This window comes from Gluconobacter potus (assembly GCF_015244705.1).
Lineage (GTDB): Bacteria > Pseudomonadota > Alphaproteobacteria > Acetobacterales > Acetobacteraceae > Gluconobacter > Gluconobacter potus.
This window is the reverse complement of record NZ_JABCQF010000006.1, coordinates 114,032-157,997: the sequence shown is the minus strand read 5'-3', so window position 1 is coordinate 157,997 and position 43,966 is coordinate 114,032. Positions and strand designations below refer to the sequence as shown.

The window sequence follows — 43,966 nt, the reverse complement described above, 5'->3', positions numbered from 1 at the left end:
CCATACTCAATCGCTTCACGGCGCTCGGGGTCCCCCTCACACAGCCTGTCACGTAAGACAAAGTCCTGAATGGCTTCGGCACGCACAATGGACGAATTGTGCAACAGAGCCGCCGTGGCTTCGAACAGGGCGCTGCGGGAGATCGACGGGGTCAGGGTTTCGGCGTCGAAGAACGCAATTGCGCAGGTGCTGGTCTGGACGGCACAGGCAATCCAGTCCGCGATAAGCGGAGACGGAATGCAGTCAGCGCCGATGAGCAGGACGTTTCCGGAGATCTGTCCTTCCGTATGGGGCAGAGTTGCTGGAAGTGCGTCTGCATCAGGCAGATGGGTGATGGAAAGACCCGGCCGCATCCTCGTGTTCCATGCATCACGAAGGGTGGAGGAAGCGCCGGTTGTATAAAGCTTCGTGAGGGAGGGCATGCTGCCCAGGGCCGTCATCTGGGCGGCGGCAACGGCTTCTGAGACATCATCCTGCGCAATGATGACTGTAAGCGGTAGCGGCGGGGCGGAAGGCGGAGGCGGAATACGGAAGAGTTTTCGGAAGATCGTGTAATCTTCGCTCGGGAAAGCGTTGAATGCGGAAATGTCCGGGAGCACGGCGGTCATGTCGTCCAGCCGGTGGCGCATGTCGGCCAGGGTTGCCGCAAGGTGAAGGCTTTGTTCGGTGCCGTGGGACAGATGCCGATGTGACATGCTGGCCCGCTGCGCGGCTGTGTCGCCGGCGAGGAAAAGTTCCCGATGTGCGGCTTCGCAGGTGGGATCGCGTTCAAGAGCCTCACGGTAATGGTTCAGCGCCAGAATGCGACGGCCCTGGATCTTGTAGACGTGACCGAGCTGAAGATAGGTTTCGGCCTCTTCTGGGGCCTGGGTGATAATGGTGCGGTAGATATGTTCGGCGGTTTCAAGCTGTCCGCTATCCTTGAGCATGTTGCCCAGCTGCATGCCGAGATCGAGACGCCAGGGTGCGAGCGCGAAGGCGCCCCTGTAGAAGTTTGCGGCGTCTGCGGGGTTGCCACTGTCCCTCATCTGATCCGCTTCCCGGGTCAGCGTCGTCATCCACTGCTGGCACGCTGCAGGGCGAAGATCCCAAAGGGTACGCACATCTGAAATATCCTCCTGGCCGGCAAGCCGGGACCAGTCTTCCTGACGGCACAGCGTCAGCAGTTCTTCCACGGACACGGATGGTGAATGTCCACGCGTGTCCGTGCGTTGCGCCGTGTCTGTCCGTCGGGTGGAGAAAGGCCAGAGCCGCTTGAAAAACATCAAAGGGTATGTCCTGCCGAAGGAAGAAGAAGACGGGGGAGAGTTTTTCCGGATGCCAAACGCTGCAGCTTGCTACGACAGGGTCTGGATATGCGCGAGCGCACGGGCAATGCTCTGAGGCCAGGTGAGAATCTGCTCTTCGGCCAGGGGCACCGGTGGAGCGGGTTCTGCTCTGTCCGGTGTCAGTCCAGACAGGGTCTCTATGGCCCGGATCCATGCCGGCCCATCCAGCGGGTCAAGATATGTGGCGCAATCGCGGCCAATCTCGTGAAAGACCGGAATGTCCGAGCACAGAACGCGTGTGCCCAGGGCCAGAGCTTCGGCCAGAGGCAGGCCGAACCCTTCGGAGAATGACGGGAACAGGAGAGCCCTGGCCCCGCGGAGCAGGTCGACGACCGTGGTGTCGGGCAGAGAGTTGTGTTCTTCCACCATCCCCTTGAGGGCTGGAGATCGCTCCAGCATGTCGATGACCTGCTCGTTCTCCCAGCCCCGCTTGCCTACGATGACGAGATGGGGCGCGGCCTTTCCGTGGATATCGACAAGGCGTCGCCACAGGTTGAGAAGCAGAAGATGGTTTTTGCGGGCCTCGATGGTTCCCAGGCAGACGAAATAGGGATGGCTACGTCGGGTGATCGTGTCGGCTTCGTTGCCAGGAAGTATCTCTGTTTCCGAGGTGGCGCGCAAATGGACCCCGAGTGGGACTGGCCATATGGGTACGTTTCGGTGTGCGTTTTTAAAATAGGGGAGAAGAGACTGTTGGGTAGCCTGTGACGGGACCAGGACGGCGTCGGCATACTGGACGACTGTCTCGATACGGCGCAGGTGCCGTGCTGGTTCCCGCTCCCGCGCGTATTCAGGGAATTCGAGCGGGATCAGATCCTGGATCATTGGAACGAACAGGCCATTGCGCCGCCGGATTGCAGCCGCGATCAGTCCGGGTCGTGTCAGATGGTGATGGGAAACCAGAAGATAGATATTGCGGCCGTCGGTTCGCGCGTGTGGCACGGTAGAACGGACGGGGCGTGGGAGGAGAAGGCCATGCAGAAGGGCCCGGCCTAGCCTGGCGGCCCGTCCTCCGTCATCAACTCCACTGTCCCATACAGTGCCGATGGCCCTGATGAAGGCGAGAGCCCTGTCATACGGGAGAGCGGCGAACCGGCCGATCGGGTGGACTGCGGCGAATTCGAGGTGGTCGGGCGCATTCTGATGCAGGTAGCGGGCATATTCGAGTTCGACGCGGTCAATTCCTGTGGGGACGCGGGCGCCCGCGCGGGTGAGGATCCGCGAGATGTCGAGTGTATAGAATGGCACGTTGTCAGATAGTGACTGGCTCATGATGAGACCTTTTCCAGAGCCTCAGTCTCCGTTTCAGCCGGAACCGGAGAGATGATTTCCGCTGGCGTATCGGGGTGGCAGGCCAGTTCCTGGCGCAGGGTTTCGCGGCGTGCCATTTCGGCACGTGACGCGGTGGCAAAGTCCCGCGGGCTGTGGCGTGTCAGCCGGTCGATTGCGTGGCGCACCAGCTTGGCCATGCCTTCGTTCGAGAAGAAGCCCCCGGGAATCAGGCAGCGTTCGATCAGGACGCGGCGATAGGCTGCGAAGATTTCCGGGTCCGGTTGTCCCGGATTCGACCAGAATTTCTCCAGAGGGCCCTGAAACGTGATGCCTGGAATGTCGTAGACGGCATTTCCTAAGGTGATGACGGGTTTGTTTTCGGCGAGGGCCAGCGTTCCAGTCGTACTGTTGATGGTAATGACACCGGTGGCAGTACGAACCAGATCCGCGATGTCGCCCGTTTCGAAATAGTCCACACGGTCTGAGACGCCGTACGCTGCGGCCTGCATGGCAACTTCGTGGCACCAGTTCCGGATATTGTTGTCGAGCGGATGTTCCTTGATGACGAGGCGCATGCCGTGGGGGGCGTGGGACGTGAAAGAGGCGATCACGACCCGGATGGCTTCTGCCATGCCGCTGAAAGAGGAATGGAGGCGGACTTGGGCATCGGCGTCGAGCTGAAGGGGGAACAGCATGTAGGGGCTGCCGGAAGTCCGTAGCGCCTCGAGTGTTTTCTGGCTTCTGGCGCGGCGTTCATCACGGGCGAGCAGTTTGCGTAACCAGCCGATGCCTTCTGTCAGGGGATGCCAGGGGCGGTAGTTGTTCCAGTGGCGGTAATGCCAGCGGGAAAGAAGATCGGCGGTATTGTAGGCCAGTCCCTGAAGGGCCCGCGTCCGGAAAGAAGACGGAACCGGGTGGTGCGGTGGCAGGGTGGGAAGGGTTCTGGCGCGCTCGACGTAGTAGGCTGGATCGCGAGAAAGAGTGGAGTTGCCATTGACGCCTCCGAGCTCGAACGTCACCCAGTCGGGGCGGAGATAGCCTTCTTCAAAGACGTGCACCGGAATGTGCAGCCGGGCGCAGACTGCGATAGCCGCGCTGTGCAGAGGACGGCAGTCTCCGAACAGCACAACATCGGTAATGTCGTGCTCAATGATGATCCGGGTCAGGGCGTCCGGCCATTCATCGGCGCGGCCCGTGAAGTCGATGCCGCCGGGCAGGCGCCAGAAAAGCCGGTCACCGCCATTGAAATTGACTTTCCAGACTCCGTATCCCCGGCGGCGCAGTTCCCTGCCGATCAGTCGGAAAAACGGTCCCATCAGCCCCTGAAGGAGCAGGATGTTGCGCTGTACGCCTTCGGTGCCGTGCGTTGTATTGGACGCAGTATCTCCCGCGGAAGGAGATGTCCTGACGGAAGTCATGACCAGTCCTTCTTTTTCGCGCGTGTTTGCAACACCGTGTGAACTCCCTGAACAAAGGCTCTTCTGATTCCCCCCTGGGCTCCGCGCAGGCGCATGAGAAGATCAGGTCGCCAGACTTCGGGGGTTTTGAAGCGGTCGATAAGAACTTCCGGTCCGCAGAACAGGCCAGTCAGGGGATCAATATATCGTGGATAAAGCAGCAATGTGGCAGCCGTGAGCTGAGCGATGTTCAGCCGCCGGCTCCGTCGTGCGACAGGCGCCAGATCGTGGGTCAGCCCCCAGCCAGCGTAGAAAGGCTGTCCGTATGTCGTGACAGGCAGGCCGCGCATGATGGCTTCGAAGCCTGTCAGCGACGTCAGTGTATGGACTTCATCGACGGCATCCAGCAAGGGCGCCATGCCTCCCCCACGGGAAATCCGGTCCGCCACGTGCAGGACATCGGCATCAGGGATGGCGCCGGCGCGGTGTCCTGCATCCACATCGGGATGCGGACGATAGACGATGAAGGCATCCGGACAGGTCGCTCGGACACGGCGCAGGAGGTCCATGTTGCCCTTTATGCTTCCACCACCCAGTCGGACCGACATGTCGTCCGCCACCTGGCCGGGAACGAGGATGATCCGTCGCTCTGCTGGTGCGTCGAATGCGGGAATGCTGCCGCCTGCCGAATACTTGGAAATATTCTGTGTGCGGATCAGCCCGATCAGCGCGCGCGCGCGCTTCTGAAGGCTCTCTCCGAGCGGGTGGGTGGCAAGCAGGACTTCCAGATCGCTGGGGCGTGCGGGATCGTAATAGGGGCCCCTGCTGTCCGCGATGATTGAGGCAGGAGGCAGGAAACCGCTGCCAAGACCGACAGAGCGGATGAAACCATCTTCGATACGGAAAAGGGGAAGGTGGTTTTTCTGGGCTGTCTGTTCCAGTTTGCGCGGTATGCGTGTTGCCCAGACAGCAATGCCATTCTGGCCTTTGCGCGCGCGTGCTACGGTCAGGGCACTTGTTGTCGTGCGGCGGAAGAAGGGGAATGGACGGCGTTTTTCCGCGGTGGCGAAAAATTCCCTCATCCGGGCGCGTTTCCAGAACGACATGCCGACACACACGCTGATGGTGCGATTGGACGTGAGGATGTGCTTCCATTCCGTCAGGAGAGAGAGCGCGTTCAGAATGTCGATCGGCAGCCCCGAAAAAGGTGAACGGTATTCCGTCGCAGCGTAAAGGATATGCAATGCTGCCGAGGAGGCATGCAGGTCCGGTTGCCAGCCTTCGTCTCTGTCTGGGCGCAGAATCGAGTGTCCGGTCAGTGCCCCGAGTGCTGACAGTGTCGTCAGGCCTTTGGGGGGCAAGAAAAATGTGCGCGTTCCATCCAGCAGGGAGTGCGGATCAACATTTTCAGAGAGGGCTTGGGCTCCTTCGGCCCGAGCCTCGTTGCGCATTCTGCGCCATTGCACGCCGTCATGCGGAGTTACAAGAAGGAGCCGGGTAGGGCTGGTCCACTCTTTTGCTTTTCGCCACATCTGTAGGGCATATTCTGCATGAGGGGGGACGCAGACTACGATTGGGGCTGTCGTTGCCGCGGGACGCTCCCAGAACATACCGCCCACCCGTGCTTCCGAAATCATCCGTACAGCGGGGTTGTTCCGGATATGCTCGGGTGAAACCAGCCCTTCAGCCGTCTGGTGGGGAATGGTGGATCGGATTTGCGTAAGCGGATGGACCGGATTTCCTAAAGGGGGCGCGGAAAGAATGAGGGGGAGTGAATTGACGGGCGAAATAGCTCCTGGACGCAAGACCGGTACTCTTCCTTTCTCGTGCCCTCGTCCGGTGTCGTTTCTGCGGGGCTGGGTAAAATTCATCGGATGGTCTAACATTCAAAGAGTATGCATGAAAGATAAAAAATTAATTACAAAATGGAATGAAATAACATCATGCTTAACTTAAGGTGAGTGAAATTATTTAAATATAATAAACAAGTAAATTATTCGGGATAAATATGTGATATTGTTATATTTTTTATTTACGGTTTGGGTTGTTTTTGAGTTTATGGACTGTATTACATCCCGTTCTGTGAGATTTTCAAGAAAAAGTTCTCAGAGTGGCAGGGTTCTGGTTGTTTTCTGTCAGGGAATTATTTTCCGTTTCTTTGTAACATTTATGATCTTCGGGGCGCTGGTGTCGCTTGCGGGACATCCTCTGGCGGCAGCGGTGTTGGCAGTGCTGACTGGAGTTCTGCTGGTTTTCGGCTCGGGTCTGAAAAGGAATGTCCTTGGAGAACCGCTGATGTTCAGCGATGTCGCCGTCATTGGCGCCTTTGTGCGGCATCCCAGATTTTATATCGGGGCTATTCCGCCGTTCGCCCGGATTCTGGTGGTGGCAGGACTGGCGTTTCTGGGAGCGTCCTTTTTCGGATTGCTTCTGGAGGATGCACTCTGGCTTAGGAGCGGCTCTGGTCTTTCCGTTCGGGTGCAAGGGTTATGCCTGTTCGTGACCGGATGGTTCTGTCTTGATGTTCTAGGACGTGTCGGACTGGCGCGCAGGCTGCTGCCTGCTGCGGATTTGGATATGGGAGAACAGCGCTACGGTCTGTTGGCAACCATTGTGCTGAGCTGGCTGAGATGGAAGGACGACCGTCGTCGGAAATTACCTAGCTGGCCACCGGTGTCCGCAGGGCAGCTTGATCAGGCTCCCCTGATTGTGGTGATCCAGTGCGAATCGTTTGCCGATCCCCGTGAGTTCGGTCTCGAAGATGCGTCAGCCTGTGTGTTGCCTCATCTATTGTGTGCAGAACGGGAAGGGGAGGTTGGAAAACTCCAGGTTTCGGGGTTTGGTGCCTATACCATGCGCACGGAATACGGTGTGCTGTTCGGTCACGAAGAGAGTGAGCTCGGTTTCTGTCGTTTTGATCCGTATCTCACGGCAGGAAAGCAGGCTGGCGACGCGCTTGCGGCCCGGCTGGCCCCGGTCTGTGGGGACAGGGTCTTTCTGCACCCCCATGATCTCAGGTTTTATGGGCGGGACGTCCTGATGCCGGTCGCAGGCTTTAGCCGGCTGATCGGTACCGAAGGGTTCGCTGCTGCGGCGCAAGAGGAAGGTCATATTGCAGATCATGCCGTGGGAGACCGGATACTGACACTGATTGATGAAGCTGTCTCCAAGCCTTCGGGAACATTCATTTTCACGGTTACGATCGAAAATCATGGACCCTGGTCAGGAGGGATGGCCGATTATCTTCAGCATCTTCAACAAGGGGATGAGCTTCTGGGACGTGTAACGCAGGCTCTTGGGCAGACCGGTCGAGACGCTCTTTTGGTGTTTTATGGCGATCATCGCCCCTCGCTTCCCCGTGCTGTCATGCCGGGTGGTGCGCGTCATACGCCGGTTGTTGTTAAAGGCTTCGGTGCGTTGTCGGCTATGTCACGGCTCGATGGTGTATCCCTGACCCCCGCGGCTCTGCACCATCGGATCATCAGTCTGGTTGCCGGGTGTGTATCCTGAAACTGCCGTGGGGAGGTCGCTTGAAGAGAATAGACCTCAGCGGATCAATGAAGCCAATCCATCGATCTTGTCTGCCAGTGCGGCAATCATGTGTTTTAAATCTTCTGGAACGTCTGATTTGTCAGCAGTGATATTCAGTCGTTCCGCATCGGCCTGAAGTTCACCGAGAAGTTCGAGAATTTCCGAATCCGTGTCGGTGTCATCATAGGACATGAGTTGGTTTCCTTTGTCTGTATCCACAGTGAAAGGTCAATTGCTGTTTGTCCAGTCGGTCTGAAGGGAGGTTGAGCCTAATTTTTGGGCGATTGGCTATGCCATAATCCGCGCCTGAGAACGCTGGCTCGATAGCGTCTTCGTGAGTGTTTGTGGGGAGCCATGACGGGGCACGTTTGTTTCAATGCTCAAAAGCCTCTTGCAACTTGAGAGTATTCCCTGACCCAGGGGTAACCTTGGGCCAGGAAGAGTAACAGCTAAACCAGTATAAGATCATCTGGGTATATCGCATTTAAATTTTGGAATTATCCAAACAGGCGGCGTATCTCGCGTCAGAGGGACTTAAAAATTCCAGATAATTTTTCCTCGAATACCGCTGTCGATATAGTTGGCACCGTACTGACCAACATACGATACGTTAGCATTCAGACGATCGGATAGACGTACAGCCGTCCCGGCATTAATGACGGCCGCATCCTGCGCCAAAAGAGCGCCGGCCGCCTCAAAATCTGAGCTTCCCGTTGCAAAGCTCTGGTGTGCTGTTGGCGCTATGACGCCGTAACTATGCCGATAACCCAGGCTACCATTAGGCATCAGTACGATATTTCCTACATGGAAAACGGTGGAGCCGCGAACACCAAAAGTGGAATAAGTGGTGCCTGTATCCACGCCGCGCCCATTCAGAGCAGCAGTCTTTCCACCATCTTCATGGTAGCCGTTCGTATGCACATTGACATAGGCCACATTGGCAAAGGGTTCGATCCGTGTGGCCCGTCCAAAGCGGAACTGATACGCGATGTCGCCAAATGTCTGCGCTGTACCGCCCAGATAGCTGCTCGACAGGTGGTCGCTGAGACCTGGAGCTTTCACGGTCCGATTCAGACCCAGAATGTCCCAGCTGTAAAAAGCTCCAAGCCGGAGATGGAGATGTCCCCAGTGAGTGCCAGCGTAACCACCGACACTGACATCATTACTGTGTCCGGAAGACTGCACTGCATTGCTGCTGAATGCTGAGTGACCATAGCTCACGAGGCCACCAATACGCCATGTCTGGAATGCCTGAGTATCAACTCCCATTACAAAGCCGCCCAGTTCGTGATGGAGGCTGCTGGCATTGCTGCCGCCCCCATTGTGACCCCATGACCCGTAAGCTGTGCCCCACATCGTCAGGCCGGGCTCGCGACAAGCGGAGGCATTGCCGGCAGTGCCGACGGATACAGTCTTGATCGTGCTTTGGCTGACGCCATTGATGCAATCTGATGAGACCAGCCGATCAAGGGCAGCATTCCGGATGTAGAAGCTGTTTTCAATCATTGTTGTACGCGCCGAGGCGTGGATTTCACCCGACAGAGAATTATAGGCATGACGTGCCTGTTTCTCATTCAGGAGTTCGACAGCTCCAGTTACGGCACCACCAGCAGCTCCCATGCTGTCTAGGGCAGTTCCCACGGCGGACTGGTTACGTGTTATCGCAGCAGAAGCAAAGCTACGGCTGTTACGATCCATATCCAGATAAATGCTGTCCGCTGTGTAGTCGAGGGTCGGGGAAAGGAAGTAATAACTATTGATTAATCCGCTATCATTGATTGTACCAAAGGTGCCGGAAATTCCATTGGAAGCAGTTAAAATCTGATAATGGCTATTGGCGGATAAAATGGGGCTGCCAACGGTGTTTACAGTCAGGGTATTACCGTTGAGGATGACCTCTCCATTCACTTCTGTCTGGCTTGAGTGACCATTTTCTCCTACCACAGCCAGATAATTCGCCCCTTGTTCCAGCGTCAGGTTACCATTTACGTGCAGGATGCTATCCAGACCGTTCGCTGAGGTATCAAGTGTACCGGAGCTACGAATATCTGTAGTACCAACAGTTCCAGTACCGGATAGCGTTGCACCATCATCCACAGTAACCGCCGAGTTTCCTATAGAACCGGAGACTGTCAGCGTTCCATTCTCAATCGTGGTATCACCCGTATAGGTATCATAAGCAGCAAGCGTGACATTGCCGCTACCGGCTTTGGTCAAGGTTCCAGTGCCGCTGATGGAGTTGGACAAAGTGCTATCCGTGTCCTGTGCAATAGCCAGTGCCGCATTATCCGTGATGGCACCACTGCCGAAGCTTGACGTTCCTCCCGTCAGGGTTCCGGCTGAAATCAGTGTGCCGCCTGCAAAGGTATTACTTCCCGTCAGTGTGACATTGCCGCTACCGGCTTTGGTCAAGGTTCCAGTGCCGCTGATGGAGTTTGACAGAGTGCCGTCCGTATCCTGTGCAATAGCCAGTGTCGCATTATCCGTTATGGCGCCGCTGCCGAAGCTTGACGTTCCTCCCGTCAGGGTTCCGGCTGAAATCAGTGTGCCGCCTGCAAAGGTATTAATTCCCGTCAGTGTGACATTGCCGCTACCGGCTTTGGTCAAGGTTCCAGTGCCACTGATGGAGTTGGACAGAGTGCCGTCCGTATCCTGTGCAATAGCCAGTGCCGCATTATCCGTGATGGCACCACTACCAAAACTGAATTCAGGTACCGGTCAGGGTACCTGAATTCAGGACTGTACCTCCAGTGTAAGTATTGGAATTGGAAAGAGTCAGGTTGTTGGAACCGTCTTTAACAAGGACGCCTGATCCTTCAATGGCATTGGAGAATGTCAAATCATTGGAATGGTTAAAATCAACCACCCCATTATCAAGTATGTTTCCAGATATAATTCCAGTGCTGCCGCCGACACCGAAATTTATGGAAGATCCACTGTTCACAACAACATTATCTATAACGCTATCACCGGTAACGGTAGTCGTCCCAGATGCTGTCAACAGATGGAAGCCTACAGCGGAAGAAAATACTGATCCGTCTTCCAGGAAAATATTATTACTATTATTGCTGGGGTCTGCGGAAACCAGTCCCGTAATTGAAGATCCTTTTTCAATATAAAGGTTATTTTCCTGTTGAGTCCCGTTGTATCCTAGTTGGATAGCATATGAGTTTGATGATATTGTCCCGAAATTATATATATTTACTGAGCCATTGCCGGTTGTATCAATGGCATGACCATCACCGCCAGAAAATCCATTACTCTCTATGGACCCATAATTCGTGATATTTAAATTTCCGTTTGACCAGACGCCTACGACTTCACCTTGAATATCTCCCTTATTCAAGATGTTATCATTTCCATCCATGTACAATCCGTAGCCGGTACCTTTTATTTCTCCAAGGTTGGTAATATTATTGGTATTATTTAATGCTGTAACTCCCACCCACTGTCCATCGATAACACCCGATGCATAATTTGTGAGGTCGAGGCCGCCTGTTACAGCAACAGCTTCTGAAGCGTTTCCTTCTCCGTTTTTGTCATACCCAGCTGCTCCGGTACTTTGAATAAGGCCATAATTTTCAATAACGGCCTTATTGTCGATATCTACGCCGTCGCCATCGCCGGTTCCTGAGCCATCATATTCTCCGATGATTGTCCCATAATTCACAACAGAACCATCGCCATCCGAGCCAATGCCAGAACCGTTTCTGCCTACAATTGTTCCGTAATTGACAACGTTTACGTCAACGGAAGACGTAATGCCATGACGTTTTCCGGAGATAGTGCCAGACTGGTTATTTATTACGGTTCCGGCGTAATCCTGAAAATCTATGCCATCATGACTGTCACCTGTTGCGCCGTCAGCGTATATTTTTCCGTCATTGATGACAGTAGCGTTATTCCCGGGACGAATTCCGTCAGCGTCATCTGAAATTAAAGAACCTGTAGATGTATTAATTATTGTAGTAGAAGAGGACGTAGAGGAGATATTATCGAAATCAATACTCTGACCTCCAGATGTGCTTTCAATGGTTCCGCTGTTTGTTAGTGAAATTACAGCTGACCCTTCCGTGTAGGATTTCGCTTGCACACCATCATCTTCGCTGATGATGCTAGAACCTGTACCGATATTTATGGATATGTCGGTCGGTTTTTTTATAACGATCGCTTTTTCACTGCCGGTGGAGAGCGTAGTGCCGGAAGTTAAGGAAAGCGTATCATCTCCGGAGATCGAGATAGGAGTTGTACTGGAGCCTTGAAGAGAAACTGTCTTGGCGAATGATTTGTGATATGAGAAAGCCAGCATTATGTATATTGTGTAGTACATATATAGTTTTCGTGATGAATATTTCCCATTGAGATGAATTTTGTTAATCTTAATCATTTGGTTGTCTTTCCTAATAATTCGTAAATAGACAGAAATTCATTTCCTGACGATTTGTGTGTCTTTTTGTTTCAATTTCTACCCAAGGTGTCACGGAGTGTTTTTTTTGCTACTATAGAATTTTATTGCCAACAATATATTATCGGTAAATTAATTTCGTATTTTAGAGATTGAACCATCGTTGTGGGGATGGGGCTGAACGGTTGTTGATTGACAACTCTCTCGAAAACTTTCGTTTTGTTATTGTGGTGAAGCGTATTTCGTGGCGTTTTGGACCCCTTAATAGGACTGTGTCTGTCCCTTTCGTTGTAGATTAATATCGATTTTTGAGTGACTCGCTAAGTCATGATTTGAGCAAGAGTACGCTGCTGGGAAACAGTATTCGGGCAGCTTTAAGTTGCCTACGAAGCCTTAGGTACGGCCTGTCAAGCTACGGGTGGATGCTGTTCCCATACACATTGCGCAAGGAAGATTGGGCAGTTAGAAATTGTCTGAAGAGGACTTGCGGCGGCCGCCTAGGCTGTAACGGTTGCCTGGGTAGGTGAAGATACCTTTCATGACGACGCGGCCTTTGACCCATGTGCGGCGTACGAGTTGAAGGCAGGGTTCGTGAGGGCCGATGTCCAGTAGCGATTGTAGCTCCGGAGTTGGAGAGACGGCGAACACGACGTGCTCGATCTCGTCGGGGCCGGAGATATGGTAAAGGTGCCGGTGCGGATGGGTGAGGGTGAAGTCCTGCTGGAGGTATTCGGGCGCGAATGCCGGAGAGACGAAACGCTCTTCCACCTGAAGCGGGATATCGTCTTCGAAATGGACGATCACGGAATGGAACAGCTTGCTGCCGGGACGCATGTCGAAGGAAAATGCGAGATCGATGTCGGCACGGATGGCTTCCAGCGTGATGACGCGGGCGGTATGGACGTGTCCTGAGCTCAGGATGTCATCGGCGATATCGTGAAGTTCCAGCAGGTCAGCCTTTGGCGAAGGGCGCGAGACGAATGTTCCTACACCCTGCGCACGGACCACGACGCCTTCGGTCATCAGTTCACGAAGGGCCCGGTGGACCGTCATGCGGGAGACGCCGAGGAGTTCGACCAGTTCGCTCTCGGAAGGAAGTTTCTGGCCTTCTTTCCATTCGCCGTCCTGAATGCGCTCGGTAATGTAGAGTTTGACCTGTTCGTACCGAGCGGGAGAGCGTTCCCGGGAGACGTCCATTTTCATGTCGCGGGCTGTCCTTCAGCTGGGAAGCGGCAATCCAAAAAACATCCTGGCGAAACGGTTATTTAGACAAGAGGTTGTATGGATAAGAATATGCAACTTTATATCACAGGGTCCAGTTTACCGTCAAAAATTCGCTGAACTGGCCTTCTGCCGCCAATCCAGTACGAGAGTTCGTGTGGGCCGGCGATGTCCCATAGAAGCATGTCCGCGGCCTGTCCGGTTGCCAGGCTGCCGGTTACGTTCTGAAGCCCCAAGGCCTGGGCCCCGATCCGGGTTACGGCCGAGAAGGTTTCTTCGGGAGTCATGCGGAACAGGGTGCAGGCCATGTTCATGATGCCTGTAAGGCTCACGCTTGGGGAGGTTCCGGGATTGCAGTCTGTGGCAAGTCCCATGGGAACATTGTGCTTTCGGAACAGGTCTAAGGGCGGCATGCGCGTTTCGCGGATGAAATAGAAGGCTCCCGGAAGCAGCATCGCGACTGTGCCGGCATGAGCTAGGTCGATGACGTCGTCTTCCACGACATATTCCAGATGGTCGGTCGAGAGGGCCCCGTAACGTGCGGCCAGCTTCGTGCCGCCGCTGTTTGAGAGCTGCTCGGAATGGAGGCGGACGGGGATTTTCAGGTCGTTTGCCGCGATGAAGAGACGTTCGATCTGATCGGGGGTGAAGGCGATGTTCTCACAGAAGCCATCAATACTGTCGATCAGCTTTTCTTCCACGGCCTGAGGGAGAATGTCGGTGATGAGGTGGGAGACATAATCGTCCTTCCGGTCTTTGAATTCCGGCGGCAGGGCGTGGGCACCGAGGAAAGTTGCGTGAACACGTACGGGCAGGGCGGTGCCGATGGCGCGGGCAACGCGGAGCTGTTTGAGTTCGTCTTGCAGGGTCAGGCCATAGCCTGACTTCATCTCAAGGGTCGTTGTGCCCTCGGTGATCATGCGTCGTACGCGGCGCGCTGTGACGTCAAAGAGTTCGTCTGCGGAGACATTGCGGGTGGCATTGACCGTGGAGATGATCCCGCCGCCTTTGCGCGCGATTTCCGCATAGGAGGCGCCATTGAGGCGTTCGGCGAATTCCAGGCTGCGGTCGCCGGCGTAAATGACATGGGTGTGGGCGTCCACGAGGCCTGGCGTCATCCATAGGCCGTTTCCTGAGCGGATCTTATGCGCCAAGTTTGGCGGAGCGTCTGGCAGGTCACGGGCCGACCCAATCCAGCTGAGCCGTCCGTTTTCAATGCCGATTGCGGCATTGTGGATGCAGCCATAGCCGTCCTGATCCGAAATGAGCGCCGGGTCGGCCGTCGCGACATGAATGTCTGTCCAGAGCGTATCCCACATTCGCGTTCTTCCTTGCGCCATCAAATCTGTCGTGGTGGTATATACAAGTCTTACAATTCCATTATCATCATGCAACCAACGGGAAAAGCAAAGACTTTCCGCGTGATGAGGGAAGGAATGTCGAGGTTATGGAACTGTTTGCAGAGCAGGCCCTGTTGCCGGACGGCTGGCGCAGGAATGTGCGGATTTCTGTTTCTCCTGACGGGTGTTTCGAATCGATCGTCCCGGACGCCCGGATATCTGCGGATGCAGAGCGGAAAGCGATTGTTGTTCCGTCGCAGCTGAGTCTGCATTCCCATGCTTTTCAGCGGGGTATGGCGGGACTGGCGGAGAGCCGTCAGAATCCGGCGGATACGTTCTGGACCTGGCGGCGGCTGATGTATCAGCTTGCGCATCGCATTTCGCCCGAACAGATGCAGGATATTGCAAGCTACCTGTATATGGAAATGCTGACGGCCGGATATACGCAGGTCGCGGAATTTCACTATCTGCATCATGCGCCGGGTGGAGCGACTTATGGGCAGGTGGCGGAGATGTCCCTGCGCGTTGGTGAGGCGGCGCGGGCGGTCGGCATTGGTCTGACGCTTCTGCCGACGCTGTACGAGCGCGGGGGCTTTGACGGGCGTCCGCTTCAGGAGGCGCAGGAGCGGTTCGCGACGACGCCGGAACTTATCGGCAGGATCATCAGCGAGACCCGGTCGGCCTGGGCGGGAAAGCCGTTGCTTTCCGTTGGGCTGGGTCTGCATTCGCTTCGGGCGGTTGATCTGGAGACGGCTTCGGATCTTCTGTCTGTGCAGACGGGCCCTGTTCATATCCATGTCGCCGAGCAGCAGAAGGAAGTGGAGGAGTGCGTTGCCTTCGTGGGCGCGCGGCCTGTGGAATATCTGCTGTCTCAGACGGATGTGGATGAGCGGTGGTGTCTGGTGCATGCGACCCATCTGTCCGCTTCCGAGGTTGCGGGGATGGCGCGTTCCGGAGCGGTGGCGGGGCTTTGTCCGATCACGGAAGCCAATCTGGGGGACGGGCTTTTCCCGCTTGCGCCTTATGTAAATGACGGGGGACGCTTCGGGATTGGAAGCGATAGCAATGTGCTGATCAGTCCCTGGGAAGAGCTGCGTACCCTGGAATACGGGCAGAGGCTTTTTACGCAGACGCGATGTGCGGCTCTGCCGGCGGAGGCGCTGGGGTCCACGGGGGGATGGCTGTATCGGCAGGCGCTGGATGGCGGGCGACGGGCCTGCGGGCTTGAGTCCTGGGGGCTGGTTGCCAGGGCGCGGGCGGATCTGTGCGTGTTGGACGAAGACCAGCTGCCGCTTCCGTATCTGCAGGATGATGCCGTTCTTGATGCGGCCATTTTCGGATCGCGCCAGCCCCCCGTGAAGGATGTGCTGTGTGGTGGTCAGTGGCGCGTGCGCGATGGACGGCACCTCAATCATGACGCTGTGACCGCGGCGTTCCGGCGCACCGTGCGCACTCTTCTTGATCTCTGATCTTACAAGGAAATCCTGACCATGACGGATGTTTTTTCCTTTGTTCGCGGGACGATGCCCGTGCTTGTGACCCTTCCGCATTCCGGCTGCCATCTGGCGCCCGGGATGGAACGGCGGATGACGGAACGCGGGCGTCAGTTGCCTGATACCGACTGGTATATGGAACATCTTTATGCCGGTGCGCTGTCGAAGGGCATGGGGGTGCTGAAGGCCCATCATTCCCGTTATGTGGTGGATCTGAACCGTGGCGCTGACGATGCGGCGCTTTATCCGGGGCGGCCCAGCACTGGGCTTGTGCCGGCGCTGACGTTTGACGGGCAGCCCATTTACCATGAGGGGCAGGCACCGGACGAAAGCGAGGTTGCCGAGCGGCGGGAGGTTTACTGGCGTCCCTATCATGAGGCTGTTGCGGAAGAGCTGGAGCGGCTTCGTCAGAAATGGGGATGGGCGGTTCTGTGGGACGGGCATTCCATCAAGTCGAGCATTCCCCGACTGTTTGAGGGGACGCTTCCGGATCTGAACCTGGGGACCAACAGCGGACAGTCCTGTGACGGGGAATTGCAGACTCTTCTGGCGCAGAGGCTGGCTGGAAACGTGGCCTACAGCCATGTCGTCAATGGTCGCTTCAAGGGTGGATACACGACGCGGCATTACGGCCAGCCAGAGCGTGGCATCCATGCCATCCAGCTTGAAATTACGCAGTCTACCTATCTGCGGAGCGAAGAAGCGTCCTGGCCGATCGATCTGGAGAAGGCGGTGCGTCTGTCGCGGATGATCGATGGCCTGCTTGAGACTGCGCTGTGCTGGCGGCCCGAGGCGGCGTGTTCGGGAAAATAAATCCCGATGTCATTTCATAAATGGATTGACAATTCCGCAGAGCGATTTGAGTATTGGTATATACAAGTTCATACAGGATGAAGCCCATGAGTGATCCCGGCAACCGCCTTTCGAATGATCGTGTCATCCGTGCCCCGACCGGGCCTGAACTCTCGGCCAAGAGCTGGCAGACTGAAGCGCCGCTCCGGATGCTGATGAACAATCTGGATCCCGACGTGGCGGAAAAGCCGTCCGAGCTCGTTGTCTATGGTGGCATCGGTCGCGCGGCGCGGAACTGGGACTGTTATGACAGGATCGTCGAGGCGCTGCGTGATCTGGAGGACGACCAGACGCTTCTGGTGCAGTCCGGCAAGCCGGTTGGCGTATTCCGGACGCATGCCGATGCGCCGCGTGTGCTGATCGCGAACTCCAACCTCGTGCCGCACTGGGCGACCTGGGAGAAGTTCAACGAACTCGATCGGGCCGGACTGATGATGTACGGGCAGATGACGGCGGGATCGTGGATCTATATCGGTTCGCAGGGCATTGTTCAGGGCACGTATGAGACCTTCGTGGAAATGGGGCGCCAGTATTATGGCGGGAACCTCAAGGGACGCTGGATTCTGACGGGCGGTCTGGGCGGCATGAGCGGCGCGCAGCCTCTGGCGGCTGTCATGGCCGGTGCGTCCATGCTGGCAGTCGAATGTGAGCCGTCCCGCATCCGCAAGCGTCTGGAGACGGGATATCTGGATCGGCAGGTCGAGACGCTCGATGAAGCTCTGGAAATCATTCAGGACGCCTGTGCGAAAGGCGAGGCCGTTTCTGTGGGTCTTCTGGGGAATGCCGCTGAAGTCTTCCCGGAACTGGTGCGGCGTGGCATCCGTCCGGATGGTGTGACGGATCAGACCTCTGCCCATGATCCGCTGAACGGTTATCTGCCGGCCGGATGGTCGCTGGAGCAGGCCGAGAAGATGCGGATTACCAATCCTGTGGCGGTTGAGAAGGCGGCGCGGGAATCTATGCGGCTTCAGGTCGAGGCCATGGTGGCATTCCATCGCCAAGGCATTCCGACCTTCGATTACGGAAATAATATCCGCCAGATGGCCTTTGACGAAGGTCTTGAAGACGCTTTTTCCTTCCCGGGCTTCGTGCCGGCCTATATCCGTCCGCTGTTCTGCCGGGGTATCGGGCCGTTCCGCTGGGCAGCACTTTCGGGGGATCCGGAGGACATTTTCAAGACCGATGCGAAGGTCAAGGAACTGCTTCCGGACGACAAGCATCTGCACAACTGGCTCGATATGGCGCGGGAAAAGATCCACTTCCAGGGACTGCCCTCGCGCATCTGCTGGGTTGGTCTGGGGGACCGCCATCGTCTGGGGCTGGCGTTCAACGAGATGGTGGCCAGCGGTGAGCTCAAGGGCCCGATCGTGATCGGCCGTGACCATCTGGACAGCGGTTCGGTCGCCAGTCCGAACCGTGAGACCGAGAGCATGCGTGACGGTTCGGACGCTGTGTCCGACTGGCCGCTGCTGAATGCGTTGCTTAATACGGCGTCGGGTGCGACGTGGGTATCGCTGCATCATGGCGGCGGTGTCGGTATGGGCTTCTCCCAGCATTCCGGCATGGTGATTGTGGCGGATGGCACGCCGGATGCGGCGCGGCGTCTGGAGCGGGTGCTGTGGAATGACCCGGCTACGGGCGTCATGCGCCACGCCGATGCCGGTTACGACATTGCCACGGAGTGTGCCCGCGAGAAGGGCCTCGACCTTCCCATGATCACGCGCGGAGCCTGAGACCATCATGACAACCAGCATTTTTACACTCACGCCCGGCAAGATCACGCTCAGCGACCTGCGGGGCTTCTATTTCGGCCAGCAGGATGTCCGCCTGGACGACGGGACCTTTGAGGCCCTGCAGCGTGCAGCGGAGTCTGTGGAGCGCATCGTCGGACGTGGCGAGCCTGTCTATGGTGTGAATACGGGTTTCGGAAAACTCGCGAAGACCCGTATTCCCGATGACCGTCTGCGCGATCTTCAGCGCAATCTGGTGCTGAGCCATGCTGCGGGGATCGGCCAGCCGATGCCGGAGCGTGTGGTCCGCCTGATCCTGCTGCTCAAGGCCAATGGTCTGGCGCGAGGCTATTCGGGTGTACGTCCGCAGATTGTGCAGCTTCTGCTGGACATGCTGAACCAAGGTGTCGTGCCTGTCATTCCGGAGAAGGGATCGGTTGGCGCTTCGGGCGATCTGGCTCCGCTGGCGCATATGTCGGCTGTGGTGATCGGCGAGGGCGAGGCATTCTATCAGGGTAAGCGCCTCAAAGGCGACGAAGCCCTGAAGGCCGCCGGGCTTGAGCCTCTGGTTCTGGGTGCCAAGGAGGGGCTGGCCCTTCTGAACGGTACGCAGGCCTCCACGGCGCTGGCGATTGCGGCGCTTCTGGATGCCGAGCGATTGTTTCATGCGGCCCTCATCACGGGTGGCCTGACGCTTGATGCGGCGCGGGGTACGGATGCGCCGTTCGATCCGCGTCTGCATGAACTGCGCGGTCAGAAAGGGCAGATCGAGTGTGCTGCGGTCTATCGCGCGTTGATGCAGGGTTCTGCCATCCGGGCGTCGCATCTTGAAGACGACGAGCGGGTTCAGGATCCGTACTGCCTGCGCTGCCAGCCTCAGGTCATGGGGGCCTGTCTGGACAACCTGCGTCAGGCGGCGCGGGTTCTGGTGATCGAGGCGAATGCGGTTTCGGACAATCCGATCCATTTCCCGGACACGGACGAGATGATCTCGGGTGGCAACTTCCATGCGGAACCTGTGGCGATTGCCGCGGATCTCATGGCGATTGCCGTCTCCGAGGTCGGGGCGATTGCGGAGCGGCGTCTGGCGCTGCTGGTCGATGCGCAGATGAGCGGTCTTCCGCCGTTCCTGGTGCAGGACAGCGGGCTGAACTCCGGCTTCATGATCGCACAGGTGACGGCTGCGGCTCTGGCGTCCGAAAACAAGACGCTGGCCCATCCGGCGAGTGTGGACAGTCTGCCGACTTCTGCCAACCAGGAAGATCACGTCTCCATGGCGACGTTTGCCGCGCGTCGCGTCGGCGATATCGTGGACAATGTCCGGACGATCATTGCGGTTGAATATCTGGCGGCCGTGCAGGGGCTGGATTTCCTGGCGCCGCTGGAAACATCCGCGCCGCTGCTTGAAGTCGCGAAGACGTTGCGGAAAACTGTGCCCTTCTTTGCCCAGGACCGGCTGTTCACGCCGGACATGGAAGCTGCCCGCGCGCTCATCATCGATGGCGCTCTGGGAGGCTGTGTCGGGTCGGGCGTTGCCCTGCCTGCTCTTGAGGGCTGATCGGGACAGGAGAAGAACGGGGAATGAACCATCACGGCATTGCGGCTCTGCATCGTCGGGCTGACAGGGTTCTTCCCCGTATTTTCCGGGATTATGTCAACGGTGGCTCCCATTCGGAGCGCACCGTCCGGGCCAATCGCCGGGCCTTTGACCGCTGGGCGGTTGTTCCGAAATGTCTGGTGGATGTTTCGGACTGCGATTTGTCCGGGTCTTTTCTGGGAGCCACGCATCGGCTCCCGTTCATGTTTGCGCCGCTGGGGTTTGGCGGCCTGATGTGTCCGGACGGTGAAATCCGGGCTGCGCGGGTCGCGGCTTCGGCGGGGTTGCCGATGGCGGTGTCCACATTCGCCATCCAGTCGCTGGAAACGCTCTCCCGGGTGCCGGGCGTGACGCTCGCGGCACAGATCTATGTCTTTCGTGACCGGGGCATTACCCGTGACATGCTGCGCCGGGCGGAGAGCTGCGGCATCCGGAACATCATCCTGACGGTTGATACGCCGATCACGCCGCTCCGGCTGCGCGATGTGCGCAACGGCTTTCGCAATCTGACGCGCCCGTCCCTGCGACATGTGCTGTCCATGGCCGCGCATCCGCGCTGGACGGCGGGGATGCTACGGAACGGGATGCCGAAAATCGGCAACCTGGCGCCTTATGGCATGGGTAGTAACCTGATGGAGCAGGCCAGGAATGCTGCCTCCCAGATCGATCCGACGCTGACCTGGAAGGATCTGGACTGGCTGCGCTCCGTCTGGTCGGGGCAGCTTGCCGTGAAGGGGATCATGGACGCCGGGGATGCGCTGTCCTGCCAGAAGGCGGGGGCGCAGACGGTGATCGTTTCCAATCATGGGGGACGGCAGATGGACCCGGCCCCGTCTTCGCTTTGCGTCCTGCCAGACATCGTTGAGGCCCTGAAGGGGGAGACGGACGTCATTCTTGACGGCGGGGTCCGCTGGGGCGGGGACGTCGTGACCGCACTGGCGCTGGGCGCGAAGGCCGTGGGGATCGGGCGTCCCTGGGCCTGGGCGCTTGCTGCTGGCGGCGAGAGAGGGGTTCGCAGTCTGGTGGACGGGTTGGGCGGTGAGATCCGTGATGTCCTGCGTCTGGGCGGGATGGTGGATCTTGCGTCGCTGCGGGCGCAGGGAGCGGCAGCGCTCCGGCCGGTCAGGTGACGGCGTAGGCGATCTGACCCGCTTTCAGGACGGTGAGTTCAAAGGGGACTTCGCTCAGAAGGATGTCTCCCGGTGCGAGCGTATAATGCTGCTCTTCGGTCGTAACGTCCCAGTGTCCTTCTACGGCGATAAAACTCAGCAGACCATCTGAAGGAAGATTTTCCGGCGTGATGGCGGTCAGGTCCGGGCCTGTCCTGTTCGCGGGGCGCATCAGGTTCAGGACTTCGACCGGGCCGTCCAGAGGTACGCCTGTCAGGGGCAGGTCGCCACTGAACTGGATCACGCCGCCGGGCTGATCCAGCAGAAGAGGCGGAGCGCCCGAAACGGGAAGAAGCCGGACGCCGTTCCCCGTCAGAAGTCCCATCTGTCTGAACAGACCGGCAAAGCTGGAAAACGGTGAGGACCGGGTGATGCTGGCGACGCTGAGGCGCCATTCCGGCTGTTCGGTCAGCAGGCGGGTGGTGCCGGCTCCATTTTTCCATGGGCTTGCGGGCATGGTGTGCAGACGGATGTGTCGGATGCTCATGAGGCGTCTGCGGGAACGAGTTTTCCGGGGTTGAGGATGTTCTTCGGGTCCAGTGCGGTCTTGATGGCGCGCATGACGGAGAGGGCGGCAGGCTCGTGCTCTTCGGTCATGAAGATCTGTTTTGCGAGGCCGATTCCGTGTTCGCCACTTGCGGAACCGCCGAGCGAAAGGGCGCGGCGGATGATTTTATGGTCCAGTTCAAGGGCGCGCTTTTCGGCATCGGTGTCATTGGGCGGGATCAGAATGACGGTATGGAAATTGCCATCACCGACATGCCCGACAATGGGGGCCAGCAGGCCGGAAGCGTCGATATCGGCTCTGGCGCCGGTCATGAGTTCCGTCAGGGCGGCGATGGGGACGATGGCGTCCGTGGTGATCCCCCTGTAGCCGGGGCGATAGGCCATGCAGGCCCAGAAGGCGTCATGGCGCGCCTTCCAGAGCGTGTTGCGCTCCTCGGTCGCGGTGGCCCAGCGGAAGGACTGGCCGCCCTGGCCTTCCACGAGGTCGCGCAGCACCGTTTCCTGCTCCGCGACGCTGGCGGGGGAGCCTGTCAGCTCGAAGAACATGGTGGGGAGGGCTTCGTAGCCCGTGAGGTGGGAATACTGGATGCAGGCGTCCATCTGGACGTCGTCGAGCAGTTCCATCCGGCCGACCGTCAGGCCGCACTGGATCACGAGGACAGCCGTCTCCACGGCGCTGGCCAGTGTCGGGAACTGGCAGACCGCAGCCCCCACGGCCTCGGGGATGGGATGGAGCTGGGCCTGGACTTCCGTGATGACGGCCAGCGTGCCTTCCGAACCGATGAGCAGACCCGTCAGATCGTAGCCTGTGGCGGCCTTGCGCACGGCACCGCCCGTATGGAGGATGCGTCCGTCGGCCAGAACGGCCGCGAGGCCCAGCACGTTGGCGCGCATGGTGCCGTAGCGCATGGCGCCGGTGCCTGAGGCTCGGGTTGCGCACATTCCGCCAAACGTCGCTTCGCCGCCGGGATCGACCGGGAAGAACAGGCCCTGTGTCCGCAGATGGAGGTTCAGATCCTGCCGGGTCACGCCGGCCTGCACGCGGCAGGTCAGGTTCCCGGGCGAGACGTCGAGAATGTCCGTCATCATGGACAGATCGAGGCTGATGCAGTCCGGAACGGGCGTCAGCTGTCCTTCAAGGGAGGTGCCGCCGCCGAAGGGAATGACGGGAACGTTTTCCTCGTGGCAGATCCGCAGGGCGTCGGACACGTCCTGCGTTGTGCGGGCGAAGAGGACATAGGCCGGCAGCAGGGTTTGATCCGGGTGGCGCCATCCTTCGCCGTGGGCGTGATGATCGCGGACCGTCTCGTTGGCGGTCAGGCGATCTCCGAAAAGAGGGGCGAGACGCCGGGCGGCGCGTTCAGCAGCAGAGGGGCCGGTCATGGCGCGTTCCTTCTCAGGCTACGGAGGAGTGTGAGGGCTGACGGACGCGATCGAGGGCGGCAAGGAAGGCCTGGCTGTCTTCGGGACGCGCAATGCTGACGCGGATCCAGGTCTCGTAGCCCTTTTCCTTCCAGGGTTTGACGATGACGCCCTGTTTGAGAAGACGCTCGGCCAGGGCTGACGCGGATTCTCGGGCGTCGAAGAACAGAAAGTTGGCGAAGGACTGTGCGACGAAATAGCCTCGTTTTTCCAGAGCCTTTTTCAGCGCACATCCTTCGGCCAGGGTTGCGTCCACCGTTTTGTGCATGTGCTCCTGATCAAGCAGGCTCAGCCGGGCCATTTCCAGCGCAGCGCTGTTGCTGTTGAACGGATCGCGGACGCGCGTCATGACGGCGGTAAGGCCGGGATCTGACGTCAGCGCGTAACCCACCCGCAGCCCGGCCAGACCGTAGGCTTTCGAGAAGGTTCTCAGGACCATCCAGGGGCGCGACTGGTTTTTGAGAATGGTGAGGCTGTCGGCATAGTCCGGGCTGGAGCGCGCATATTCCCAGTAGGCTTCATCGATGACGATCAGCGTGTCTGCGGGACAGGCGTCGATCAGGTTCTGCATGGCGTCGCCTGTCATCAGGCAGCCGACCGGATTGGACGGGTTCGAGAACATCAGCACCTTGAGAGGCCCGGATGTTACGGCCTGATGCAGCCGCGACAGGTCGAAACGGGCATCTGCCGTCATGGGAATGGCGTCTGCCCTGGCGCCCATCATCTGCGGCCAGATCAGATGCAGCCCGAAGGAGGGCAGAACCGTGACGAGGCGGTCTCCGGGGGAAAGGAAGGCTTCACAGATCATGCGGATGATCTGTTCAGAGCCGTTTCCGATAATAATCCGGTCAGTGTCGATTCCGGTCTGACGGGACAGTTCCTCCCGAAGCCCTTCGGCGGACGCGTCCGGATAGCGGAACAGGCTGGCGGCTATTCCGGTCCAGTGGTCCAGCGCCGCAGGAGACGGCCCATAAGGGTTTTCGTTGCTGCCCAGCTTGGTGATCCGCGGAATGCCGTATTTTGCCCGCACGGCGTCTTCTGACAGGCCCGCATTATAGACCGGCAGCTGACGGACTTCAGCCCGGGCCAGGGAGAGGGGAGAGGTCTGGCATTCAGGGGCGGTGTTCATGCGATGGCTCCACGGGAGGAAGGGGCGAGCGTCTGTATGGGGACGAGTGATCGAACTTGTAAATACAACCATAGATTCTTTGGGATATCCAGAGCCTGAAGAGGCTCCGGACGTGTTTTTCAGGCCTTTGCATGTGCTTTTTTTTAGGGAAATTTCCTTCCTGGATTTAGGCCTGACGGAAGGGAATAATATATTGATATAATTATGTATTTTAAGGTTTATGGGGTAAAAAAATATGTCGGGATGGGGTCTGCTGAAGGGGAAGAATTTCCAAAAAACCAGTTCGATATCAGAATAGACATAGACAACCTTTTTCCGGAATGACATGGTCTATCCCGAAAAGGCCGCATGCCTTTCGGTTTCCTCTGTAGCCTGTCAGTGACTGATGGTGTCTCCTTCAAACGACTGCTTTGGGAAAGTACGGGAATATGATGTCCAAGAATAACATTCCATCACCGGATCAGGATGCCTGTTGTTTTCCCGTCTCAGGAACCAGATTTCAGCCGGATCTGAAGCGAAAGGGTGCATCTTCGTTTCTGGTCTGGGTCCTCGCAACGACTGCATTTTCCTGCTGCGCGGCCCAGGCCGCAGACCCCAAGAAGCAGGCCCGTCCCATCGTCCATCACAATGCCGGTAAGGCTGCCCCGGTAGCACCTGTCCGCTCGAAAGCCGCGCGGGCCCATCGTGCGACGGCGCGTGAGGCGCTGGAAAGCGAGAGCATGCAGGTGACGGCCCACCATGTTCCTCACGGTGCCGTTACGACCGTCTCCTCCGAAGCGCTGGCGGACGCGGTGCCGGGCACCAACCCGCTCAAGGTTCTGGCACGGCAGCCAGGCGTCATGTTCCAGTCCGATGATCCGCAGGGCATGGATACCTGGTCCACCCAGTTCTATATGCATGGCTTCCTTCAGGATCAGATCGGCATGACGCTGGATGGCATTCCGCTGGGCGATCAGGAATTCCATACTTTCAATGGTCTGAACTCCGTCAATGCGATTTCGGCCGAGAATGTCGGGCGGATGGATGTTTCCATGGGTGCTGGTGCTGAAGCTGTTGCCAGCACCAGCAATCTGGGTGGTGCTGTCGAGTATGTTTCTTCTGATCCCAAGCACAAGGCCGGCGGTCTCGCATCGCAGACATTCGGTTCAAACAGCGGGTTTCACACATTCCTGCGGATGGATAGTGGCGATCTGAACAAGAGCGGGACGCGGTTTTACGTCTCCTATATGCGCAATTCGCAGAACAAGTGGAAAGGCGGTGGGGACCAGTTCGGTCAACAGGTCAACGCCAAATTCGTCCAGCCGATCGGTGAGCGCAGCAGTATTTCGTCTTTCTTCGATTACAACCTGACGCAGAGCTATTTGTATCAGGATATGTCCTTCGACATGCTCAAGAATGGCGGATATGGGATCGACAACTTTTACGGCACGCCCAACGCCTATAAGAAAGCCTATCTGTCTGCGCTTTCGGCAAACGGTCTGCCGGGTGGTGCGCTGCCGGCGGGTTATTCCAAAATGTCCGATCCGTGGGATGCATCCTATTACGATGGCGCACTGGTTGAACGTGACTATCTGGGCGGCCTGAAAGCCAATCTGGCTCTGACAGATCGGCTGCGTTGGGAAAGCGTGGTGTACGGGCATGGGCAGTATCTGCGCGGCACCTGGGCCAACCCGTATGTTTCTTCTCCCAATGGTGCGCCGCTGATCGATCAGGCGACCGTGACGCATTCCCAGCGCTTTGGCTTTACGTCCGCTCTTCATTACCAGATCGCACATAACGATATCAGCGGTGGCGTCTGGTACGAAAACTTCCATACGGATGTGGGACGTTTCGGGTATCAGGAGCCGCTTCTTTCGGATGTGGAATCCGGCAAGGCCAAGCCTGTTAATTCGGTCGGGGAACTTCCCGATCCTTACGCCACGCTGTGGGGGCAGAACCTTAATTCCAACAGTTTTACGGCTTTCGTTCAGGACACGTATCACGTTCTGCCCAACCTTTCCCTGCATTTCGGCTTCAAGTCGCTTCTGCAGACGGTGCGGGGTGGGCAGTATGCCAATGATGAGAGCTATACGGGTGTTGGCCAGATCGCAGGCGGCAGCATTACGACGGCCAAGGCGTTCCTGCCGCATATCAGCGGAGACTGGCATTTCCTGAAGCATCACGAGCTTTATTTCGATATTGCGGAGAACGTGAAGTCCTATCCTGTCCAGGCCTTCAAGGAAGGGGCGTCGCCCTTTTCCGTTTCACAGTCGGCGTATAACCAGTTGTTGCAGAATGGTGGTCTGAAGCCTGAGACGGACTGGAATTTTGCGGTCGGTTATCGTTTCACGCACAAATACGCTCTGGCGTCCGTGCATGCCTACAGAACGAATTTCCACAACCGTCTGCAGCAGGTGACGTCGGGTTCAATCGTCAACCCGGTGTCCACGGTTGCGAATGTGGGTGGCGTGACCATGAATGGCGTGGATGCCGGTCTGACGCTGATGCCCGTCAAGGGGCTCTCGCTGTACAACAGCATCAGCTACAACCATGCGACCTATGACAACAATGTTACGGAAGCGGGGACGACCTATCACATCAAGGGGCAGCAGATCGTTGCCTATCCGCGCTTCATGTACAAGGCGAGCCTGGCCTATGAGTGGCGGAACTTCTCCGCGCATCTCGATACCCAGTTCCTTGGTACGCGCAATTACAGCTATACAGGGGATATGAAAATTCCCTCTTACTGGATTGAGACGCTGGGTGCGCGGTACCGCTTCGGCAACCTTGGAAAATATTCCAGAAGTCTGGATTTCGTTCAGAACCTGACCTTCGAGTTCAATGTCTATAACCTGACGAACACGAAGTATATTTCCACGATGGGTGAGACGGGTGTGCCGATGTCGGGCGACTACCAGTCGTTCCTTGTGGGCGCGCCGCGTCAGTACTATGGCACGCTCAAGGCGGAATTCTGATGACGGAACAGGTGGGCAGGGCTGAATTCCATCAGTCTGTCGAGGTTCATACGATCTATCGGATCCCGACGGAACACCGGCATGGACGTGTCCGCGACCTGTTTACGGTCTGGTTCAGTACGAACATGACGCTCCTGACGATCGTAACCGGGGCGCTGGGACCGAAGATTTTTGATCTGTCGTTGATCTGGGCGATTGTCGCCGTGATTGCCGGCAATCTGGTGGGCGCGGTTTTCATGGCGCTCCATGCCGCGCAGGGTCCGGTTCTGGGTGTGCCGCAGATGGTGCAGAGCCGCGGTCAGTTCGGGGTCTGGGGTGCGGTTCCGATCATTGTTCTGGTCGTGCTGATGTATATCGGGTTCGCGGCTTCGAACTGTGTCGTGGGCGGTGAGGCTCTGGACGATGCCCTGCCTGTGCTGGGGCGGGTTCCGGCGGTTCTGCTGCTGGCCTTTATCAGTCTCGTTCCCTGTATTCTGGGGTACGGCGCGATCCATGCGTGTTCGAAGGCCGTGACATGGCTGTCCGGGATTGCGGTCATGTACTGTCTGGTGGTCGGGTTCTGGCACATGCCGGTCACGCTTCTGACGGAACTGCATGGCTCGGTCGCCGGTTTCTGCGGCATGTTTTCGATCGCGGCACTCTGGCAGATTGCCTATGCGCCGTATGTTTCCGACTCATCACGCTATCTGCCCGAGGACAGTCTGTCTGTCCGGAATACGTTCTGGGCGAGTTATGGGGGGACTGTACTGGGCACGATCCTGCCGATGGTCCTGGGGGCCTTTCTGGTCCTGCAATGGCCTGGCGAAAGTGTGGTGCAGTCGCTAGGGCATCTGGCGGGAGTGTGGGGCGCGCCGGTTCTGGTGGTTCTATCCCTGTCGATTGCCCTGGCCAATGCCATGAGTGTCTATTGCGGGGCGCTGTCGAGCATCACGATCATCCAGACCTTTCTGCCTGAATGGCGGGCCGCGTTGAAAAGCCGGGTGGTCCTGACTTGTGCACTGCTGGGTCTGTCGCTGTTTTTTGCGCTGGGCATGGCGGACAGCTTCATGAAGTCCTATGCGGCTTTTCTGGATATCCTGATGGCGGTCATGGTGCCGTGGACGGCGATTAATCTGTACGATTACTACGTCCTGCGTCATGGCGATTATGATGTTGAGTCCTTTTTCCGGAAGGACGGGGGCATATACGGCTACGTGAACTGGGCTGCGGTCGGAAGTTATGTTCTCGGCGTCCTCGTTGAAATCCCGTTTCTGAAGAATGAATTCTTCACGGGATTTTTTGTCCCTTACCTTCACAAGGTGGATGTTTCGTGGCTGGTCAGTCTTGTTGTGACCAGTCTGTTCTATGCGGCCGTATCCCGAAGGAGCAGTGTCGGTGATGTCTCCCGTCCTTCTTCCTGCTGATATGCGGCGTCGGTGGTGTCAGGTTGCTCTGCTTGCTGTCGGGGTAGCGGGGAGTGGGCAGGTTGCGTCGGCGCAGGGCGTGCAGCGTTATTCTGATCCGCAGGATGATTTTCCGATTTCGGCGGCTGTTCAGGTCCCGGCGGGAGCGGAGACGGTTTATGTCTCCGGTCTGGGGCCTGCGTCGGACAGGGCTTCCGGCACCACAACCGCGGAGCAGACCCGCAGTGCGCTGGATCAGATCTCGGCGGCGCTCGGGCATTTCGGGATGACATTGCAGGATGTCGTGCAGATGCATGTCTATCTGGTGGCTGATCCGCGGCTGGGCCACATGGATTTCGACGGCATGATGCAGGCTTATCGGGCCAGGTTCAGAAGCGGTTTTCCGGCGCGGACCGTTATCGAGGTTCCGCATCTGACCAATCCTCACTGGCTGGTCGAAATCGATGTCGTGGCATCGAGGAACGATGTGAATAAAAAACGTTTTCCTGCGAAATGATGTTCCCGCCGGGAGTTAGGAAGGCGGCGTCTGATCGTGGTTTCGTCTCTGGATTTTCAGGGCATCAAAAGGGGTAAGGCATGAACGTATTCAAGCGGACGCGGCTTTCTCGGAAGCGGATGGGCAAGGCCCTGCTGAAAAGCGGCTTTCTGCTGCTGGCCGGCGACCTGATGGTGGCTCAGGCGCTGAGTGCGCCGGCGGATCATCAGGCAGCGGCGGACCAGGCTCTGGATCTGGCTGAAAAATCCATTGCGCTGCGCTCGGTCGCGGGGCCGGGAAACCAGACGCCGCAAGTGGCTGCGCTGTTCCGCGATGCGCTGGTCAAGGGAGGTTTCGCCCCGTCCGATATTACGATCACGCCTTACAAGGACACAGCCTATCTGATCGCCCGCTGGCCGGGGCAGGATCCGTCCCTCAAGCCGCTGGTGATTTCAGGGCACATGGACGTTGTGGAAGCCAAGGCGTCGGATTGGACGCATGATCCCTTCAAGCCGCAGATCGAGAACGGCTATCTTCTGGGCCGTGGCTCCACGGATATGAAGCTGGATGACACGCTGGCGATTGCTGCTCTTCTGGAGCTCAAACGCGAGGGGTACAAGCCGCGGCGCGATATCATCATCGAGTTTTCGGGGGATGAGGAGACCACGATGGCGACGGGCGCCATCATCGCGGACAAGCTCTCCAATGCCGAACTGGTGCTGAACATGGACGGCGCGAACGGGACGCTTGATGAGAAGACGGGCAAGCCGGATTATTTCACCTGGGAAGGTGCGGAAAAGAATTATGCCGATTTCCGCCTGACCGTGACCAATCCGGGGGGACATTCCTCCGAGCCGCGTCCGGTGAATGCGATCGACGAGCTTGCGGCTGATCTTCTGCGGATTCAGCAGCACCGTTTCAAACCGGAAGTCAACGAGCTCAGCCGCAGCTATTTCCTGAATGCCGCGCGCTGGCAGAAGCCGGAGATGGCTGCTGCCATGAAGGCTTTTGCGAAAAACCCTGCGGATGAAAAAGCCATTCGCACGCTTTCTTCAGACCCCTCCTATATTGGTCGTATCGGAACGACCTGCGTCGTGACCATGATCGAGGGGGGGCATGCGCTGAATGCCCTGCCGCAGAAGGCGACGGCCGATATCAACTGCCGGATTTTCCCGGGCCATCCGCGGACAGCCATTATGGAAGAACTGCGTCAGGCTGCGCAGGATCCGTCCATGAAGATCGAGGATGCGACGGAAGGATCGGTTCAGACTGCTGCGTCTCCGATGCGTCCGGATGTGATCAAGGCGATCGAGCATGGGATGCAGGTTGCCTATCCGGGAGTTGCCGTTTTCCCGGCGCTGTCTTCAGGGGCGAGTGACAGCATGTGGTTCCGCTCGCATGATGTGCCGAGCTACGGGATCAGCCCGATTTTCATCAAGAACTCGGATTCCTTCATGCATGGCCTGAACGAGCGCACGCCTGTGGCCAGCATCGCGCCCGCCATCGAGGATCTGCTGGTGCTGTTTTCGGACCTGTCTCACTGAAAACGGCCCCGGATGGCGTGAAGGGATGAGGATTTGTTTGATCTCGTGATCCGTAACGGTTTGCTGGTTGATCCGGAAACGGGGCTGGAGCAGGTCGGCGATGTAGCGGTGCAGGGCGGGATCATCCAGCGTGTCGGCTCTTTTTCCGGCAATGCGCAGCGTGAAATCGATGCGACGGGGCTCGTGGTGGCACCCGGTTTCATTGATCTTCATGCCCATGGGCAATGTGTAGCCTCCGATCGCATGCAGGCGTTTGACGGGGTGACGACGTCTCTGGAACTGGAAGTCGGGATTCTGCCGGTTTCTGACTGGTATGCGCGCCAGCAGGAGCAGGGGCGGGTTCTGAATTACGGGGCCTCGGTTGCGTGGGCCTTCGCGCGGATCAGCGCGATGATCGGCCGGCCGGTGGAGCCTTCTCTTTCGTTCATGGGGAAGTGTTACGATGATCCCCGGTGGAGCGAGAATACGGCGAGTTCTTTGGAACTGCGGGATATTCTGTCGCTGGTCGGACAGGGATTGTCGGAAGGGGGGCTGGGGATCGGTATTCCCCACGCCTATGTTCCCGGCGTCGGGGCGAAGGAACTCGTGGATCTCTGTACGTTGGCGAAGCGTCATGAGGTGCCGACCTATACGCATATCGCATACTCCTCGAATATCGATCCGCGCAGTTCGATTGAGGCCTATACCCGTCTGATCGGCTATGCGGGGGCGACCGGTGCGCACATGCATATCTGTCATTTCAACAGCACGAGCCTGCTCGATATCCGGCAGGCGGCGGAGCTTGTGTCCACGGCACAGAAACAGGGGCTGAACATCACGGTCGAGGCCTATCCGTATGGAACGGGCTCCACGGTGATCGGGTCGCCGCTTTTTGGCGAGGCGGCGTTCAGGGAGCGGACGGGCAGTCCCTATACGGCAATCCAGCGGGTCGATGACGGGCATCGGTTCGAAAGCCGTGAAGAGGTTCTGGACGTGCAGCGGGAGCGGCCTGATACGCTCGTGCTCTGGCATTTTCTGGATGTGGAGAGCGATCCGTCGGCGCAGGATCTGCTGGATGTGTCGGTTCTTTATCCGGGCGGGGTCATTGCCTCGGATGCCATGCCCTGGACGCTTCCGGATGGTTCCGTTTACGAGGGGCTGGACTGGCCTTTGCCTGAGACGGCGGTGGCCCATCCCCGTTCGTCGGGGACTTTTTCGCGGTTTTTGCGGGAATATCTGCGTGAGCGCTCCAGGGTTTCGTTATGCGAGGCCATGCGGCGCTGTTCGCTTGGCCCCGCGAAAATCCTCGAGACGGTTTCCCCGCAGATGCGCCGGAAGGGGCGCCTTCAGGAAGGGTGTGATGCCGATATTGTCGTGTTCGATGCCGCCACGATTACGGATCGCGCGGATTTCGCGGTCATGAACCGTCCTTCGGAAGGGGTTCGTCATCTTCTGGTCAATGGTCAGTCCGTGATTTCCGGAGGCGAACTCAACCGGGACGCTTTCCCGGGACAGCCCGTCCGTGGACAATGCGGGGTGGTGTGAGCCGGGAAGCTGGTCTGGGAGAGGCTGCGGCCGTTCCGGTGCATGTGGTGGGCGGCTTTCTTGGGGCCGGGAAAACCACGCTGCTCAACCGGCTGCTCCGAGCGCAGCAGCATCGGCGTCTTGCCATTCTCGTCAATGATTTCGGCGCGATTGATATTGACGGGTTGCTGGTGGAGCGGCGGGATGAGGATGTTCTGGCGCTGAGGAATGGTTGCATCTGCTGTTCCCTGCAGGCTGATCTGTTCTCTACGCTGAGAATGGTTCTGTCTCGTCGGCCGTTGCCTGAGGCCATTTTTATCGAATGCAGCGGGGTTTCGAAACTTCAGGAAATGCGCAGGGCGCTGGCAGATCCCATTCTTTGGCAGTATGCGGCCCTTGAAGGGGTGATCTGTGTCGTCAATGCAGCCGATGTGGTTGCACAGGCAAGAGTGACTGAAGATCCTCTGTGGAAGGAGCAGATCCTGTTTTCGGACATGATCGTTCTTTCCCATACGGATGAACTCGGGAAAACTGGTGTCCGGGATGCAGAAGACCGGCTCAGGGAAATCGGGCGGGGGATACCGGTCCTGCCTTTTTCAGACAGCCTGCTGACGCATGAGGGGCTTTTTCGTCCCCTGGACCGGAAAACGGAAAAATCCCTTTTCCGGACTGAAGGGGAGAGCATTGATGATGATTTCGTCAGCCTTGAATGGCGGCGGGAGTCTCCGCTGGACCTAGCGGGTTTTCGCGCGGTGATCGAGCGACATGCTTCGGTTCTGCTTCGGGCAAAAGGTATCCTCTATCTTGCCACCGCTCCGCAGCGTGCGCTGCTTCTACAGATGACGGGATCCCGGATTACCATCGGGCGGGCACCGGAGAAGGCTCAGTCCGATCCAGCCACCCGGCTTGTGTTCATTGGTCGGAAAGGGAAGTTCGATCCGCAGGCGCTGAAGACTGATCTTGACGATATTGCTGTCTGAAGAACCGCTGTCGGAAATCTACCACTCAGAAAGAGTGTCTCGATAGGCTTCCACTCATTTCTGAGTTGTCTGATTCTGTATTGTGAGGGGGGGGGGGATGTGGAGGGAATATGATTTTCCTTTGTTCTCCGGGTTCGATATCTTCATCTTTTTTCGGAGAGTCTGGGACCATGGCTATCAAAGATCCTGTTGTGATCGAGCATCTTAATACGCAGCTTACGAATGAGCTGACGGCGATCAACCAGTATTTCCTTCATGCCCGGACGCTGCGGCACTGGGGTGTGACGCATCTGGGGAAGAAGGAATATGACGAGTCCATTGAGGAAATGCATCATGCAGACTGGCTGATCGAGCGGATCCTGTTCCTGGGTGGTCTGCCGAATGTCCAGCGTCTGAACCCGATTCTGATTGGTCAGACGGTTCAGGAAATCCTGGAATGCGATCTGAAGCTTGAAGAGAAGGCTATTCAGGATCTGCGGGAAGGGATCGCTTATTGTGAAAGCGTCCGGGACTATGTCTCGCGCGATCTGCTGCTGAAAATCCTCGTCAACGAAGAAGAGCACGAGGACTTCATTGATCGCCAGTTCGACCTGATCAAGCAGGTTGGGATCGAGCGTTATATCCAGAAGAACTCCGCTTCGGCACCCGATCAGGACTGAAGCAGCGTCAGAGTAAGTAATATCTTCGAGCAACCCGGCATTGTCCGGGTTGTTTTTTATGCGGCGTTGAGATGTGTCTGTTCAGACTGGGCTTTCTGAAGGGCCGAGCGCAGCAGGCAGACGATGCCGGGGACGCAGTTGCCGCACTTGGCCTTGCATTTCCGGGCTGAGTAGATTTCCGCCGGTCGGGATGCTCCGTTGTGGATTGCGATTTCGATGTCCTGGTGGGACAGCGCGTTGCACGAGCAGACGATCATGGAGAAGCAGGCTTCCGTTCACTGGGACCGATGAAGCAAGCCTAGTGCAAATGCAAATGGTTCGCAAATGCATTTTTGATTTTTGGCGACTCAGGAGGAATCCTGGCTGATCCACCGCTGGACGACGGGGCGGATTGCGAAATTGCTCTGGATGCGGACGACGCCAGGGAGGCGGGAGAGCTCTTCCTTGTGGATGCGTTCGTAATCCGCCAGATCGCGTGCGGCGACGTGGAGCAGGTAATCGGCCTCACCCGTCATGAGATAACACTCCCGGACATCGGGGCATTCGCGGATACGGGCTTCGAATCGGCGGAGCGTTTCATCCGTCAGACGCTCAAGGGTGATCTGGACAATGACGGTGGTGAGTTTGTGGGCCGAGCGTTCGTCGATGACGGCTCGGTAGCCCCGGATAACGCCCTGTTCCTCAAGCAGGCGGACGCGTCGGAGGCAGGCCGACGGGGAGAGGCCCACACGCTGTGCCAGCTCGGCATTGCTGAGGCGTCCGTCGTGCTGGAGGATGCGCAGGATGGATTCGGTGATGCGGTCGAAGATCATGATGGAATTATCGGTCTATTTTCGCATTTTCGATCATAGATTTTTTGTTAACTGAAAGATTATGCGGTCGTCCGGCAGGATATTCTGATCAGGAAGGGGATAGTCTCATCTTTCATGATGAGCGCATGTCCTGATCCTCTGTGGCCTTCCTATCGCGCCGGTGCCCGCCTGAGGGTGGACCTCGACGCGATCGCTTCCAATTACCGATATCTTCAGACGCTGGCTTCAGGCGCTTCCTGTGCGGCGGTCGTCAAGGCGGATGCCTATGGGCTGGGAATCGAGCGGGTTGCTCCGGTTCTGGAGAATGCCGGAGCCACGGATTTCTTTGTCGCGCATGTCGATGAGGGCATCAGGCTGCGGTCTGTTGTGTCGGAAAAGGCCCGGATTACGGTGCTGCATGGTCCGCGTCCCGGGGCGTCCGGAGACTGTGTGCGTTATGGTCTGCGGCCTGTCCTGAACAGTCTTGAGCAGATAGCGCTGTGGCGTGACGAGGGCTCGCGGACAGACGTGCTCCCTGAAGCGGTGCTTCAGGTCGATAGCGGGATGTCACGGTTCGGCCTCTCCGGCACCGATCTTGAAATCTTGCAGGCAGATACGGGGCTTATGGAGGGACTGAAGGTCAGTCTTGTCATGAGTCATCTGGCCTGTGCCGATACGCCGGATCATCCGGCCAATCAGGCCCAGAAAGACCGGATGCTGCAGATGTCCGCTCGGCTGCCGCCTGCGCCGCTCAGTCTGTCGGCGTCGTCAGGGATTTTTCTGGGAACGGACTATCATCTGGATGTCGTGCGACCGGGTGCCGCACTGTATGGAATTGCACCCAACCGGACTGGCCCCAATCCGCTGTCGCCGGTGGTTCGGCTTCAGGCCCATGTTCTGCAGATCCGTGAGATCCTGCCGGGTGAGGGGGTTGGCTACGGCCTGACCTATCGGCCTGACCGGCCGCGCCGGATTGCAACGGTGGCTGTTGGATATGCGGATGGCTTTTCCCGGCTTGGGGCCGGACAGGGCTGTGCGTGGTTCGAGGAGATCCGTCTACCGATCCTGGGGCGGGTCTCGATGGATTCCCTGATCGTGGATATTTCAGATGTGCCGGAAGGAAAACTTGGTCCCGATATGATGGTGGATCTGATCGGACCCAGACGCAGTGTCGATGATGTCGCGGAAGCGGCGGGAACGATCGGATACGAGGTCCTGACGTCTCTGGGGCACCGTTTTTATCGGGAATATGTTGGAAATCATGAGAACCCCTCAGAGGGCGATTGACATTCCAGCATGGAAAACAAGATAGACGAAATGAAATCGGACTATGTCATGATGATATCGTCTGTCGCAGCAAATCGGAATTCTCATGTATCTCCGCCGTGATAGAGCTTTGACCGCCATATCCATCATGCTGGATGTCGCTTTTCATGCGGGTCGATCCGGGGTTGTGAGTGGTGCGGATATTGCCAGACGTGGCGACATGCTGCGTCGGGGGATCGAGCCCGTGCTGCAGGCGCTGTCCCGGGCCGGGCTGCTTTCCAGTGTCCGTGGCCCCAAGGGAGGCTATCGCCTCGGGCGGCCACCGCGGACCATTACGCTGAACGAGATTGTCCGGACTGTGACGGAAGATCCGGAAATGCCCGGGGACGGAATTAATCTTCTGAGGACCAAGGTTCTGGAGCCGTTCTGGCAGTCGGTGGATCAGGAGGTTTCGGAAAAGATGGCGTCCGTCACGCTGGAGCATCTGCTGCAGAATGCGGAAGAGGCGGGAATGCAGCGTCCAAGCCGGGCACCGATTTCTTTCTCCATATAACCAGTAAAAAAAGTATTTTGTAAAAACCACGAAATGCGTTTTACAGGGCTGGATATCTTACCATGATGGATCAATGTTTGATCCTGTGTGGTGAATTCCCTGTTCTCGATCTGCTTGCGTTCTGCTGTTCAGGCGCGGGAACAGGGGCGGATTCATGATGGGTCCGGTCTGAAGGTCAGGTCGGGATTCATCAGGAAGGTGAGCGCTGATGAAACGTCCTGTCCGACTTGAACCTGGCCAGAAGCTGGTTCTGACTGCCAACCGCCTTCTGGATGGGCGTACCGTCTGGTGGTGCGCGGACGGGACGTGGAATCTTCACATTGGATGCGCGGCGCTGCTGGATGCGGATGAGGCGGAAGCGTTGCTCTCCCGTGCGTCGGAACAGGCCCAACGTGATGGTGTGGTTGGTGTGTATGATACGGCAGTGCAGGCCGTTGTTCCACCAGAGCCTGTCACGGTTCGTGAAAAGATCCGGGCGCATGGCCCGACAGTTCATCCCGAATTTGCAGTGGAGACCGAACAGTGAGCATTCCTGTCGGCCATTACCAGTATGACCCGATAGACCGGGATTTCCTTCAGGCGCGGATTGCCGAGTTTGAGGGGCAGGTGCAGCGTCGTCTGGACGGAACGCTGAGCGAGGACGAGTTCAAGCCGCTGCGGCTGATGAACGGGCTCTATCTGCAGCTTCATGCCTACATGCTGCGGGTTGCCATTCCCTATGGGATTCTGGACAGTCGGCAGTTGCGGAAGCTGGGGGAGATCGCCCGGCGGTATGATCGCGATTACGGGCATTTCACGACGCGCCAGAACATTCAGTTCAACTGGATCCGGCTGGAGGATACGCCGGCCATCCTGCGGGAACTGGCCGAGGTGGACATGCATGCCATCCAGACCAGCGGGAACTGCATCCGCAATGTGACGGCGGATGAGTATGCGGGAGCTGCGGCGGATGAGCTGGTGGATCCGCGGGTTCATGCGGAGATCCTGCGTCAGTGGTCCACGCTGCATCCCGAGTTCACGTTCCTGCCGCGCAAGTTCAAGATCGCGATTTCGGGCAGCCCGAATGACCGGGTGGCGGCGCGTTTTCATGATATCGGAATTCTGGCGCGTCCGGGTGCGGATGGCGCGCCGGTGTTCCGGATTTTCGTGGGCGGTGGTCTGGGGCGGACGCCGATCATTGGCGAAGAGCTGTTCGACAGCGTGCGGGAAGAGCATCTTCTGGCGACGCTTGAGGCCATTCTGCGCGTCTATAATGCGCGTGGGCGGCGGGACAATATCTACAAGGCGCGGATCAAGATCCTGGTCCAGGCGATCGGGGTCGAGGCCTATCGCGAGGCTGTCGAGGCGGAGCTCGCGCAGATGGATCTGGAGCGGTATCGGCTGACGCCGGAGGCGGTTGCGGCGATCCGGTCGCGGTTTGCCGTGCCACAGCTTGAGGCTCCGGCCGATGCGGACGCTGTTCTGGCGCAGCAGCGGCGGGATGATCCGCTCTTTGACCGCTGGGTGCGAAGCAATACGCATGTTCACCGCGATCCGGGTCATATCATTGCCACCGTTTCGCTGAAGCCGGCGGGCGGGATTCCAGGCGATGCGACGTCGGCGCAGATCGCGCGTCTGGCGGATCTGGCGGATGCGTATTCGTTCGGGGAAATCCGGATTACGCATCTGCAGAACGTGGTTCTGGGGCATGTGCGTAAGGACCGACTGCGGGATCTGTGGCTGGGTCTGTCGGAAGTCGGGCTGGCGGAAGCGAATATCGGTCTGATTGGCGATATCGTGGCGTGCCCGGGGCTGGATTACTGTGCGCTGGCGAATGCGCGGTCCATTCCGATTGCGCAGAAGCTGGGGGCCCGGTTTGCGGATACGGCGCTTCAGGCGGAAATCGGGGCGCTGCGGATTAACATCTCGGGCTGCATCAATGCCTGCGGGCATCATCATGCCGGGCATATCGGGCTTCTGGGCGTGGACAAGCGCGGTGAAGAGTTCTTCCAGTTGACGGTTGGTGGCCGGGCCGAAAATGGCGCGGCGATCGGGACGATTCTGGGCGCGGCTCTGCCGGAAGACGAAACGGTGGATGCGATTGCACGGCTTGTAGACTGCTATCTCGGGCGCCGGGAGAGTGGGGAGACGTTCCTCGATACGCTGACGCGGCTGGGGCATGAGCCTTTCAGGGAGGCGGCATATGAAACTGTTTGAACTCGGCGAGCGGACGGCACAGGTTCATGATGTGCTGGTGACGCTTGCAGAACTGGCAGAGCGGGATGATGCGCGGGCGGTTCTGCTGGAAAGTGCGGATGATCCCGCGCTTCTGAAGCCGTATCTGAACCGGCTGGATCTTGTGGTGCTGCGGTTCCCGGGTTTCAGGGATGGGCGTGGGTTCACGCAGGCGCGGGAGCTTCGGGAATATCTGCGGTTTTCGGGCGAGATCCGCGCGGAAGGGCATATCCTGCCGGACCAGGCGGCGTTTCTGCGTCGCTGTGGGGTGGACAGTGTGGTTCTGCCGAAGGACGGCAATGGTGACCCGGCTTTGTGGGAAAAGCAGCTCCGGCAGTTTCCGGTGGCGTATCAGCGCTCGGTTCTGCCGGAGCGGTCCGTGGGGCCGGGGCTTCGGGTGGAAGAGGTGTCCTAGCGGGCGCCGAACCAGCCGCGGCGCCAGAACCAGAAGAGCGGCAGGACGACCGACAGGACCATGAGGGTCAGGCCGTAGGGGTAGCCGTATTTCCATGACAGTTCGGGCATGTTGTGGAAGTTCATGCCGTAGATGCCGGCGATCAGGGTTGGAAGGATGCCGATTGCGCTGACGACGGTCAGGACCTTCATGCCGTCATTCTGTTCGATGCTGATGAAGCCGAGTGTGGCGTCGAGCAGGAACTGGACCTTGTTGACGGTCTGGGCATCGAAGTCGTTGAGGGAGGCGATGTCGCGTCCTGCGACCTTGATGCGGGTTCTCAGGGCCTGGGGATCCTTTTCGGTCCTGTCGCCGATATAGATCAGGATCCGGTCCAGGCCGAGCAGGCTGTCGCGGGTCATGGAGGCAAGGTCGCCGCCATGGCCGAGGCGCCGCAGGGTTTCGCGCAGCATCTCGCCGGCCCGGGCGGGGTCACGGGGGCGGTCGGTGTTGAAGACCCGTTTGGAGATGGCGTCGAGGTCGCGGCCCAGGCCTTCCAGAATGTCTGCCAGACGGTTGATGACTTCCTCGATGATCTCGACGAGGATTTCGTTGGCGGAGGGCTCGCCTTTGGCGGGGTCGCGTTCGGCCTGACGGCGTCCGACGATGTCAAAGCCATAATAGTCGGCATAACGGACGGTGATGAGGCGCCTGTCGGTCAGGACGAAGCCGATTGGCAGGGAAAACGCCGTGTCTTCGGTGCGTCTGACGAGGGGGGTTGAAAGATAGAGGACCCCACCCTCTTCGTGATGGCGGGACGAGCTTTCGATTTCCTCAAGTTCCTCCCGGCGGGGGATATGGGTGCCAAGGGCCTTTTCAGCACGGTCGATTTCGTCCGCGGTCGGATTGATGAGATCGAGCCAGACCGCTTTGGAAATATCGACATCCGGTCCGATTTCCCGGGCCGGAACGCCAGCGGGGCGAACGAGGAACATCAGGCAGATCCTTGGGACAAATGAAATGGCTGTGAGGCTCTCTCATGTCCTGACTGCCGCGGGATCGCAAGGTCCTGTCCCGGAATTGTTTCAGGAGACGTCGGAAATCAGCGAGGTGGATGGACGGCGCGGGCTGCCCTTGGTATCGCATTGGAGCCCTGAAGTGGAACCGAGTGCGGTATGACGAACACATCTTCTCCCCTGTCCTCTCCTTTGGTCAATTCCCTCCGTTCCGGTCCGGATGACCGGGGGCGGTTCGGGATTTTCGGTGGCCGCTTCGTTGCGGAAACGCTGATGCCGCTGCTGCTTGAGCTGGATGAGGCCTATCGCGCCACGCAGGCCGATCCGGAATTTCGCAAGGAGCTGGATTATTACCTGAAGGATTATGTCGGTCGTCCGAGCCCGCTGTGGTTTGCGCAGCATCTGACGGAAGAGCTTGGGGGGGCGAAGGTCTACTTCAAGCGTGAAGAGCTGAACCATACCGGTTCGCACAAGCTCAACAACGTCATGGGCCAGATTCTTGTTGCCCGACGGATGGGCAAGACGCGGATTGTTGCGGAGACCGGCGCAGGGCAGCACGGTGTGGCAACGGCGACGGTCTGTGCGCTTTTCGGGCTGAAATGCACGATTTACATGGGCGCGACTGATGTCGAGCGTCAGAAGCCCAATGTGTTCCGCATGCATCTGCTGGGCGCGGAAGTGAAGCCGGTGACGGCCGGGGCGGGGACGCTCAAGGATGCGATGAACGAGGCGATGCGCGACTGGGTGGCCAATGTCTCCGACACGTATTTCCTTGTCGGTACGGTCGCGGGGCCTCATCCGTATCCGGAGATGGTTCGTGATTTCCAGTCCGTCATCGGGGTTGAGGTCAAGGAGCAGATTACCCAGGCCGAGGGGCGTCTGCCGGATGTGATCGTGGCGGCCATCGGGGGCGGCTCGAATGCGATGGGGATTTTCCATCCGTTCCTCGATGATGCATCCGTCAGGCTGATCGGTGTCGAGGCGGCGGGGCATGGGCTGGATTCCGGGAAGACGGCGGCGTCCATTTCCCGTGGTCGGCCGGGTGTGCTGCATGGCAACCGGACGTATCTGCTTCAGGACAAGCACGGACAGATCGAGGAGGCTCATTCGATCAGTGCGGGGCTGGATTACCCAGGGATCGGGCCGGAGCATTCCTGGCTGAATGATATCGGGCGGGCCGAATATGTCGGGGTGACGGATGAGGAGGCGCTTGAGGCGTTCCAGGTCTGCACGCGGTCGGAGGGCATCATTCCGGCGCTCGAATGTGCGCATGGGCTGGCGCATGTCATGAAGATTGCGCCCGCGATGGCGAAGGACCAGATCATTGTCCTGAATGTCTCCGGTCGTGGGGACAAGGATATCTTTACTGTGGCGCATCATCTGGGAGTGAAGCTGTGAGCCGTATCCAGACACGTTTTGCCGCCCTGAAGAAGGAAGGGCGTGGCGCCCTGATTCCGTATCTTCAGGCCTGTGACCCGGATTATGATACTTCGCTGGAACTGCTACGGGCGATGCCGGCGGCGGGGGCGGATCTGATCGAGATCGGGGTGCCGTTTTCCGATCCGTCCGCGGATGGGCCAACGATTCAGGCGGCAGCACTTCGTGGGCTGAAGGCCGGGGCGACGTTGGGGCGTGTGCTGGAGATGGTCCGGGCGTTCCGTGAGACCGACAATGAAACGCCGATCGTGCTGATGGGGTATCTGAACCCGATCGACAGCTATGGTCCGGCCGAGTTCTGCTTTGATGCGGCTCAGGCGGGTGTGGACGGGATCATCGTCGTCGACATGCCGACCGAGGAAGCGGATCTGCTGGATGCGCATGCGCGGGAAGCGGGCCTCGATATCATCTCGCTGGTGGCGCCGACGACGTCGAACTCCCGTCTGTTCCACGTCCTGCGGGACGCAAGCGGGTTCGTCTATTATGTGAGCATTACCGGGATTACCGGGACGAACAGTGCGAGTGCGGCGGATCTGGAGAAGGCGCTCCCGCGGATCCGGGAGGCGACCAGCCTGCCGGTGGCCATCGGGTTCGGGATTTCCACGCCGGAGCAGGCGCGGACGGCGTCGCGGATCGGGGATGCGGCTGTTGTGGCTTCGGCTTTGATCAAAACCATGGCCGGCACGCTTGAGGATGGCCGGGCGACGGAGCGGACCGTCCCGTCCGTTCTGAAGCAGCTTGAAGGTCTGGCGGCGGCCGTCCGGGCCTGATTTCTGATGTCCCGGCAGGCTGGTGCCTGCCGGGACAGGGTACTCAGACGCCGTTGCTGCGCAGGGACAGTCCGAAGAGGACGGTTGCGACGCCGGCCATCAGCAGTTCCACGGCGATGAACATGCCGATCAGCCACAGGCCGGACCAGGGCAGTGTCATGTAGAGCATGATGCCGATGATCAGCGTGACAAGTCCGCTGATGGCGAGAGCGAGCCAGCTTCTGTTGTTGCGGTGGCCGCCAGCCCAGAAGGTGCGGGCGAGACCTGCGAAGATCAGGCAACCTGCGAGGATGGCGGTCAGGAAGATCGAGCCGGTTGCGGGCTCTTCGATCAGGAGCAGTCCGCCGAAAATATAGAGGCCGCCGATCAGTCCGGAAAGCCACTGGTTCGGGACGGGCAGGCCGCGATGGGCGAAGCTCTGCATGACCTGGGCGACGCCGCCGATGATCATCAGGACGCCGAGGATGACCATGCTGGTCAGGGTGGTGGCGACTGTATCCAGGGCGGCCAGGATGCCGAGAATGATCAGGAAAGCTCCGAAACCGATGAACCAGCCGGGCTTGAGGCCTTGTGGGCTGGGGAAGCGGATGGTGTTGAAACTGTCGGACATGGTCTTCTCCGTTCAGGAACGTGGTCTGTCGGGCTGGCTCTTTTCGGGAAAGGGGCCGGATCCCGGACATGACGTCCGCTGTGATGGGTCGTGTTGGGGAAGATGGCATGATTTGTGATGCAGGCGGGAGAGATAAGACGGGCCCGCTGATGGTTGGGCTGGCATATTTGGCCTCCGGGCGTTAAAACGCGCCAGAGAATGCAGCCCTTCGCCGGGCTTTAACCCCCCATTCCGTCCTTTGTCCTGAAGGCGGGCAGAAAGTAACGAGACGACATGAGCTGGATGACCGACTACGTCCGACCCAAGCTGCGTGGCCTGCTTCAGCGGGACGTGCCGGACAATCTGTGGACCAACTGCGAATCCTGCGGGCAGATGATGCTCACCAAGGAGCTGGAGCGGTCCGAGAAGGTCTGTCCGCATTGCGGGCACCACATGCGGGCTACGGCGAAGGAGCGTCTGGGCTGGACGTTCGACGGGGGGGAATACACCACCATCGAGTTGCCGAAGATGCCGGTCGATCCGCTGGGGTTCAAGGATTCCAAGCGTTATACGGATCGTCTGAAGGATGCGCGGAACAAGTCGCATCTTGATGAGGCACTGGTCGTTGCTCATGGCATGATCAAGGGACAGAAGGCCGTGGTTGCCGTCATGGCGCCCGAGTTCCTGCTGGGGACGATGGGCGCTGCGCTGGGCGAGGCTTTCGTGGCCGCCTGCCGTCTGGCTGTTCTGCAGAAGGCGCCGCTGGTGGTTTATACGGCTTCGGGTGGGGCGCGGATGCAGGAAGGCGTTGTCAGCCTGATGCAGATGCCGCGGACGACGATCGGTGTGCAGATGCTCCAGGAAGCGGGTCTGCCTTATGTTGTCGTGTTCACGAACCCGACGACGGGCGGTGTCTCGGCGTCCTTTGCGATGCTGGGTGATGTGCATATCGCCGAGCCCAATGCGCTGATCGCATTCGCGGGGCCGCGCGTCATTCAGGATACCGTCCGTGAGAAGCTGCCGGA

The 43,966-nt window shown here is 58.5% G+C and carries 37 protein-coding genes (1 of these 37 only partly in view); 21 read left to right on the top strand and 16 right to left on the bottom strand.

What is annotated here, in order from left to right:
- The 4 genes from HKD31_RS10730 to HKD31_RS10715 all read right to left on the bottom strand — a co-directional run.
- Positions 1-1,181: tetratricopeptide repeat protein (locus HKD31_RS10730; protein WP_194265041.1), on the bottom strand; the 1,181-nt coding region annotated here is incomplete at its 3' end.
- Between the two features lie 156 nt (positions 1,182-1,337).
- Entirely contained in the window at positions 1,338-2,600 is a 1,263-nt protein-coding gene (locus HKD31_RS10725) for a glycosyltransferase family 4 protein (RefSeq protein WP_194265040.1), read from the bottom strand.
- Positions 2,597-4,018, bottom strand: a complete 1,422-nt coding sequence (locus HKD31_RS10720) for a capsule biosynthesis protein (RefSeq protein ID WP_370543922.1) — start codon at positions 4,016-4,018, stop codon at positions 2,597-2,599. The genes HKD31_RS10725 and HKD31_RS10720 overlap by 4 nt, the downstream gene beginning before the upstream one ends.
- The gene (locus tag HKD31_RS10715; protein WP_228120527.1) at positions 4,015-5,448 is read right to left on the bottom strand and encodes a capsular polysaccharide export protein, LipB/KpsS family; all 1,434 of its coding nucleotides are present in this window, start codon (positions 5,446-5,448) and stop codon (positions 4,015-4,017) included. The genes HKD31_RS10720 and HKD31_RS10715 overlap by 4 nt, the downstream gene beginning before the upstream one ends.
- 559 nt (positions 5,449-6,007) lie before the next feature.
- On the opposite strand from HKD31_RS10715, the gene HKD31_RS10710 reads away from it, so the two are divergent.
- Positions 6,008-7,507 carry a sulfatase-like hydrolase/transferase gene (locus HKD31_RS10710; RefSeq protein ID WP_338085567.1) on the top strand — a complete coding sequence of 500 codons (1,500 nt, stop codon included), beginning with the start codon at positions 6,008-6,010 and terminating at the stop codon, positions 7,505-7,507.
- A 36-nt stretch (positions 7,508-7,543) separates the two neighbouring features.
- Here the strand turns inward: HKD31_RS10710 and HKD31_RS10705 are convergent, their stop codons facing one another.
- The 5 genes from HKD31_RS10705 to hutI all read right to left on the bottom strand — a co-directional run bounded on the left by HKD31_RS10705 (position 7,544) and on the right by hutI (position 14,473).
- On the bottom strand, positions 7,544-7,720 hold the full coding sequence (locus HKD31_RS10705; protein ID WP_193363854.1) for a hypothetical protein: 177 nt from the start codon (positions 7,718-7,720) through the stop codon (positions 7,544-7,546).
- Between the two features lie 342 nt (positions 7,721-8,062).
- The gene (locus HKD31_RS10700; RefSeq protein ID WP_194265729.1) at positions 8,063-10,135 is read right to left on the bottom strand and encodes an autotransporter outer membrane beta-barrel domain-containing protein; all 2,073 of its coding nucleotides are present in this window, start codon (positions 10,133-10,135) and stop codon (positions 8,063-8,065) included.
- 100 nt (positions 10,136-10,235) lie between these two features.
- Positions 10,236-11,915 carry an autotransporter-associated beta strand repeat-containing protein gene (locus HKD31_RS10695; RefSeq protein WP_194265037.1) on the bottom strand — a complete coding sequence of 560 codons (1,680 nt, stop codon included), beginning with the start codon at positions 11,913-11,915 and terminating at the stop codon, positions 10,236-10,238.
- A 480-nt stretch (positions 11,916-12,395) separates the two neighbouring features.
- Positions 12,396-13,136: a histidine utilization repressor gene (hutC, locus tag HKD31_RS10690; RefSeq protein ID WP_011252715.1), complete on the bottom strand. Its 741-nt coding sequence runs from the start codon at positions 13,134-13,136 to the stop codon at positions 12,396-12,398.
- Between the two features lie 98 nt (positions 13,137-13,234).
- Positions 13,235-14,473: an imidazolonepropionase gene (gene hutI / locus HKD31_RS10685; RefSeq protein WP_194265036.1), complete on the bottom strand. Its 1,239-nt coding sequence runs from the start codon at positions 14,471-14,473 to the stop codon at positions 13,235-13,237.
- A 128-nt stretch (positions 14,474-14,601) separates the two neighbouring features.
- On the opposite strand from hutI, the gene HKD31_RS10680 reads away from it, so the two are divergent.
- The 5 genes from HKD31_RS10680 (at position 14,602) to HKD31_RS10660 (ending at position 21,296) form a co-directional block, all read left to right on the top strand.
- Complete coding sequence (locus HKD31_RS10680; RefSeq protein ID WP_194265035.1) at positions 14,602-15,963, top strand: formimidoylglutamate deiminase; 1,362 nt, start codon at positions 14,602-14,604, stop codon at positions 15,961-15,963.
- A 21-nt stretch (positions 15,964-15,984) separates the two neighbouring features.
- A complete protein-coding gene (hutG, locus tag HKD31_RS10675; RefSeq protein ID WP_194265034.1) occupies positions 15,985-16,800 on the top strand; it encodes an N-formylglutamate deformylase in 816 nt (271 codons plus the stop codon).
- Between the two features lie 86 nt (positions 16,801-16,886).
- Positions 16,887-18,572: a urocanate hydratase gene (gene hutU / locus HKD31_RS10670; protein ID WP_194265033.1), complete on the top strand. Its 1,686-nt coding sequence runs from the start codon at positions 16,887-16,889 to the stop codon at positions 18,570-18,572.
- 7 nt (positions 18,573-18,579) lie between these two features.
- Positions 18,580-20,127, top strand: a complete 1,548-nt coding sequence (gene hutH / locus HKD31_RS10665) for a histidine ammonia-lyase (protein ID WP_062496351.1) — start codon at positions 18,580-18,582, stop codon at positions 20,125-20,127.
- 23 nt (positions 20,128-20,150) lie between these two features.
- Positions 20,151-21,296, top strand: coding sequence for an alpha-hydroxy acid oxidase (locus tag HKD31_RS10660; RefSeq protein ID WP_194265032.1), 1,146 nt, complete (start codon positions 20,151-20,153; stop codon positions 21,294-21,296).
- Here HKD31_RS10660 and HKD31_RS10655 read toward each other — a convergent pair.
- Genes HKD31_RS10655 through HKD31_RS10645 form a run of 3 tightly spaced genes read right to left on the bottom strand, consistent with a single transcriptional unit; the run spans position 21,289 to position 24,393 of the window.
- Positions 21,289-21,822, bottom strand: a complete 534-nt coding sequence (locus HKD31_RS10655) for a HutD/Ves family protein (RefSeq protein WP_194265031.1) — start codon at positions 21,820-21,822, stop codon at positions 21,289-21,291. The genes HKD31_RS10660 and HKD31_RS10655 overlap by 8 nt on opposite strands.
- Complete coding sequence (locus tag HKD31_RS10650) at positions 21,819-23,225, bottom strand: FAD-binding oxidoreductase (protein ID WP_194265030.1); 1,407 nt, start codon at positions 23,223-23,225, stop codon at positions 21,819-21,821. Before HKD31_RS10650 ends, HKD31_RS10655 begins: the two co-directional genes overlap by 4 nt.
- A gap of 13 nt (positions 23,226-23,238) precedes the next feature.
- Complete coding sequence (locus HKD31_RS10645; RefSeq protein WP_194265029.1) at positions 23,239-24,393, bottom strand: histidinol-phosphate transaminase; 1,155 nt, start codon at positions 24,391-24,393, stop codon at positions 23,239-23,241.
- 428 nt (positions 24,394-24,821) lie between these two features.
- Here HKD31_RS10645 and HKD31_RS10640 point away from each other — a divergent pair, with 428 nt between their 5' ends.
- The 7 genes from HKD31_RS10640 to bfr all read left to right on the top strand — a co-directional run bounded on the left by HKD31_RS10640 (position 24,822) and on the right by bfr (position 33,911).
- The gene (locus HKD31_RS10640; protein ID WP_194265028.1) at positions 24,822-27,347 is read left to right on the top strand and encodes a TonB-dependent receptor; all 2,526 of its coding nucleotides are present in this window, start codon (positions 24,822-24,824) and stop codon (positions 27,345-27,347) included.
- Positions 27,347-28,750: a purine-cytosine permease family protein gene (locus HKD31_RS10635; protein ID WP_194265027.1), complete on the top strand. Its 1,404-nt coding sequence runs from the start codon at positions 27,347-27,349 to the stop codon at positions 28,748-28,750. The genes HKD31_RS10640 and HKD31_RS10635 overlap by 1 nt, the downstream gene beginning before the upstream one ends.
- Positions 28,725-29,246, top strand: a complete 522-nt coding sequence (locus HKD31_RS10630) for a RidA family protein (RefSeq protein ID WP_194265051.1) — start codon at positions 28,725-28,727, stop codon at positions 29,244-29,246. The genes HKD31_RS10635 and HKD31_RS10630 overlap by 26 nt, the downstream gene beginning before the upstream one ends.
- A gap of 119 nt (positions 29,247-29,365) precedes the next feature.
- Positions 29,366-30,769 (top strand): M20/M25/M40 family metallo-hydrolase, encoded by a 1,404-nt coding sequence (locus HKD31_RS10625; protein WP_194265050.1) that lies wholly within the window; start codon positions 29,366-29,368, stop codon positions 30,767-30,769.
- A gap of 33 nt (positions 30,770-30,802) precedes the next feature.
- Positions 30,803-32,293 carry an amidohydrolase family protein gene (locus HKD31_RS10620; protein WP_194265026.1) on the top strand — a complete coding sequence of 497 codons (1,491 nt, stop codon included), beginning with the start codon at positions 30,803-30,805 and terminating at the stop codon, positions 32,291-32,293.
- The gene (locus HKD31_RS10615; RefSeq protein WP_194265025.1) at positions 32,290-33,252 is read left to right on the top strand and encodes a GTP-binding protein; all 963 of its coding nucleotides are present in this window, start codon (positions 32,290-32,292) and stop codon (positions 33,250-33,252) included. Before HKD31_RS10620 ends, HKD31_RS10615 begins: the two co-directional genes overlap by 4 nt.
- A gap of 170 nt (positions 33,253-33,422) precedes the next feature.
- Positions 33,423-33,911, top strand: coding sequence for a bacterioferritin (gene bfr / locus HKD31_RS10610; RefSeq protein ID WP_062496331.1), 489 nt, complete (start codon positions 33,423-33,425; stop codon positions 33,909-33,911).
- A gap of 56 nt (positions 33,912-33,967) precedes the next feature.
- Here bfr and HKD31_RS10605 read toward each other — a convergent pair whose 3' ends face one another.
- Together HKD31_RS10605 and HKD31_RS10600 are read right to left on the bottom strand one after the other, a co-directional pair.
- Positions 33,968-34,168 (bottom strand): (2Fe-2S)-binding protein, encoded by a 201-nt coding sequence (locus HKD31_RS10605; RefSeq protein WP_024717021.1) that lies wholly within the window; start codon positions 34,166-34,168, stop codon positions 33,968-33,970.
- 90 nt (positions 34,169-34,258) lie between these two features.
- The gene (locus tag HKD31_RS10600; protein WP_062496329.1) at positions 34,259-34,723 is read right to left on the bottom strand and encodes an Lrp/AsnC family transcriptional regulator; all 465 of its coding nucleotides are present in this window, start codon (positions 34,721-34,723) and stop codon (positions 34,259-34,261) included.
- A 114-nt stretch (positions 34,724-34,837) separates the two neighbouring features.
- Between HKD31_RS10600 and alr the strand changes: the two genes are divergently transcribed.
- The 5 genes from alr (at position 34,838) to HKD31_RS10575 (ending at position 39,150) form a co-directional block, all read left to right on the top strand.
- Positions 34,838-35,989 (top strand): alanine racemase, encoded by a 1,152-nt coding sequence (gene alr, locus HKD31_RS10595; protein ID WP_370543921.1) that lies wholly within the window; start codon positions 34,838-34,840, stop codon positions 35,987-35,989.
- Positions 35,990-36,074: 85 nt separating this feature from the next.
- Positions 36,075-36,521, top strand: a complete 447-nt coding sequence (locus HKD31_RS10590) for an RrF2 family transcriptional regulator (RefSeq protein WP_194265024.1) — start codon at positions 36,075-36,077, stop codon at positions 36,519-36,521.
- Positions 36,522-36,729: 208 nt separating this feature from the next.
- On the top strand, positions 36,730-37,047 hold the full coding sequence (locus HKD31_RS10585) for a DUF2849 domain-containing protein (protein WP_194265023.1): 318 nt from the start codon (positions 36,730-36,732) through the stop codon (positions 37,045-37,047).
- Positions 37,044-38,717, top strand: coding sequence for a nitrite/sulfite reductase (locus HKD31_RS10580; RefSeq protein ID WP_194265022.1), 1,674 nt, complete (start codon positions 37,044-37,046; stop codon positions 38,715-38,717). Before HKD31_RS10585 ends, HKD31_RS10580 begins: the two co-directional genes overlap by 4 nt.
- Complete coding sequence (locus HKD31_RS10575) at positions 38,704-39,150, top strand: DUF934 domain-containing protein (protein WP_194265021.1); 447 nt, start codon at positions 38,704-38,706, stop codon at positions 39,148-39,150. The genes HKD31_RS10580 and HKD31_RS10575 overlap by 14 nt, the downstream gene beginning before the upstream one ends.
- Here HKD31_RS10575 and HKD31_RS10570 read toward each other — a convergent pair.
- A complete protein-coding gene (locus tag HKD31_RS10570) occupies positions 39,147-40,124 on the bottom strand; it encodes a magnesium transporter CorA family protein (RefSeq protein WP_194265020.1) in 978 nt (325 codons plus the stop codon). The two genes, HKD31_RS10575 and HKD31_RS10570, sit on opposite strands and share 4 nt — an antisense overlap.
- 180 nt (positions 40,125-40,304) lie before the next feature.
- Between HKD31_RS10570 and trpB the strand changes: the two genes are divergently transcribed.
- Together trpB and trpA are read left to right on the top strand one after the other, a co-directional pair.
- Entirely contained in the window at positions 40,305-41,543 is a 1,239-nt protein-coding gene (trpB, locus tag HKD31_RS10565; protein ID WP_194265019.1) for a tryptophan synthase subunit beta, read from the top strand.
- Positions 41,540-42,352, top strand: a complete 813-nt coding sequence (trpA, locus tag HKD31_RS10560; protein WP_194265018.1) for a tryptophan synthase subunit alpha — start codon at positions 41,540-41,542, stop codon at positions 42,350-42,352. The genes trpB and trpA overlap by 4 nt, the downstream gene beginning before the upstream one ends.
- A gap of 43 nt (positions 42,353-42,395) precedes the next feature.
- Here trpA and HKD31_RS10555 read toward each other — a convergent pair whose 3' ends face one another.
- Positions 42,396-42,962: an HdeD family acid-resistance protein gene (locus tag HKD31_RS10555; protein WP_062496314.1), complete on the bottom strand. Its 567-nt coding sequence runs from the start codon at positions 42,960-42,962 to the stop codon at positions 42,396-42,398.
- A 273-nt stretch (positions 42,963-43,235) separates the two neighbouring features.
- Here HKD31_RS10555 and accD point away from each other — a divergent pair, with 273 nt between their 5' ends.
- Positions 43,236-43,966, top strand: the 5' portion of a protein-coding gene (accD, locus tag HKD31_RS10550) for an acetyl-CoA carboxylase, carboxyltransferase subunit beta (protein WP_062496312.1). Its footprint extends 139 nt past the window's final position; the window shows 731 of its 870 coding nt (coding positions 1-731); its start codon is at positions 43,236-43,238; its stop codon lies beyond the right edge, outside the window.

Coding starts and splice junctions, on each gene's coding strand:
- HKD31_RS10725 (WP_194265040.1), bottom strand. CDS start 2,600: ATGAGCCAGTCACTATCTGACAACGTGCCATTCTATACACTCGACATC.
- HKD31_RS10720 (WP_370543922.1), bottom strand. CDS start 4,018: ATGACTTCCGTCAGGACATCTCCTTCCGCGGGAGATACTGCGTCCAAT.
- HKD31_RS10715 (WP_228120527.1), bottom strand. CDS start 5,448: ATGCGCAACGAGGCTCGGGCCGAAGGAGCCCAAGCCCTCTCTGAAAAT.
- HKD31_RS10705 (WP_193363854.1), bottom strand. CDS start 7,720: ATGTCCTATGATGACACCGACACGGATTCGGAAATTCTCGAACTTCTC.
- HKD31_RS10695 (WP_194265037.1), bottom strand. CDS start 11,915: ATGATTAAGATTAACAAAATTCATCTCAATGGGAAATATTCATCACGA.
- hutC (WP_011252715.1), bottom strand. CDS start 13,136: ATGAAAATGGACGTCTCCCGGGAACGCTCTCCCGCTCGGTACGAACAG.
- hutI (WP_194265036.1), bottom strand. CDS start 14,473: ATGTGGGATACGCTCTGGACAGACATTCATGTCGCGACGGCCGACCCG.
- HKD31_RS10680 (WP_194265035.1), top strand. CDS start 14,602: ATGGAACTGTTTGCAGAGCAGGCCCTGTTGCCGGACGGCTGGCGCAGG.
- hutG (WP_194265034.1), top strand. CDS start 15,985: ATGACGGATGTTTTTTCCTTTGTTCGCGGGACGATGCCCGTGCTTGTG.
- hutU (WP_194265033.1), top strand. CDS start 16,887: ATGAGTGATCCCGGCAACCGCCTTTCGAATGATCGTGTCATCCGTGCC.
- hutH (WP_062496351.1), top strand. CDS start 18,580: ATGACAACCAGCATTTTTACACTCACGCCCGGCAAGATCACGCTCAGC.
- HKD31_RS10660 (WP_194265032.1), top strand. CDS start 20,151: ATGAACCATCACGGCATTGCGGCTCTGCATCGTCGGGCTGACAGGGTT.
- HKD31_RS10655 (WP_194265031.1), bottom strand. CDS start 21,822: ATGAGCATCCGACACATCCGTCTGCACACCATGCCCGCAAGCCCATGG.
- HKD31_RS10650 (WP_194265030.1), bottom strand. CDS start 23,225: ATGACCGGCCCCTCTGCTGCTGAACGCGCCGCCCGGCGTCTCGCCCCT.
- HKD31_RS10645 (WP_194265029.1), bottom strand. CDS start 24,393: ATGAACACCGCCCCTGAATGCCAGACCTCTCCCCTCTCCCTGGCCCGG.
- HKD31_RS10640 (WP_194265028.1), top strand. CDS start 24,822: ATGATGTCCAAGAATAACATTCCATCACCGGATCAGGATGCCTGTTGT.
- HKD31_RS10635 (WP_194265027.1), top strand. CDS start 27,347: ATGACGGAACAGGTGGGCAGGGCTGAATTCCATCAGTCTGTCGAGGTT.
- HKD31_RS10630 (WP_194265051.1), top strand. CDS start 28,725: ATGTCTCCCGTCCTTCTTCCTGCTGATATGCGGCGTCGGTGGTGTCAG.
- HKD31_RS10625 (WP_194265050.1), top strand. CDS start 29,366: ATGGGCAAGGCCCTGCTGAAAAGCGGCTTTCTGCTGCTGGCCGGCGAC.
- bfr (WP_062496331.1), top strand. CDS start 33,423: ATGGCTATCAAAGATCCTGTTGTGATCGAGCATCTTAATACGCAGCTT.
- HKD31_RS10605 (WP_024717021.1), bottom strand. CDS start 34,168: ATGATCGTCTGCTCGTGCAACGCGCTGTCCCACCAGGACATCGAAATC.
- HKD31_RS10600 (WP_062496329.1), bottom strand. CDS start 34,723: ATGATCTTCGACCGCATCACCGAATCCATCCTGCGCATCCTCCAGCAC.
- alr (WP_370543921.1), top strand. CDS start 34,838: ATGATGAGCGCATGTCCTGATCCTCTGTGGCCTTCCTATCGCGCCGGT.
- HKD31_RS10590 (WP_194265024.1), top strand. CDS start 36,075: ATGTATCTCCGCCGTGATAGAGCTTTGACCGCCATATCCATCATGCTG.
- HKD31_RS10585 (WP_194265023.1), top strand. CDS start 36,730: ATGAAACGTCCTGTCCGACTTGAACCTGGCCAGAAGCTGGTTCTGACT.
- HKD31_RS10575 (WP_194265021.1), top strand. CDS start 38,704: ATGAAACTGTTTGAACTCGGCGAGCGGACGGCACAGGTTCATGATGTG.
- HKD31_RS10570 (WP_194265020.1), bottom strand. CDS start 40,124: ATGTTCCTCGTTCGCCCCGCTGGCGTTCCGGCCCGGGAAATCGGACCG.
- trpB (WP_194265019.1), top strand. CDS start 40,305: ATGACGAACACATCTTCTCCCCTGTCCTCTCCTTTGGTCAATTCCCTC.
- HKD31_RS10555 (WP_062496314.1), bottom strand. CDS start 42,962: ATGTCCGACAGTTTCAACACCATCCGCTTCCCCAGCCCACAAGGCCTC.